The sequence below is a fragment of the Flavobacterium sp. FlaQc-52 genome, from assembly GCF_044007495.1.
GTDB classification, from domain to species: Bacteria; Bacteroidota; Bacteroidia; order Flavobacteriales; family Flavobacteriaceae; genus Flavobacterium; species Flavobacterium cupriresistens.
This window is the reverse complement of the sequence record NZ_JBIPCV010000014.1, coordinates 57,298-114,968: the sequence shown is the minus strand read 5'-3', so window position 1 is coordinate 114,968 and position 57,671 is coordinate 57,298. Positions and strand designations below refer to the sequence as shown.

Below are 57,671 nucleotides of genomic sequence, written 5' to 3'. Positions count from 1 at the left end.
TGTTTTTATCGCTCTCTTTCATAATATTCTACTATTTCTGGTTCTAATTGCTTTTTTAAAATAACGGCTAATTTTTGTCTGCTTCTGAATAATTTCACTTTCGCATTGTTGGCCGAAATATTCATAATTTTTCCGATTTCCTCCAAACTCTGATCATCAAAATAAAATAAGGTCAGCAGGAAATTTTCATCACTTGGTAACAAATTTAAACATTTTTGAATGGCCTGCTTTCGTTCTTTCTCTTCTAAAGCGTTCAAAGCATTGTCCATTGTTTTGATTAAATGTGCCGAAAATTCATCGATCGAAATATTGTTTTCTTCTTTCTTATTCTTCTTTAAACGATCCAAACAAGTATTATAAGCAATCTTATAAATCCAGGTCGAAAATTTCGAATCTCCTTTAAACTTGCTTAGAGAAGTGTAAATTTTTATAAAAGTGTCCTGTGCTACTTCTTCTGCTTCCTCTCTGTTTTTAACCATTTTGAGTGCCAATGAAAAAATCATATCCTTATAACGATTCACCAGAACGGCAAAAGAATTGCTGTCGCCTCCTAAAATTAAATTGATATAATGCTGATCTTCTAATGTACTCATATTATATAGGACGACAGGTTGTCTCTTTAGGTTACAAGTTTCTTTGAAAAAATTCCAAAATTTTTAAATTCCAAATTCCAAGGGAGGGCATCTTTTTGAAATTAATATTGTTGAGCTAAAAACTACATTATATTTAATTAGGTACGTCCCATTAAAAATAAACTTATATTCTCTTACTTTACTTATATGGTTTAAAATATTTTGTGGTTCCACCTAGTTCGGCCTTTTTTATGTTTCCTGGAATTAATACTGTTAAGCAAAAAAGCTAGATTATATTTAATTAGGTACGCCCATTAAAAATAAACTTATATTCTCTTACTTTACTTATATGGTTTAAAATATTTTGTGGCTCCACCTAGTTCGGCATTTTTTATGTTTTCTGGAATTAATACTGTTGAGTAAAAAACTAGATTATATTTAATTTGGTACGCCCATTAAAAATAAACTTATATTCTCTTACTTTACTTATATGGTTTAAAATATTTTAAGGTTCCACCCAGTTTGGAATTTGGAATTTAAAAAAAATTTGGAATTTTTTCAAAGAAACTTGTAACCTAAACAAAACTCCTCTCGTCCTATGGAGTATCAATCAATTAAAAACACAATATTATGTTAGCAGGAATCTTAGTACCACTTAGTTTTTTTTTAATGATCTTCGGGATCGTTTATCTTATTTATTCAACAAGAAATAGAGAGCGTTTAGCTCTTATTGAAAAAGGGGCTGATGCCAGCATTTTTCTACAAGGAAAAGAAAAAGGTGTCCCTACTTGGAAAATCTTAGTTGTTAATCTGGCCTTTTTATTAATAGGTTCTGGTGTTGGAATTTTTCTGGCGTTGCTAATAACAACTTATACCTCTTTAGAAGATGGAGCGGTTTATCCATCAATAATTTTTATAATGGCGGGAGTTGGTTTATTGACAGGATTTCGTACCGCTAAAGATTTAGACAAAGAGTAATCTGGAATTAACTTAGTAATTTTATAATGCATCAGAATATAATTTTCTGATGCATTTTTCTTATTCTTTAGAAGCGACGGTTTCGTAATAAACGTCAACAGATAATTTAGTTTGCGTTGCTGCCATAACCGCCAATTGGTCACAGCGCTCGTTTTGAGGATGATTGTTATGACCTTTGATCCATTTGAAATCGACTTGGTGTTTTCGGTAAACGATTAAAAAACGTTTCCATAGGTCAGGATTTTTTTTGCCGGCATAACCTTTTTTCTCCCAGCCGAAAACCCATTTTTTCAGAACAGAATCTACAACATATTTGGAATCTGAAATGACTAAAGCCGTCATGTTTGGGTTTTTAAGTTTTTCGAGACCCACAATTACGGCCAAAAGCTCCATTCTGTTATTGGTTGTAAGTCGAAAACCTTCGTAGTATTCTTTTTTATGTGATGTTCCAACCAGTTCCATCACTACGCCGTACCCTCCGTTTCCGGGGTTTCCCTTTGCTGCTCCGTCTGTGTATATGTGTACTTGGTGTTGGGTCATTTTTGAATTTTAGATTTTTGAATTCAGATTTTAGATTTAATTCACCTCGTCTTCCTAAAAGGAGTCAAAAGGTTGGAATTTGGAATTTAATTTTTGGAATTTAAATACACCGTTTAATCTTCCAGTAAACGAGAAATAATTTCCGGAAAATACTTTTGTTCCAGTCCATGGATCTTTTCGGCTACTGTTTCCGGTGTATCTTCGACTGTCAGGGCTACGCTTTTCTGGAAAATTATAGCGCCTTCGTCATAATGTTCGTTTACAAAATGAATGGAGATTCCGGTTTCTTTTTCTTTGTTTTCTACTACAGCCCTGTGTATGTGCATGCCGTACATTCCTTTTCCTCCATAATTAGGTAAAAGAGCAGGATGAATGTTGATAATTTGATTCGGGAATTTCTCGATTATGCTTTCCGGGAATTTCAGCAAAAAACCGGCGAGTACAATCAAATCCGGATCGATTTCTTCTATTTTTTGCACTATTTTTCTTTCCAGAAGTTCGGTTTTCGAAAAGATTTCGATAGGAATTTGATGATTTTTGGCTCTTTCAATAACTTTTGCCGAAGCATTATTGGTAAAGACAGAAACGACTTTTGCAATTTTGGTTTTTGCGAAGTGCTTTATAATGTTTTCTGCATTACTTCCTGATCCTGAGGCAAAAACAATAATTTTTTTCATAATCTGTTTTATTTTGAGAATGCAAAAAACGGAATAATAATCCAAAATAAATAGTATTAAAAGGGCTTTCTTGAAATTAATTTTATAAATTAGTGTCACATTTATAAACTAAATAGTTGTTTTAAAATAAAGTTTTTTATTTTTGCCAACAAATTAAATTCTAAAATTAAAGATTATGTCAGACATTGCATCAAGAGTAAAAGCGATTATCGTAGACAAATTAGGTGTTGACGAAAACGAAGTTGTAACAGAAGCAAGCTTCACTAATGATTTAGGAGCTGACTCATTAGACACTGTTGAGCTTATTATGGAATTCGAAAAAGAATTTGATATCCAAATTCCAGACGATCAAGCAGAAAACATTGCTACTGTTGGTCAAGCTATTTCTTATATCGAAGAAGCTAAAAAATAATAAATACACACCCGAATTTTTTAAAATTCCAAAATTGAATGTCCAGATTCCAAAATTGGAATTTGTTTTTTAAAGAATTGGAATTTTAAAAATTCGGGTGTTATTATTTTTTTTAAAATTTAAATTTCGGTTGATTTTCAATCAAAAAGATATATTTATATTGTAATGCCCATAGCTCTTAAGTAACACTACAGTTAAGAAAGCGTGGGTTTTATTTGTTTAAAGTACAAAATACATATTTATGGCATTAAGGCGAGTTGTTGTAACAGGATTAGGTGCTCTTACTCCTATCGGGAATAATATCCAGGAATATTGGGACGCACTTGTGAATGGAGTTAGCGGAGCCGCTCCTATCACATATTATGATACAGAGAAGCATAAGACGAAATTTGCCTGTGAAGTAAAAAACTTCAATATTGAAGATTTTATGGATCGCAAAGAATCTCGAAGATTAGACAAATTTGCACAATATGCAGTTGCTGCCAGTGATGAAGCTATTAAAGATGCTGGACTTACAAATGATAATATCGACAAACAAAGAGTTGGTGTTATTTGGGGAGCAGGAATTGGAGGTTTAGAAACTTTTCAGGAAGAGGTAATTTATTATGCAAAAGGGGACGGAACTCCAAAGTTTAATCCGTTTTTTATACCTAAAATGATTGCCGATATAGCTCCTGCGCATATTTCGATGCGTAATGGTTATATGGGACCAAATTATACTACTGTTTCTGCATGTGCATCTTCTGCAAATGCATTAATTGATGCTTTCAACTACATTCGTTTAGGAATGTGTGATGTTATTGTTTCAGGTGGTTCAGAAGCAGCAATTACGATTGCCGGTATGGGAGGTTTTAATTCTATGCACGCTTTATCAACAAGAAACGAAAGTCCACAAACCGCTTCAAGACCTTTTGACGGAACCAGAGACGGTTTTGTTTTAGGAGAAGGAGCAGGAGCTTTGGTTCTTGAAGATTACGAACATGCTAAAGCTCGTGGCGCAAAAATTTATTGCGAAATTGGCGGAGGCGGAATGTCATCTGATGCGTACCACTTAACAGCACCACATCCGGAAGGAATCGGGGTTATTGCAGTAATGAAAAATACATTAAGAGATGCCGGAATGAATCCTGAAGATGTTGATCATATCAACACACACGGAACTTCTACTCCTCTTGGTGATGTAGCAGAATTAAAAGCGATTAGTGCTGTTTTTGGCGAACATGCAAAAAACATCAATATCAACTCTACTAAATCGATGACAGGTCACTTACTTGGTGCTGCCGGAGCTATTGAAGCAATTGCTTCTATTTTGGCAATGAAACACGGTATTGTGCCACCAACAATCAATCATACGGTTGTTGACGAAAAGATTGATCCATCATTAAACCTTACCTTAAACAAACCTCAAAAAAGAGAAGTAAATGTTGCTATGAGTAACACTTTTGGTTTTGGAGGACATAATGCTTGTGTATTGTTTAAAAAATTAGTTGACTAGTTTTAGTTTTGTCTATGAATATTATCAAAAAAATATTTTCGAAATCCCGTTCTCAAGAAGACGGGATTTTTTTTGACAGTATTCAGAAAATACTGGGTTTTCAGCCCGGTTCAATTGATTTTTATAAGAAAGCGTTTACGCACCGATCTTCTAATAAGCAAGACGAAAAGGGAAATCCGATTAATTACGAACGTCTGGAATTTCTGGGTGATGCCATGTTAAGTGCTGTAATTGCAGCGCATCTGTTTAACAAAGCACCCAATGGAGATGAAGGTTATTTGACAAAAATGCGTTCGAAAATTGTGAGCCGTGAGCATTTGAATGAATTGGGGAAAGATTTGAATTTAGTTCGCTTTGTAGAGAGCAAAGTACCCATTCATCATTTTGGAGAAAATATTCATGGTAATATTTTTGAATCTCTTATTGGCGCTATTTATCTCGATAAAGGATATCCTTTTTGTGAAAAGTTTATTCAAAAAAGAGTTATTACACCTTATGTAGACATTGCCCGACTTGAAGGGAAAGTAATTAGTTATAAAAGTCTGGTTATCGAATGGTGTCAGAAAGAAAAAAAGATCTTTCACTATGATATTTTCGAGGACAACGGAATTGATGGCCAACGTTTGTTTGGCGTAAAATTAAGTATAGACGATAAAGTAATTGCGAGAGCAAGAGCAACTTCAAAAAAGAAAGCAGAAGAAAAAGCATCACAAAGAGCTTATTTTGCATTTCAAGAAAAAATAGATAAGAAATAACTACAAAATTAGCTCAGCTTTGTTAAAGCTACAACGTTTTCGTTTATAAATTAACAAAAACAAGCTAATCTTAACTATTGATGCTCCGTTAGAAATAGTATATTTACAACTTGATTTTTCATGATATGGCAATTCATAGATTGGATTTAGACGAATTTGACGAAATTGATTATTATTTAATGGCAATTCATACTTCATTAGAAGATTATAGATTGGCCTATTTTATCAATAAAAAACTTCCTATTAACTTAAGTAAGAGTAAGAACGAGATCCATGCTCAAACTAAAGAAGGTGAGGCAAATTTCTCCAGATTTTACTATTATGATTCCGAGAAAGCCGTTTCATGGAATTTGATTCAGAATAAACATGAAATCATTTCAGTGAGTACAAATGATTTCCAGAATTTGTTTTCCGATGAAACGAGTGAGGTTTCTACAACAATTCATTTACTTCCTGAATTCAAAAAAGTAGATTTTTTCCTGAAAATTGAGAATAGCGACGAGGCTATTGATTTTTCAGAAATCCAACAACAGCTAAATGCAATAGAGAGTATCGCAGCTATATATGTTGTGGATACAAACAAAATAAAGTCAAAAAACAATTTAATTTTTTAAAAAAAATGCTTACAAACAAAAAAACTAAAATTGTAGCTACACTTGGGCCTGCATGTAGTACGAGAGAGATTATCAAGGATATGATCGAGGCAGGTGTAAATGTATTTAGAATCAATTTTTCGCATGCAGATTACGAAGGAGTAAAAGAAAAAATCGAGATTATCAGAGGATTAAACGAAGAGTTTGGTTACACTACAGCAATCCTTGGGGATTTGCAAGGACCAAAACTTAGAGTTGGAGTAATGGAAGAAGGAACAGTAGTACACGATGGTGATTTAATCACATTTACAACTGCTGAAGATATTATCGGAACTGCTTCAAAAGTATTCATGAAGTATCAAAATTTTCCAAATGATGTGAATCCTGGAGAACGTATTTTATTGGATGACGGTAAGTTGATTTTTGAAATTATTTCAACAGATAAAAAATCAGAAGTTGTTGCTAAAGTAATTCAGGGTGGAGAGTTAAAATCTAAAAAAGGGGTTAACCTTCCAAACACTAAAATTTCTTTACCGGCATTAACTGAAAAAGATATTGCTGATGCGATTTTCGCTATCGGACAAAAAGTAGACTGGATCGCACTTTCGTTTGTAAAAACACCTCGCGATTTACAAGACTTACAAGAATTGATCGCTCAACATTCAGAATATAAAATTCCGATTGTGGCTAAAATCGAAATGCCGGAAGCGCTTGAGAACATCGATAAAATTGTAGCGTATTGTGATGCCTTGATGGTTGCGCGTGGAGATTTAGGAGTTGAACTTCCTGCACACGAAGTACCATTAGTACAAAAAGATTTGATCAGAAGAGCTAAAACAGCAAGGATTCCGGTTATTGTTGCTACTCAGATGATGGAAACGATGATTACGAGTTTAACGCCAACCAGAGCAGAAGTAAATGACGTTGCCAACTCGGTAATGGATGGTGCTGATGCTGTAATGTTATCTGGAGAAACTGCGACAGGAAATTATCCGGTACAGGTGATTCAGAAAATGACTCAAATTTGTGAAGCGGTTGAAGATTCTCCACTAATCAATGTTCCACAGAATACACCTCAAATTAAAACGAAACGTTTTATTACCAAAACAGTTTGTCACCAAGCTGCTTTATTAGCTAATGAAATTGATGCAAAAGCAATTTGTACCTTAACTAATAGTGGTTATACAGCTTTCCAAATTTCGGCTTGGAGACCATCATCAGCTCATATTTTAGTATTTACTTCAAACAGAAGAATCCTGACACAATTGAATTTATTATGGGGAGTAAAATCGTATTTCTATGATAAAGACGAAAGTACAGATGATACTGTAACAGACGTTAACAAAATAGCAGTAGAAAAAGGATATGCGGTAAAAGGAGATTACTTGATCAACCTTGCGGCAATGCCAATTAAAGATAAAGGAATGGTAAACACCATGAGAGTTTCTGAGATAGAATAATTTCTATTTACAAGAACGAATTAGTATAAAAAACCATCAGAATTATTCTGGTGGTTTTTGTTTTGTAGAAAAAAGCTTATGAAATCTTCATAAGCTTTTTTTATTGCCACTCTGTTTTTTATGTTTCATTTTATAAAATGAAACAAGGTCATTACTCATAAATGACTTTGGTCTGTTCTTTATTGTCTAATTTTGAGCTACTTGCAAAAAAAATGTTAAAAAAATCCTACTTATAAACTCCTTTCAAAAATGATCTGAAAATTTTACTTCAACCCGAACAGGTTTTACTGTATTTGATTTTGTTAAAACATTTTTTGCCAACACCCCTAGAACAAGAATTAATAACAAAATTTATCATCATGAAACAAATCAATTTTAAATGTAGATTTCGAAATGCGATACAATTAGTTGCATTGGTCTGCTTTACCGGATTACATGCTCAGAATAACAAAAAGCCCAACATTCTGATCATTTGGGGAGACGATATTGGTACCACTAATATCAGTGCCTACAGCGATGGTTTAATGGGATTTACAACACCAAATATCGACCGTATTGCAAATGAAGGAGAACGTTTTTTGCATTATTACGGAGAACAAAGTTGTACAGCAGGACGCGCCGCCTTCTTAACAGGTCAACACGGTCTTAGAACAGGTCTTACCAAGGTAGGATTTCCGGGAGCGCCAATGGGTATGAGTCAGTTAGATCCTTCTATAGGAGGGATTATGAAACAATTGGGATATGTAACAGGACAGTTTGGTAAAAATCACGTTGGGGACCGTAATGAAAGTTTACCAACGGTAAACGGGTTTGATGAGTTCTTCGGAAATCTGTATCATCTTAATGCAGAAGAAGAACCGGAATTACCGGATTATCCTAAAGATCCTGAATATCTGAAAAAATATGGACCAAGAGGGGTTTTAAAATGTACCGCTACCAATTCTGATGATGCTACTACAGATGATCGTTTTGGAAGAGTTGGAAAACAAAAAATAGAAGATACCGGAGCACTTACCAAAAAAAGAATGGAGACCGTAGACGATGAAACGTCCGCAGCAGCTATTGATTTTATTAAAAGACAACATGCAGCAGGGAAACCCTTTTTCTGCTGGTGGAATGGTACCCGTATGCACCTTCGTACACACGTGAGAGCAGAACATCGAGGAAAATATACACATGGTGACAGTGAATATATTGACGGTATGATTGAACATGATATTACAGTAGGTGATTTATTAAAAGCATTAGATGATTTAGGAATTGCCGACAATACCATAGTAGTATATTCTACCGATAATGGCCCTCATATGAATACCTGGCCCGATGCTGCCATGACACCATTCCGTTCAGAAAAAAACACCAACTGGGAAGGAGCATACAGAGTTCCATGTATCGTACGTTGGCCGGGTGTAATTAAACCGGGAACTGTTACTACCGAAATAATGAGTCACAATGATTGGATGCCGACTTTGGCATCAATAGCCGGAGAACCGGATTTGGCTAAAAAACTTTTAACCGGGTATACTGCCAATGGTAAAAACTATAAAGTACACTTAGACGGTTATGATCAAAGTAACTTTTTAAAAGGCAAATCACCAAAAAGCGCCAGAGATAAATTCTTTTATACAGACGATGATGGACTTTTGGTAGGCCTTAGAGAAGGCGATTACAAATATGTATTTGCAGAGCAACGTCTCGAAGGAACGATGGGAGTTTGGGCAGAACCTTTTACAAAACTGCGTTTACAAAAAATATTCAATCTGTATCAAGACCCTTTTGAGAGAGCCGATATTACCTCAAATACATTCTGGGATTGGCAATTAAATCACGTTCAATTAATGTATGGCGCCATTCAGGATGTAGTTGCATTTGCAGGGACATTTAAAGAATATCCACCACGTTCTATTCCGCCAAGTTTCTCTGCCTACACCATTATGGAGGAGACGATGAAAGATATAAAAGCAAAACAATATATAGAGAAAAATATACTGGCTAAAGAAAAAGGGCAAGACGAGCCGACCGATAAAAAGAAAAAATAAACAGAACCAATGAAAAGATTCAGGTCGTATGGCCTGAATCTTTTTGATATAATAAAACAGAAATATTATGCTTAGAAAGATACTTTTAGTACAGTTAGGAGTCTTACTATTGGTCTCCTGCAAAAAATCAGATACTATAACTGTTCCAACAACAGACGGCAAACAAACAGAAAATACAGTAGCTGGAGATCCATTGCCAAGTTGGACAGATGGAACTTTAAAAAATGATATTATTGCTTATGTAGAAAAGGTTACCAAAGAAGGAAGTCCGGATTTTATTCCAATAGAAAACAGGATTGCCACTTTTGATAATGACGGAACACTGTGGGCCGAAAAACCTTATGTGCAGGAGTTATTTGCTTTTTATCGGGTAAAGAAAATGACAGATGCCAATCCCGAACTGACAAAGAAACAACCTTTTAAAGCGGTTATTGAAAAAGACAAAGCCTATTTTGAAAAAGGAGGCCAAAAAGCACTCATAGAACTTATTGCCGCTACGCATACCGGAATGACAGAAGATGCTTTTGAAGCGGATGTTAAAGATTTTTTTGCAACAGCAAAATTTCCGGGAAAAAATGTTCCGCTAACACAAATACGATATCAACCACAGTTGGAATTGCTTGCTTATTTACGGGTAAACGGTTTCAAGACTTTTATTGTTACCGGAGGAACTATTGAATTGGTAAGAGGAATTTCATCAGATTTTTACGGAATTCCAAAAGAACAGGTCGTGGGTACTTCTTTCAAATACAAATTTGACGAGGCCAATCGCACCATCATTAGAGAACCAGCCTTAAATCAGTTTAACGATAAAACAGCTAAACCGGTGGGGATACAATTGCATATTGGTCAGCGTCCCGTTTTTGCCTGTGGAAATGAGGGTGGAGCAGGAGATATCGCCATGCTCGAATATTGTCAGAGTAATAAGTATCCTTCTTTTCAATTGTTGGTCAATCATAACGATTCCATAAGAGAATACAGTTATTCAGAAAAAGACAATGCTTCCTTAAATGCAGCCGCCAAAAACAAATGGCATGTTGTAAATATGAAACAAGATTGGAAAAAGGTTTTTGCAGATAAATAATCTGATTGGGTAATTCAGCTGCAATAACGATTAACAATCGAAAGCTTAGTTTAATTTTTTTAAATAATAATTATGAAAAAGGCAAGATTTTATGGTACTATCAAAGTGTTGTTTAGTACCGTTTGTTTTCTTTTGAGTTTAAACGCTGTAGCACAAGAGAAACCGGATAAGCCCGGAGCAAGTGCTCAGGAACTCGCAGATAAACTCGCTAATCCCGTTGCAAGTCTGATAAGTGTGCCTTTTCAGAATAATTTAAATTATGGTATTGGTCCTTTTAACGGATCAAAATATACGGTTAATTTTCAACCTGTAATTCCATTTAAGATAAGTGATAATTTAAATTTAATTACACGATATATAATCCCGATTGTAGATCAAAGAGATATTACCGGAGAAAATACACATCAGTTTGGTTTAAGTGACGCTACCATTACGGCCTTTTTTGCCCCAAAAGCCAAAGGAATTATTTACGGGATAGGCCCCGCATTTTTAGTACCCATTGCCACAGATAAAGTATTGGGAACAGAAAAATTCGGAATTGGTCCAAGTGTATTATTAATGCATCAGGGCAAAGGACTTTCGGTAGGTTTTATAGCCAATCAGATTTGGTCCGTAGCCGGAAATGATAACCGTGCCGATGTCAATCAGTTTTATACCCAAATATTCTTTTCTCATAGTTATAAAAGCGGAGCCAACTTAGGAATAAATGCCGAAATAACTCAAAATTGGGAAGGTAATACAACCGCAATCTCTTTAAATCCGTCTATCGGAGCGGTATCAAAATTAGGAAGTCAGGTTATTCAGTTCTCTTTATCTCCATTGATACCCATTGTTGGACCCAGAGAATCAAGACCAGATTGGGGCTTAAGAGTGATATTGTCTTTTGTATTTCCTCAATAAGATGGAAAGCACCACAGCCTGAACTTGTAAAATAACATTTGCCTTATCACTAAGAAAAAAAAGATTTTTACTTTTTAATTGAAAAAATTATGATCATGAAAAATAAATTATTTGTTATTGTAGTGGGCCTCTTTTTAATTTTAAATGGAGGATGTAAAAAGAATTCAGCAACAGAAGATTCCGTTTCGGTTCATACAAATGATACCATTCAGAAAACCGTTCCCGGGCCCGTTCCGGATGTGGTTATGACAAAAGAATACGTCTATCAACTAGGGAAACAAATGTATTTCTGGGGATGGCCACTAGTAAATATGCACAATAGAGTTTTAGTAATGCGTCAGGTTCCGGAACCCGGGCTTAACGGAGGCGCAGTACCCGTAGCTCCTGTAGGCGAACTGTGTATGGAATCAGATTATATTACACCTTTTGAACGTTATGTGGCCTGTCCAAATCAAGATGTAGTGTATGGTTTTGGTATTATGATGCTCAATGAAAATCCCGTAGTAATTCAGATTCCGGATTTTGGAAAACGTTTTTGGGTCGTGCAAATTGGAAATCAACGTACAGACGGTATTGCAAAATTAGGCGCTATGTACGGAAGTCAAAAAGGATTTTATCTCGTTGTTGGCCCGGGATGGGATGGAAAAGTTCCGGAGGGCATTACTAAAGTTTTTCATAGTGATACGAATCTTGCTTTTGTAATTCCAAGAGCCTTTTTAAATAATACGCCTGAAGATAAAAAAGCCATTCAGCCCGTCATTAACCAATTAATGGCGTATCCTTTAAGTAAATACGATGGAAAAATGAAAACAAAGGAATGGGCAAAAGTACCTTCATTTCCGGACCCGAATGCAAGCACAGGAGGTACAGAAGTTGCTTTTGTAATTCCTGAAAAATTCTTCCAGGAATTACCAACAGTTTTAAAAGAAGTTCCACCATTAAAAGGAGAAGAAAGTTTATACGCTTTATTTAATTCTGTATTGGAGGCGGCAAAAAAAGACAGCACTTTAGTACCAATATTAAAAAAAGCGGCTATTGATGCCGAAAAAGAATTGATCGAGCCATTGAGACAATTTAAAAATGTAGGCGTTCCGGTAGGGAATTATTGGAACACGACAAAAAATGGAGCTGCTTTTGGAACCGATTATTTAAGCAGAACGGCTGCCGCAAGAGCTAATATCTTTGTGAATCAGCCTAACGAAACAATATATTATAATCAGGATTTAGATAATACAGGTACAGAGTTAAATGGAAAATCAAATTACACGGTTACTTTTTCAAAAGATATTATCCCAAAAGTAAAAGGATTTTGGTCTTTGACGGTATACGATCACAATCATTTCTTTTTTATAAATGAACAAAAAATATACTCGTTAGGGACAAAAAATAAAGATCTAAAATACAATCCGGATGGATCACTTACAATTTACTTTCAAAACCAAAAACCGTCTCCTGATAAAGTAACCAATTGGCTTCCGATACCAAAAGATAAATTTGGTTTGTTATTGAGAGCGTATTGGCCCGAAGAAAGTATGTTAAAAGGATACACTCCTCCAGCATTTATTAAAAGTAAGTAATCTGATGAATTAGTATTGATTCTGAAAAATAAAAAAATGTCAAAATCATCCGAAGAAAAAAGCGAAAATGTATTTGACTCCGCAGTGTCAAAAGAAGAACGTTATGCGAAAGGAAAAGAGCTTCGTAAAACGATTCCGCGATCTTGTCATGAAGAATGGAAACCGGATAAAGAGCGCAAAGACCCTGTTGAAATTTTAATCGGTACCAGTGTTGGAAGGGTTGAAAGTTTAATCCCAATTCGGTACAGCCGAATGATGCAATCTCCGTTTTCTTTTTACAGAGGAGCAGCAGCCATTATGGCTTCTGATTTGGCACAAACGAAAGACACCGGAATTTACCTTCAGCTTTGTGGTGATTGTCATTTGATGAATTTTGGCGGATTTGCCACTCCCGAACGCAAATTGGTTTTTGATATAAATGATTTCGACGAGACTTTCCCGGGTCCATGGGAATGGGACGTAAAAAGACTTGCAGCAAGTTTTGCCATAGCAGGAAGATGGAAAAAGTTCTCGGATAAAATGTGTAAAGAATTTGCCTGGAATGTTGCCGACAGTTACAAAAGACATCTGTTTGACTACAGTAAATTATCGGCGCTTCAAATATGGTATGCCGATATTGATCTGGCAGAACTTATCGAAAAAGGCGACGATGAAGAGATCAAATCCTTTCAGCAAAAACGAATAAAAAAAGCCGCAGAATATACCGCCCATGAAAAGGAGTTTGCCAAAATGACCTATCAGGAAGGCCCAAGAGCAAGGATAAAAGATGACCCGCCGCTAATTTATCATCCGGGAGGAAAAGAAGGTGAACAAATTTTAAGAGACGCAGAAATCGTGCATAAACGCTATATCGAATCCTTGTCGGATGATAAAAAAGTACTTCTGAACAGATATACGTTACACGATATAGCCATAAAAGTGGTTGGTGTAGGAAGTGTGGGAACCCTTTGTGGAATCAGCTTATTGATGTCGGCAACAGCGGAGCCTATCTTTTTGCAATTTAAAGAAGCAAGAAAAAGTGTACTGGAAAACAATGTAAAGGTTAAAGGTAAATACAGTCATCAGGGTGAACGTATTGTGATGGGGCAAAAGATAATGCAATCTGCCTCAGATATGTTTTTAGGATGGACGAATGATGATAAAAACCGATTTTTTTATATCCGACAGCTTAGAGATGCTAAGGTAAAACCCGTTTTGGAGATTATGAAATCAGATAATATGAACGATTACGCAAAGGCCTGCGGATGGGCATTAGCAAGAGCTCACGCCCGCACAGGAGACCCTTCATTACTATCAGGATACTTAGGACAAAACGATGAGTTTGCAGATGCAATTGCTAAATTTTCTATTTTATATGCCGATCAAAATGAAGCGGATTACGATAAAATGCTGCAAGCCATAAAAGAAGGAAGATTACCTGTTTCGGAAGAATTGTAATGGTTACGAATGAAAACAGAATGTAATGATAAGGTTAAAAGTAAAAACATTTAACCATATGTAAGAAAATTATATCTACATATGTGTTAATTAGAGAAAAATAATTTATCTTTGAGAGTGTTGCAATAATTTGGTTTACTATACTCCGTATATAACTGACAAGCTTTTTCAACCAAATTCCTCAACTCGTCCCAAATTCGATTAAGATTTTAAGATTTCAACTCAGATTAAATTAATAATTAATTTAAATACCACAAGATGAATATTAGAACAAATCTTCGTTTAATTCCAGTATTACTATTGGTTTTATTGTACAGTTGCTCCCCGACTGTAAAAGTTACAACAGATTATGATCATGCTGCTAATTTTAGTGAATTTAAAACCTTTGCAGTCTATGATTTAAAAGCTCAGGAAGGACAGGTCAGCCAACTCAATGTTGATCGTGTTACAAAAGCGATTCGTGCAGAAATGATTGCCAAAGGTTTCTCAGAAACCAGCAGCAATCCCGATTTAAAAGTAAATGCGGTTTCTATCTTAAAAAACAAACAATCCGTTACAGCTGATTCTAATTTTTACGGCTATGGCGGTATGTATCGCCCTTACGGATATTGGGGCGGTGGTGCAATGATGGGCGGCGCTACGACAACTTTCAACACCTATGATTATGTTGACGGTTCCCTTGTAATTGATATTGTATCTACAAAAACTCAAAAACTGGTTTGGCAGGGAATCGGTAATTCTCAAATCGACAGCAGACCAGATAATCCTGAAGAATTTATTGCAGCTTCGATCAAAAAAATCCTGGAAGGTTTCCCTCCCGGTTTAGCAAAAAAATAGCTTACAAAAATGTTATAGTAAAGCTTTACTTACCATAAGCGTGGTAAGTATGGCTTTATCAGATGATAACAGACTCCACCTCTGAAATTGTTAACAAAGGAATATATTAATTAATTTAAGCTTAATATATTATGATGGATATACTACTTTCACTTTTCTTTTTTATAGCGACAATTGTTGGTTTTGCCACTTCTTTTAGGGTACTTTTTTCGCGGAAAAATTATGCTAAAAGTTTTTTTCTGGGACTATTTATGTTTAGTCTGGCGACCGTAAGTGTCTATAATTTTTACTTATCAGTAAGTGCCTTTAAAAATGTCCCTGATTTATTCGGTATCACAAAAGCATTTATTTTTTTAGTAGCACCCTGCTCTTTTTTATATGTCAGAAATGTATTGTTCTCGACTAAAATGTTTAAAAAATACGATTGGCTTCACTTTTTGCCCTTTGTCCTATACTTTGGTTTAACTTTTATAGTATGGATTGCTGCCGATGCAAATATTCCAATTATTGCATATGTTTCTTCCCGAATAAAAAATCCTTTCACCACATTAAGTCTCACCTTTTGGTTGGTGTATGCCTTTTGGCAGACCATGATGATCTTAAACTGTGATTTGGAAAAACTGGAAGGAAAACAAGCTAAAAAAATAAAAATCATACAATGGTTAAGAGTCTATAATCTGGTCATCTTGTTTTTGTTTTCTACACTTTTTGTACATTTTTTTCTAAAAGACGGGATTAAAAATATAGACACCGCTTGTTATATTTTGATTTCGTCAGTGCTTTTTTTCACCGTCGGAGGACTTTATTTTAAACCCCATCTTTTTGCAGATACCAATGAAACGTATCATTCTGAAGAGAATAAATCGGTACCAATTGAAGTAAACGAAGTCAAAGACACATCGCCTTTAATTAAAGAATTAACTACAGACAGAAGGAAGGAGGACCTGCTAAAACTGGATTCTATTTTTTCTGCAAAAAAACTCTTCCTCAAAAAAGATTTTGTAATTCGGGATCTCGCCGAAGAAACAGGGATATCCGTACACCAACTCTCCAATTTAATAAACTCGGAATTTAACCTTCATTTTCAGGATTATGTAAACCTGAAAAGAATAGAGTTTTTTAAAGACAAAATCAACGACCCGGAATGGAAAGATTTATCCCTTGAGGGGATGGCCTGGGGTTCCGGATTCAAATCCCGAACAACCTGTTTTAGGGCTTTTATAAAACATACCGGAAAATCGCCTTCCGAATATTTCAAAGCAATCAGAGAGGATTCAGATAAAACAAATGTCTTTTATCTGAAACAATCTTAAAAGTAAAAAACAGGCTAGAAGAATTGTTACGCTATATTAATTTTTAAACACACTATTATGAAAGCAAAATTCTATCAGCATAAACAAATAATTAAATTTATTAGTACTTTATTACTTCTGCTCGTTTCCTTTTTGGGTAATGCACAGCTTAAAGGAGGTCATATCCTTGGAGGAATGGGCTTGCAATCCGGAACCCAGAGTCCCGAGAATACATTGGCAGTATATGTTCCGGGCTATTTTTACAGCGCATCATCGCTGCGAAACAGTGATGGAAATATTTCTGTTGCCAACCCAAATTTAGATATGTTTATTACCGGCGTTGGGGTATCCTGGGTCAGTGATTTTAAAATTTTAGGTGCTACTTACGGAGCTTCGGCTTTGTTTGCCTTTGCCTCCAATAAAATTGAAGGAAACAATGTAAATGTCGACGGATCTTTGGCATTTACTGACACTTATATCGTGCCGTTACAACTAGGATGGCATCAAAAAAGAGCCGATTTTGTTTTTAGCTACCAAATGTACCTGCCAACCGGAAAATACGAAGCCGGAGCCACAGACAATAGCGGACTGGGAATGTTCATGAATGAATTTTCTGCCGGAACAACACTGTTTTTTAATGATAAAAAAACGTTTCATTTCTCCACATTAGCATCCTATGAAATTAATGGAAAAAAGAAAGACACCGATATTAAAACAGGAGACATCTTAAGTTTTGAAGGTGGTTTAGGAAAAACATTTTATGTGTTTAATGCCGAAAAAACAGCTCCAAAATCAATTATCAATGCGGGATTAATTTACTATTTACAATATAAAGTTACCTCAGATAAAATTCCATTGCCAATAGGAGGGCTTGTTTGGGAAGGTGACAAGGATCGTGTTGCTGCTTTAGGAGCAGAGGTAAATTTCTTGCACTTAAGCTCTAAATCTACAATTGGTTTGCGTTGGCTGGGAGAAATTGGCGCTGTAAACAGATTTCAGGGAAATACTTTTTTCCTGACACTGGCTCATATTTTTAGCACCGGTACCAAAAAAGGATAGCACAAAGTATTCTTAACCTTTTGGAGTCTGTGTTTCTGTTTTTAATGAATATGATAAATTTTGCCTATATGAAAAATACAGTTTCAGATTTTTCTATTAAAAACGTAAAACTCTTTCAGAAAATTTTTCTTGCGACCGTTTTTCTTCTGTTTTCAGTTACCACAATGACGGGACAAAAACAGCATATTAGTGTGCGAGATTCTATAGACGGAGCAATAGATTTAAGCGATTATATTATTTATGCACATGGTTTTATTGTAGTCCCAACAATAATAACCGAACCGGCTTTGGGTGGAATTGGAGGAGCCATTGTTCCTGTCTTTCTAAAAAAACATGCCCCCGTTATTGATGAAAATGGAAAGAAAAGAATCGTAAATCCTGACATTACAGGAGGCATCGGAATGTATACCGGAAACAAAAGCTGGATGGCTGGTGCTTTTCGTTCGGGCAGTTTTATAAAGGCCCGAATGACCTACAAAGTGATGGCGGGTTATGGTGATATTAACATGTCTTTTTATGAAAATTTACCAACCGGAAAAGATTTGGAATTTAAGTTTAATTTTAAATCTTTTGTTTTTTATACGCAGGTTTTAAAACAATTCAGAAATCCAAAATGGAGTGCCGGTCCGCAATATCTTTTGTTGGACTCTAAAATAAAATTACCGGGCGACAATCTTCCTTCTTTTTTAAAACCCAAGGATTTTAAAAGTACAGTGAGTCAGTTTGGTGGTGCCATTCAGTTTGATGGCCGTGATAATATTTTTACACCTGATAAAGGAATTAGACTGCAATCGGATTTTTTCTGGTCTGATGATATACTAGGAAGCGATTACGATGCCTGGCGTGTGAATCTTTCCGCGATTGGATACCATCCTATAACAAAAAAGTTAATCGGAGGCTTACGTATCGAAGGCGAACAAGCATTTGGAAGTCCGCCATTCTACCTTTTACCCGGCATTAATTTACGCGGTGTCCCAATGGGAAGGTATCAGGGAAAAACCAGTTTGGTTTCTGAAGTCGAACTGCGATGGGATTTATACCGAAGATGGAGTCTTATGGGGTACGCAGGTGTAGCCAGTGCCTTTAACGATTGGGACAAAGCTTTTGATAAACCGGTGGTCTACAATTACGGAACCGGATTCCGATATTTACTTGCCCGAAAATTCAAACTCAGAATGGGCGTTGATGTAGCAAAAGGCCCCGAAGATTGGGCTTATTACATTGTCTTTGGAAGTAATTGGATGAGGTAATCCCTTTTTAACGATAAAAAAACGGTTTAAATTTTATCTAACTATTTTTTGAGTTGTTGATATAAAGGTTTTTTGTAGTTCTTGCTTTTAGATTATTCTGCCACGAATTTCATGAATGTCATTCAGACAGGAAATGTTAAAATAAAATGGCACGCAGATCCAGCGGATTTTAGCGGATTTTTTTATCAGTTCTATAGCTGAAATCTGCTGGATCTGCGTGAAAAAAAAGATCAAAATAATTCAAAAACAACAAATAAAAACCACTCTTTACCCGTAACTTAAAAAGTGTCAAATAGAATTAACCAGATCCCTACAGATTAAATCCTTTCAATCTTTTTAATCAGTGGCAAAAATAATTCGCGCCTATTAGTGAAATTCGTGGTTATTCATTTGAGCCACAGACTAAGAGATTTAGACAAGTTAAATGTGTTTATTAAGAATTGCAGAGATGGACCAGAGGTGTAATATTTTGTCTAACAAGTATCAATAGTATAGTTTGCTTCGAACAGAATGGACTTGTTTAGTTGACCAATATATTTTCGTAGCAAAAGGATATATTTTCGAGCAAACTAAAATAAGTGTTTTTTCTTACATTTGAAATAAGATTTAAAAGGAATAAAATTATGTCAAATTTTTCAAAAAACAGAGTAAATGTAAATCATCCGGTAACTGCCAGTTATGCGTAAAAATCAGCTGTATTTGACAGGCTTTTTGTAAAAATGCAGAGCCTACTGCAGAGGTGTTGGGTTTTACAAAACTTCTTGCCTTACTAGAAGAATACGTTTCTTGGAGTCAATTGAATTCATTTATTGAAGGTTGTAAAAAAGCCATTGCATAGTCTTGTAAAGTGTTGAGTATGTTTCATAGAAATAGTGAAAAATAGAATAATTGCTGATTTTGTTGATAAAGAGATAAAAGTTAAAAAAGAGGATTAAATAAGAGGTTGTTAAATGATTGCAAAATCCCTGACACAGATTTCCGTGTCGGGGGTTTTGTTTTATAAAGAAGCCCGAATTAGTGTTTTTTCCAATAAGGCATAATTATTTTGTTCTCTTTTCGAGATAAATACAATAATATTAAAGTGGCAATAACACAAAAGAGCATGGCCTGAATAGTGCCTTCTGGACCAAATTCACCTCCAGTAGTCCATTCGGAACCTTGAATTTTAGAAACCAGTAAACTATTGGTTTTTTTATTTCCGGAAGTAACCGCGCCAAAAATACCCGATTGCATAAAATTCCATGCAAAGTGTATCGCGATCGGAAACCATAAATTTCGGCGGTACATAAAAGCAGCACCAAGTAACAAACCAGCTTCAACAGCAATACATAATGCAGAAAGAAAAGTGCTGTTTTCATTTGGCAAATGCAAAGCACCAAAAAGAACGGCTGAAAGAAGTAATGCAATATAACTTCCCAGTTTCTCTTCCAAAATTCTAAAAATAATACTACGGATTAAAATCTCTTCCAAAATTGCAACGGTAAAGGCTATTGTAAGCGGAATGATAATAAAAGAAACAGGATTTACAGAAATAATACTAAAACCACCATTTACATAAATAACCAGGATGGTCAGGGATTGCAGGAGAACCCCAATTAAAGTTCCGAGGAGTAAATTCTTTGCCAGATTGTTGGTCGATAACTCGGTTATTTTTCTTTTTTCATATTGGCTAAAGAAAAGAACATAAGTCGTTATCGCAAGAGCAGAAACGATAAGGCCTTTAATAAGGTTCCTGTAATCTTTGTCAAGAGAAATCAATAACTTTCCGGCAATTTGCTGTCCAATATTGACAACAAGAAGACATGCAATTAAGGCGAGTACAATTTTTGTAATTGGGAAATTAAATATTTTTTGTTTTGTGGTTAGGGTTTCCATTTTTAATTTGGTTTAAGTATTAAGTGGAGACAAAAGTAAGTTGCCCCAAAACCAAAAAATAGAATGAAATTTGCCTGCTTTTATAATTTTTGAAATTGCTTGGGTAAAAATCCCGTTTGACTTTTGAAGGTTCGGATGAAATGACTCTGATCGGCAAACCCACATTGAAAACCAATTTCAGTAAGATTGCTTTCATTTGATTTGATGAGGGAAAGCGAACGGTTTATCTTCATTCGTCGCAAATATTCACTCAACGTACAACCAAAATACCTGGGAAAATGTTTTGAAATCGTAATCGGATTTACGTTTAAAACTGTCGACAAATCATGTAAATTCGGATTCTCGTTCCAACAATCGTTTAGTAGTTCGCTTAAACTCTTCACCCAAAACGGACTCTTTTCAAATTTTTCCAAATGAGTATGAGTATTGGACAATTGCGCAAACAACATCGTAATTGCGTCTCCCGAAAAAGTATCGGCAATCATACATTCTCTAAAAATCTTCAGAATCAGAAATTTGGTAAGAGAGGTATGCTGAATTGATTTTTCAATTATGGCTTCACTTATTTGGAGTTCTTTTAGCAGATTTTCGTCAATTTCGAGGTTGATGTTTTTTGAGGGAAAAAGAGTGTTGTGATTGAGATGTAATTCATCACTATGGTAAAATAACAAAGAACCGGCTCCTACAACAGTACTTGAATTTTTACGCTTTTCTGATGTCCCGCCTTTCAAGAAAAGAGTCAGATGTGCATTATTATGCGAATGCCATCCTTCAAAAACTTTTTTCTGATACTCCGTTTCTACAACTGCAATTCCCTGCGAATTGTTAAAAACGTTTTTAGTATTGCCCAAGTATTTCTCTTTTTCCAGTTCGAACATTTCGCGTTTTATTAGCTGCAATTTCGCAAAGCAAAGTACTATTTATTTAGAAAAAACAAACCACCAAATCGTTGTGATTGTAATAGGAAGAGTTGTTTTTTTAATGTATTTGTAATCTTTTACCGCTTAATAAAAAGATTGTGAAAATATTAACCGGAGAATGCTAAAAAATTACAGAAAATTTAATTGTTTTGTAACAAATTAGAAACATTGAAGACTAATTTGTAAATACCTTAAACATACATTATGAATACATTTTCATTCAAATCAGTACTTGCGGCTTCGGTCTTTTTTGTTGGGGCAACCAGCTGTTTTGCACAGGACGTTTTAGTAAATTCATTAAAACTAAACGCGAGTGATAAAAGTAAAGAAAACTTTAAATTCACAGAACAAATTAATTTAGGAACCACTTCAGTAAAAACACAAGGTTCTTCGGGAACATGCTGGAGTTATTCTACAAACTCTTTTTTAGAATCAGAAATGATTCGTTTAGGAAAGCAACCGGTAGAATTGTCTCAGATTTTCTCTGCAAGAAATGTTTATGTTGAAAAAGGAGTCAATTACGTTCGTATGCATGGTGCTGTTACTTTAGGTGACGGTGGTGCATTACACGATGTAATTAACATGTACAAAAAATACGGAACAGTTCCGAGAGAAGTTTACACAGGATTAAACTACGGAACTGATAAAAATAAATTTGCTGAAATGTCTTCTCTTATCGAAGGAGTTTTAGCTGCGGTTGTAAAAAATCCAAACGGAGAATTAACTCCAAACTGGCAAAAAGCGTATGCTGCCGTTATCGATTCTTATTTAGGAAAAGTGCCGGATAATTTTACTTACAAAGGAAAAAATTACACACCACAATCTTTCGCTAAAGAAGTAGTAGGTATCAACCCGGATGATTATATCGAAATGTCCTCTTTTACAACAGCTCCATACTACCAAAAAACAATGATGGCTGTACCGGATAACTGGTCTTTTGATCAGGTTTATAATGTAAAAGTAAACGATATGACAGACGTTATTGACAATGCTTTGAAAAAAGGATACACAGTAGCATGGGCAACTGACGTAAGTGAGAAAAGCTTTAGCTGGAAAAATGGAGTAGCTTATGTTCCAACAAAAAAATTCGATGATATGACCGCTGAAGAAAAAGCAGACATGTTCAACGGACCAAAACCGGAACCGGAAATCACTCCTGAAATGCGTCAGACTGCGTTTGATAACTACACCACTACAGACGATCACGGAATGCACATTATTGGTCTTGCAAAAGATCAAACCGGAAGAGAATATTATATCGTAAAAAACTCATGGGGAGAAACAAACGACTACAAAGGTTTCTTGTTTGTAACTAAAAACTTCGTGAAATACAAAACGACTGCCTTAATGGTAAACAAAGGAGGAATTCCTGCTGATATCGCTAAGAAGTTAGGGGTTTAATTACCTTAAATTTTAAAGAAAACAGAAAAGCGCTGCAATGAAAATTGCGGCGCTTTTTTTAATTTTAGACAATATGTTTTTCGCGCAAAGTTTGTCCTTTCGACGAAGGAGAAATCGCACTAGTTAAGCAAGTACAGTTTGTCAAGTATTAGATGTGATTTCTCCTTCGCCGAAATTGACATAAACAGTTCCTGCTACGTTTTCCACAATCGTGTCATTCTGAGGAACGAAGAATCTTCGTTTGCTGTATCGATTGTACTGAGTTTTGGTCTTCGGAGTTTCTTGCGCAGATCCTTCGTTCCTCAGGATGACAAACGGAGCGTGATTTACTTCGTCTATTTGGATAAACTCTTTCTAGTCTTAGCCTAAACGACAAAGAAATGAGCAAACTAAACTTTCCTTCCAACAAATCGTATTACAGCACCTTTCCCAATATGAAATTGCCCCTCATTGAGAATGATTTCTTCTTCCTCTAAATGCAAGATTTCATAACTCTCAAAATCAGCCTGTATTTCTTCCTTCGAAAATAAATCAGCAATTGCATCCGGTCCGCCAACTTTTGGATTTGCTTTTTTAAAATGCAAATGACTTTTACTGAAAGCTTCAAAAATAATAAGGCCTCCGGGTTTTAGATATTCATTTAGTTTTTTGTGGAGTTTTGATTTGGTTTCTGCGGAGAAATGTGCGTAAATCAATCCAATTGCATCGAAAGATTCTTTTTCGAATTCGAGTTCTTCTAGGTCGCCAACAATATATTCTAAGTTTACCTTATGATCTTTGGCCAGTTTTAATGCTTTTAACTGCCCTTCTGTGCTTAAATCAAACGAAGTGACAGTCCAGTTTAGTTGTGCTGCAAAAACGCCGTTACGACCTTCGCCATCGGCAGGCATCAATATAGATCCGGGTTTGAATTTAGGCAGCCATTCTTTAAAAAACAGATTAGGTGCTGTTCCGTAAGCAAATTCAGTGTTCTTGTATCTTTCGTCCCATTTTTGATTCATTTTGATTCGGTTTAAATTAGTATTTCAAAATTAACCTGAAAACGTTTCTTCAGTTAGGACAAAAATGCAGTTTACTATGACTTATTTGAAGTTTTTACGAAATGTCTCGGGAGAAAATCCGGTATGTTTCCTGAAGAATCTAATAAAATAAGAGACATCTTCATAGCCCATATAATCTGCAATTTGATTTACCTGATTAGAGGTTGCCAAAAGATATCTTTTAGACTCCAGAATGATTGCTTCGGTGATAAGTTCAGAAGCCTTTTTGTTTACTAACGTTTTGGTGATATTGTTTAGCTGATAGGGAGTAAGATGCAGCATTTCGGCATAAGCAGCAATGGGTTTGTGCGTGCGAATATGGGTTTCTAAAAGTGTTCTGAATTCATCCAGACGTTCCTGTGTGTATAAGTTAGTATCGTCAGTCGGATTATTGTTTTGCTCCCGCATAAGTTCCAAAAAGAAAATACGGAGATTGGCTTTTATGATTTCAATATAATTTTCGTGTTTGTCATGGTATTCCTGAAAAATATAAGTCAAAACGGAAAGTACTTTTTGAAAAGTAGCCTCTTTAAGTTCATAGTAATTCTGCTGGCTTATTTTAGTTAAAGAAGTCTGACTTGTTTTATCATCAGAAGAGTAAAAATCTATATTAAACTGAATCATATAACCCGTGCTTTTGGCATTTAACTCCAACCGATGTGCCTGCCCCGGACGCAAGAAGAAAACAGTATTGTCTTTTATTTCGTAGCCTTTGAAATCAATTTCATGAAAACCGGCTCCTTTTTGCAAAACCAAAATATGGCAGAAATCATGTCGATGTAATTCCTGAATGAGGTTTTCTCCCAAAAGCAAATCCTGAACAGTACGGATGCTGAAATTTAGGGAAAAATTTGTTTTTTCAGGAGGTGTAGTAAGATTTCGAACCGGGATCTTTTCCATTTTAGTTTGATGTGATACAAATGTACAAAACAGCGTTGCGAAAATAGAGAATGACTTTTATATAAATAGATGTACTTCAACGTTTTTTGCGGTTGTTTACGGGGCAAATTAGGAGTAATATGTAAGAATTGAGTACCTTAGATGAGTTTTAGAATACTGGTAATGCTCTTAATTTTAGTTTGTATGAAAAAATATCTACTTATTTTTACAGCGATTGCATGTATTTTTTCTTTAAACTGTTTTGGACAGAACAACGATATTGTTCTTGCTAACGTGAAAATGAAAAATGCAAAATCGAAATCTGACAAGATACCCAATACCGATCTTGTTGTAGAATCTTATCGCGTTGAAGAAACCATAAACATGGTATTCGGAAAACGAACCACTACTTATGAAGTTTCTAAGCTGGATATGGTTAATACCTATGATTTAGGACCAAACAATACCCGAAAGGTGATCCCACAATATGCAAAACCAAAAGAAAAGACGTTAGGAACTACAATAGAGACAAAAACCATTGTTGATACTTTGAAAGTTGCTGTAAAACCGGTTAAAGTAAATGTTCTTCCTCCTGCGAAAAAAGAAAAGTATATCACTATAAATGTGGTCAACACGTACGAAAAAGTCTTAGACCGTGGATACAAATCAATTGAAATGCTCAAAAAAGTAGCAGACCGATCTTATTTTGAAAATGATATGATTAATGCTGCGAAACATTATGCTCAATTGTTTGAGATGAGTACCAACTTAGAAGCGTCTTATTATTTCAGATATGCGCAAGCATTGAAAGGTATTAATGAAATGGAAAAATCGGAAGAGATGATGCAGTTGTTTAAAAGTAAAAATGGCAGTAAGTAAAAAGTAACTTCTTTTCCATCTTGTTGTTTTGGAACAGAAAAAATGGTACTAGTTAAGTAAGAACGATTTCTCGAATAGTTGAATGTGATTTCTCCTGCGTCGATAGGACACCAAAAACAACTATTTCTTTTTCACCAATAAAAAAAGAGCATCGGTATAAACGATGCTCTTTTTGATTTAAAAACTTAATTGTAACGATTTGGGGTCGTGATTAATTTGCAGATTGATTTGATGTCTTGAGCTGCTTAATTTTTATTTAACTCTCTTAAGATCTAAATCCTGAAAATCAAAACTAAAATCAATAGTCGGCGATATCCCTTTCATTTTTATACTTTGTGCTTTTCCTTCTTCATCTAAACTAAAGGAGGCAAACGCATCGCAATTCATGTCCTGATATTCCCATTTTATAGCAAATGTATTTGCTTTGTAAAATTGCATTGGTCCGTTTAGTTTTGGTGAACGAAGAGATTTAAACCATAATTGATTTCCTTTCAGGAATATTTCCATTTTTCCGAACCATTTATCTTCGTATTGCCCGATAAAGTCTTCGTTTTTGATTTTGATATTTTTGGCTTTGTTTACGGTTTCCCAAACTTTTTTAACGGCTTCATTGTCGACGTTCTTTTGTGACTCTAAAAAAGAGGCGTGTTTGTCAATCCATCCGTAATCGTCCAGACCTAAGTAACTGTCGATAATGGTTTGACTTACGGCAGAGAAAACACCGGCACCACCATTTTCGGTATTGGTTAAAACTACGACCCCTAAATTTAAATCCGGAATCATTGTAACTATAGAAAGCATTCCCGGTAATCCACCTGTGTGAGAAACGCTTAGGTTTCCTTTTACATCAGCTAAAAACCAACCTAATCCATAACCGTTAAAATGTTGTTTGTATCTCGGGTCCGGATCCGCTGGAAGGACTGAGTACAATTTCCACATTTCATTTTGTCTTTCCGGAGAGAAAAGTTGTTTGTCTAATTGGTCTCCGTATTTTCCTTTGTTTAATTGTACCAGAACCCATTTTGACATATCATCTGCATTAGATACAATGCCACCTGGAGCACCGTTTACCATTTCTTCAAACCCTTGAATGGTTTTTATTTTGTTGTTCTCGGTACCGTTTGTCGAGTGGGGTGTAGCTAGATTAGATTTGTCTTTTATGTCTTTAAGAGAAGCATGTGAGTTGTTCATCTGTAAAGGATTCATGATTTTGGTTTCGATAAATGCCTCCCAGCTCATTCCGCTTACTCTTGCGGTCAGCTCGCCTGCTACAAAATAAAGCAGATTGTCATAATCAAATTGTGTTCTGAATTCCGAAACAGGTTTAAAATGCTGAAAATTGCTTAAAACATCTTTTATGGTGAAGTCAGTACCGTTAGGAAAAAACATTAAATCTCCGGCGCCTAAACCAAGTCCGCTACGATGACATAATAAATCTTCGATAAGAAAATGTTCTGTTACGTACTCATTGTACATTTTAAACTCGGGAATATAGGTCTTCACTTTGTCTTTCCAGGAAATCTTTCCTTCATCGACTAGAATAGCTAACGCGGCAGTAGTAAAAGCTTTGCTGTTAGAAGCAATTTGAAAATTGGTGTGCTCGTCGACAGCTTGTTTTGTGTTGATAGACTTAACGCCATATCCTTTTTTGTGGATCACTTTTCCATCTTTTATAATGGCGACTGCAACTCCGGCAACATTAAATTTTTCGATTGATTTTTCTACAAGGGCATCAACTTCTTTTGAAGAGAGTTGAGCAAAGATATTACTGGTGGTAAGTAATAAGAAAGTGGTTAAAATGGTTAATGCGAATTTTGGTTTTTTCATGTTTTTTGGTCTGATTGTTTAATGTAGTTTAATTAGTGTAGGGTTTTCCCTTCGGAACGAATATATAAAATAAAAGAACATCAAAAAGATCCGAATTTAGATTTCAAGAACATGACGTTCTAAATATATCGTAAAAATTAAACCTGACAGGTTTCAAAAACCTGTCAGGTTTAATTATATAAAAAACAATTTATTCAAAAACAGATTCCCACAAGATTGGAATTTGGAATTTAAAGATTTGGAATTTTACTTTTAAGATTGGAATTTGGAATTTAAAAAATTTGGAATTTCAATCCAATATTTCGGTTATAAGCAAAAAAAAAGACTATCGTGATGATAGTCTTTTTTTTTAAGCTCCCCCTCTTGGGCTCGAACCAAGGACCCTCTGATTAACAGTCAGATGCTCTAACCAACTGAGCTAAGGAGGAATCACCTTAAAGGTAAATATGTTTGCTAAAAAAAAGTTGCTCCCCCTCTTGGGCTCGAACCAAGGACCCTCTGATTAACAGTCAGATGCTCTAACCAACTGAGCTAAGGAGGAAGATGTTGTTCTTTTTAGCGAGTGCAAATATATATCAATTTTTGGTTTCTAAAAAACATTTTTGCTCTTTTTTTTCAAAAAAATTATTTGCCAACAATTGCTTTGTAGATATCATTTCCATTAGCAAATAAAAGCAATGAGATAAGTAAAACGAAACCAACCATTTGTGCATTTTCAAGGAATTTATCACTCGGTTTTCTGCCACTAATTATTTCGTACAATAAAAACATTACATGTCCACCATCAAGAGCAGGAATCGGCAATAAGTTCATTACTCCAAGCATAATTGACAATAAAGCCGTGATAGACCAAAAAGCTTCCCAGCTCCAAGTTTTAGGAAAAACATTAAAAATAGCCGCAAAACCACCTACTTGTTTGTATGCTTTGGTTTCCGGATTAAAGATTAATTTAAGTTGTTTACCATATCCTACCAATTGATCTTTTCCTCTTTCGATTCCTACCGGAATAGATTCTAAAAAGGAGAATTCTCTTTTACTGATCTTATAGTAGCCTAATTTTTCCAAAGAATCCAAATCTAAGCCAGCCAATTGTATGCCTAATTTTCCGTCATTAGCAACCATTAGTTTTACTTTTTCTTCTTTTTGATTGCGAAGTAAAGTAGCCTCAACGGTTTTGCCTTTATTGTTTTCCAATATTGTTTTAGCCTCATCAAGATATTTTACCTTTTGTCCGTTAAGTGATAAAAGGATATCTTTTGGTTTTAGAACCGTATTTTTAGAATCATCAGCTATTTTTCCAATTACAAATGGAACACGAAAAGTAGCCAAAGCACCTTTTCCAGCTTTAGAATACTGATCAACAAAATCATTTGGGATTGCAATTGTTTGTTCTGTTCCGTTTCTGTCAATTACTACTTCTTTAGAGGTAGCTAACTTTCCATTAACATCACTGTCATATCGGATCACTTTCTCTCCATCTATACCAACAATGATATCACCTGTTTTAAAACCGGCATTTAACATTGCTTTGTTCTCGATCAAAAGACCGTCTTTTAAGTCTTTGTTGGCAATAAACATTTCACCATAAGCGTAAGCCATTCCGATGTAGATAACAAAAGCAAGGATGAAATTTACAGTAACACCCCCAAGCATAATAATTAAACGTTGCCAAGCCGGCTTAGAGCGAAACTCCCAAGGTTCTGGGGGTAAAGCCATTTGTTCTTTATCCATACTTTCGTCGATCATTCCTGAGATTTTCACATAACCTCCTAATGGTAACCAACCGATTCCGTATTCAGTTTCTCCGATTTTCTTTTTCAAAAGAGAAAATTTCACATCAAAAAATAAGTAAAATTTCTCAACTCTGGTTTTAAATAATTTTGCAGGAATAAAATGTCCTAATTCGTGAAGAATAATAAGTAATGATAAACTCAATAGAAATTGAGAGAGCTTGATAACTATGTCCATTTTTAATTTTTAGTTCGTAATTTTTAACGCACAAAAGTAACGTTTCTATTTTAATTTGGTAGTGCAATATAATATATAAGGTTTTAAATGTTTGTTAATTAATAAACATTTTGATTTCTACTTTTAGGCAGATGCTGTAACTTTACTTTTTTGTGCGCTATCCTACTTAATAGGTAGCTTAAAACGATTAAAAGTTACACTATTATGGCTTCAATATTATTCGCTCCGCTTACCCTTAAAAAAATTACTTTAAAAAATAGAATTGTTATTTCACCTATGTGTCAGTACTCTGCAATCGACGGATTCGCTAACGATTGGCACTTGGTTCATTTGGGAAGCCGTGCCAGCGGAGGTGCCGGTTTGATTATTCAGGAGGCAACAGCCGTTTCTCCTGAGGCTAGAATCTCTCCTTCTGATCTAGGAATATGGAAAGACGAGCACATTGAAAAACTTAAAACAATCAACGAATTTATCAGATCACAAAATGCCGTTCCCGGTATTCAATTGGCACATGCCGGACGAAAAGCAAGTGTTTCTGTACCATGGGAGGGCAACAAAAAATTAGATATTGGTTATGAGGGCTGGCAGACTGTTGCTCCGAGTGCAATTGCGTATCATGAAACGGAAACGTTTCTTCCAACTGCCTTGGACAAAATCGGAATTGAAAAAGTGCTTTCGGATTTTAAAACGGCAACTAAAAGAGCGGTTAAAGCCGGCTATCAGCTAGTGGAAATTCATGGAGCTCATGGTTACTTACTCCACCAGTTTTTATCTCCTTTAACGAATAAGCGAACGGATGAATATGGAGGAAGTTTTGAAAATCGTATTCGCTTTACACTCGAAGTTGTGGAAGCAGTTCAATCAGAATGGCCGTTGGATTTACCATTGTTGGTTAGAATTTCGGCAACAGATTGGGCTGAGGGAGGATGGAATCCTGAAGAGTCAGTAGAACTTTCCAGAATTTTAAAAGAAAAGGGAGTTGATCTGATCGATGTTTCGTCAGGTGGATTAGTATCGCATCAGCAAATTCCGTTAGAGCCAAATTATCAGGTTTCTTTTGCGGAAAAAATCAAGAAAGAAACGGCTATTTTGACTGGAGCAGTTGGTCTAATCACCGAGGCAGAACAGGCGGAAGCTATTTTGAAAGAAAGCCAAGCTGATTTGATTTTGTTCGGCAGGGAGTCGCTTAGGAATCCAAATTTACCTTTAGATTTTGCTGTCGATTTAAATGATGATATTTCGTGGCCAAAACAGTACGATAGAGCTAAAGTGAGATAAATTTATAGGCCACAGATTTCACAGATTAAAAAGATTTTTTAAGCGCATCGATTTGTGTAAATTAGTGTAATTCGTGGCAACACACACTAACAGTAATCTGTGTGAATCAAAACAATCTGTGGCAAAAAAACACATAAAATGGAAAAAATAAAAACAGCACTATTATCATACGGAATGTCGGGGAAAGTTTTTCACGCTCCTTTTTTAGCGATTCATCCGGGGTTTGAATTGTTGGGTTCTTGGGAAAGAAGTAAAAAAGTAATTCATGAAGATTATCCATCTGTAAAAAGTTATGCTTCCATTGAGGAACTACTGGCGGCTGATGTTGATTTGGTCATTGTAAATACCCCGGTTGGAACGCATTTCGAATATGCAAAAAAGGTACTCTTGGCAGGAAAACATGCCGTTGTAGAAAAAGCATTTACAACAACTGTAGCCGAAGCAGAAGAATTAGCCGGAATTGCTAGAGAGAAAGGATTAAAATTAGCTGTTTTTCAGAACAGACGTTGGGATAGTGATTTTAAGACCGTTCAGAAAATAATTAACGAAGGCGTTTTAGGAGAGTTGGTTGAAGCAGAGTTTCATTTTGATCGTTATAATCCGTTGTTGAGTGCAAAAGCACACAAGGAAACAGCGAACGATGGCGCCGGAATTTTAAAAGATTTAGGACCACATTTAATCGATCAGGCTGTTGCTTTATTTGGTTCTCCGAAAGCTGTTTTTGCAGATATCAGAACGACAAGAGAAGGTTCTGTCGTAGACGATTGGATCGATTTGTTGTTGATTTATGCGGATCTTAGAGTGCGATTAAAGGCAGGCTTTTTTGTGAAGGAAGCAAATCCGGCCTACACGATTCACGGTAAAAAAGGATCTTTCCTAAAACCTCGTGGCGATGTACAGGAAGATGATTTAAAAGCAGGAAAGAAACCAAATTTAGAATTATGGGGAACAGAGTCCGAAAGCTTACAAGGGCTGCTGCATACTGAAATTGACGGAAAAGAAATTCGAAAAAAAATACCAACATTGCAGGGGAATTATTTCAGCTTTTTTGATGGCGTTTACGATGCGATTTCAAACCATAAAACAGAACCGGTTACAGCACAAGACGGTGTAAAAGTAATGCAGATTATAGAAGCTGCAATTGCAAGTAATACCGAGCAAAAAGTGATTAATTTATAAACAATAACGTTATAAATCGAGGAACTAATAGGGTTTGGTCGTGCATAACGGAGCTTTTTAGTACTTTTATACGACCAAACTTTAAACACCATTATTTTGATCGATTTCAATCCATTAGCACTATTTCAAACCAAAGGGAAAATTAAGAAAGTCTTTAGAGAGGCCAAAGCGTCTTATTTGAACCGAATTCGTTTTGCTGTCGGAATGTTTTATTTTGGAATGGGTTTAAGTTTTGCTACTTGGGCGAGCCGAATTCCGGATATTAAAACCGCTTTGCATCTGACAGAAGGTGACCTAGGTTCTATCCTTTTCGCATTACCAATGGGGCAATTGTTGATTATGCCTTTTTCGGGAAAAATGGTAACGAAGTTTGGAAGCCACCGTATTTTAATTTTTTCTCTAATAATGTATGTTTTGTGTCTTGCCAATTTAGGTTTGGCAACTACAGCTTTACAATTGTCATTGGGTTTATTTTTATTCGGTTTATTTGGAAACTTAGCCAACATAGCGGTTAATACTCAAGGCGTTTATACAGAGGTTCTTTTCAAAAAAACAATTATGTCCTCTTTTCATGGGATGTGGAGTTTTGCCGGATTTACAGGAGCCTTAGTCGGTTTAGGAATGTTGGCTTTAAACCTGAATCCGCTTCATCATTTTTTAATTATCGCCGGAATTGTACTACTGATGATTGTTTTTAATTTTAAATTTTTGGTCAAAGCCAAAGAGAAAATCAAAGACAAAACAGAGAAAAAGAAACTGTTTGTTAAGCCCGATAGTGCTTTAATCTGGCTCGGTGTAATTGGTTTTTGCAGTATGGCAAGTGAAGGAGTAATGTTTGACTGGAGTGGTGTTTATTTTAAAGATGTTGTTCAGGCACCGGGTCCTTTGGTGATTTTAGGGTACACTTCATTTATGATTATGATGGCCAGCGGACGATTTTTAGGAGACGGATTGATCAACAAATTTGGTCGTGAACGTGTTATGCAAATCAGTGGGGTTATGATTTCAGCCGGACTTTTTACAGCTGTTTTTCTTCCTTATATTATACCATGTACACTTGCTTTTATGCTGGTTGGACTAGGAGTGGCAACGATTGTTCCAACAGTTTACAGTATGGCGGGTAAAAACCCGACTGTTCCGCCAGGAGAAGCTTTAACGATTGTTTCGAGTGTTAGTTTTCTGGGTTTTTTAATGGGACCTCCCGTGATCGGACATATTGCTGAAACTTTTGGACTGCAATTTTCTTTTGCTTTTATCGGAATCTTTGGTGTTCTGATTGCTTTTATGGTCTCTAAAATTCGAACAACTCCCTAGTTTCTCTCTTCATTTATCTGCATGACGGAGATTGATCGAAGGTACGATGTTAAACTCATTCGCTTCATCTGTAAAATCTACGAAGGCAAAACAATATAAAAACAATTACAATTAGTAATAAAAGTATTACAATAATAAATATTAGCTATCTTTGAATTAAGAATGATAGCTGATGTATAATTCTGTGCAGGTACTCCCATTCTTTTCCAAAGATCAATTTTATCTTTTGATGTAAGGATTAAAGTGTTTTTTAGTAAAGACATTTTAATCCAAAACAATTTGTCAAAGTTAATAGGGATCTTTTATGGAAAAAATGTACTTGGTCTTTTTTGTTTTACTGCCTTTCGGTTTTGTTTTTGCGCAACAGGATGTGATTCTTTCAGGAATAGTAATTGATATAAAAACGCAACAACCGTTAGAGAATATCGTCGTAAGTATTCAGAACTCTTCTGCTACACAATTGACCAAAGCAAACGGAAAATTTGAACTGCATTCCGCTCTAAAAGGAGAACAATTGCTTTTGCTGCACAGTCAGGGCTACAAAGAGGTACTTCTAAAAGTAAATTTAGATTCCAATCATAATCTCGGAATAATACAACTGGAAGATAATTTTTCCGATGATGCTTCTGCCACTTTAATTACACTTTCAGAAAGTGACTTAACGGATGATACCAGTACGTCGGAGATGACATCAGGTCTTTTGCAATCTTCAAAAGATGCGTTTTTTCAGGTCTCTGCTTTTAGTTGGGGTCAGGCTAGATTTAGGGTTCGGGGATTAGACAGTGAAAACGGAACCATGATGCTCAACGGAATGCCAATGAACAAAGTTTATGACGGAAGACCACAATGGGGAAACTGGGGCGGGTTGAATGACGTACTTCGAAATCAGGAGTTTTCAGTTGGAGCAGCTTCTTCAGACCATACTTTTGGAGGTATATTAGGTACACAACAGATTTATACACGAGCTTCCATTTATAAAAAAGGAAGTCGTCTTTTATTTTCAGCAAGTAACACCACTTACAATTGGCGGGCAATCGGAACCTATGCTTCCGGTATAAATGCCTCGGGTTGGGCGTATGTAATTTCGGCTGGAAAACGGATAGGAAACGAAGGCTTTTTTGAAGGAACAAATTTCAAAGGAGAGTCTTTTTTTATAAGTATTGAAAAGAAATGGAACGATAGAAACGCACTTAATTTTACCGGATTTTATACACCAAATTCGCGTGGAAAAAATTCACCAAATACAAACGAAGTTACCGGATTGACCAACGAAAAATACAATTCGTACTGGGGATGGCAAAACGGAAAAAAACGAAATGCACGCGTAAAAAACATCGAAGAACCATTGTTGATGTTGAATCATTATTTTAGAATAAATGAAAAGGCAAATCTGAATTCAAACGTTATGTACCAATTTGGTAAAATAGGAAACAGTACAATTGACTACCAGAATGCAGACAGTCCGGATCCTGTCTATTACAGAAAATTACCCAGCTATTTTACGTCACTTTATGCAAAAGACAAGGGAGCATTTTCGGGGGATTTTATGCCTGATTATATAAATGCGGAAAAAAGTAAAACATTGTTTTTAGACCATGCCCAACTAAACTGGGAAGACTTGTATCGGACGAATCAGAAGCCAATATTAAATCCGAACAATATAATTACAGGTTTTGAACCCGTGCAAAGCCATTATGTTTTATATGAAGACCGGACCGATGATAAAACACTGGCGGTAAACTCCAATTTAAACTTGCGACTTACTGAGAATAGCGCTTTTGATGGTGGCATCGTTTTTAGAAGTTTGAAATCACATCATTTTCAATCTCTAGTAGATTTGCTCGGAGGTTTATATTTTGAAGATGTTGATGCATTTTATACCGGTGCTCAGGCGCAATCTGATCTGCAGAATCCAAATCGTCAGGTCAAAGAAGGGGATGTTTATGGCTACAATTATAAGCTGCTGGCAACGATAATCGATGCTTTTACACAGTTTAAGTTCAACTATAATAAAATCGATTTCTTTTTATCCCAATCCTATTCTGTTTCAGAATACCAAAGAGAAGGATTATATCAGAATGGAATTTATCCAACAACGTCTCTTGGTAAAAGTAAAAAAGTAAATTTTGAAAATTTTGGTTTTAAAGGTGGATTCACCTACAAGATTTCAGGCAAACAATGGTTATTTTTTAATGGAATGCATTATACAAGAGCGCCGTCGCTTCAAAATACGTTCTCTAATTCGAGGCTTAATAATACTATTGTTGACGATCTTGGAAATGAGAAAGTCAGCGGTGCCGAAGGAAGTTATGTCTTTCGAATGCCCAAGTTCAAAATGAGAGCAACAGTGTACTATACTTTAATAAGAAATTCGGCTAAAACGTCTTTCTTTTATGCAGAAGGAATTTTCGACAAAGGAAAAGCTAATAATAATACAGATGCATTTGTAAGTCAGACTTTGACACAGTTAGACAAGAAAAACATTGGAGTTGAATTGAGTTTTGAGTATCAAATTTCAGCGGCATTAAAAGCTATAGCCTGTTTGGCATACGGTAACTATATCTACAGTAGCAATCCAAATGTTTCGATTACAAATGATGCAAATGTGGCGAAAGAAAATACACAGTCGACTTTTGATTTTGGAAGATCCCGACTTAAAGATTACAAACAATCCGGTATGCCACAACAGGCCTGTGCCGTTGGCCTGGAATATAGAGCGCCTAAATTTTGGTGGCTGGGAGTGACTCTTAACTATTTGGCTGAAAATTATATTGATGTTGCTCCAATTGCCAGAACAGATCGTTTTTACATCAATGCTAAGAACGGGTTGTTTTTTCCTGAAGCGACCAAGGAGCGGGCCCTCCGTTTATTAAAACAGGAAAAATTTGATCCAATATCGTTAGTGAATATTACAGGAGGTAAATCTTGGAGCGTTTTTGGAAACAATATAGGACTTTTTGTGAGTGTAAATAATATTCTGGATGTGTCGTATAAAACCGGTGGTTTTGAGCAGGCCAGAAATGCCAATTTTAGAGCACTCAATCAAGATGTTTCGAGCGGAACCCCTTCGTTTGGGGCTAAATATTTCTACGGTTACGGAAGAACCTATTTCGTAAACCTAAGTGTTAATTTCTAAAAATTAAAACAGGTCAGAATATGATGGATAGCATCTTAAAATATTTTTTTGCACTACAATTATTGCTTTTATGTTCCTGTGATGCAGAACTGGAAAGTCCTGAGTTTAGTTGTACACAGCCCAATTTAATCGTAAATCAAACCGTAGAAAAACTAAAAGACGTTTCAGAACTTGTGCCAAAGCAATATGGTTATGATGATGTTATTGAAGCCTACGTCGTGTCGACAGATGAAGGAGGTAATTTTTTTAAAACGATTTATCTTCAGACATTAAAGGACAGTAAGGAGGTAGTAGGTTTTAGTGTGGCCGTCGACGTAACAAATACGTATGCTGATTTCCGTGTGGGCAATAAAGTGTATCTAAAGCTCAAAAATCAATTTACAGACTTATATTATGGAGGACTGCGAATTGGGAGTCTTTATGTGAGTAATGCCGGAGATCCAACAATAGGCAGAATTTCACAAAATGACTATAAAAATATAATGAATGCGTCTTGCGTTGTAGTCGATGAAAATCAATTGGTTCGGTCTTTTTCTATTGAAGAAGCGTTAAACGATAAAAATCTAAATACATTAATTGAACTTAAGGAGGTCCAATTTACAGAAGCCGCAATTGGGCGCCATTATTTTGAAGAATCCAATAATGTCGGGGGTGCAACCAATTGGAACCTCAGTGATAAAACAGGAAATCAGGTTATTTTCAGAACGAGTAATTTTGCAAATTTTGCCGCTAGTGCGGTGCCGGAAGGAAGTGGGAAAGTACGAGGGATATTAACAAAATTTGGTTCTGACTACCAACTGATGGCGAGATCTGAAAGTGATGTTGTAATGGATGGAAAGAGGGCCATTCCCTTATTTTCAGAAGATTTTCAGACGGTGAAAAACAATGTGGCTTTTAGCCTTCCAGGTTGGAGTAATATTGTTGAGAAAGCCAGTAAATCATGGAGAAGTATGTTTTATGGCGGAAATGGTTATGCGGAGTTTAATACGACAAGTACAACAGCAGCAGAAAATGTCGCCTGGCTGGTTTCTCCTAAAATCAATTTAGAGGGATATAAAAATGCCGTGTTTTCTTTTAGAAGTGCACAATACAATTTGAAGGTCGATTCACCATTAAATGCATTAGAAATTTACGTATCCGATGATTTTGACGGATTGAATATTGCCAAAGCAAAATGGACAAAATTGGCAGCAAAACTACCTAATTTATCAACTCCGGCACGTGAGTTTATATCCTCAGGCAGAATCGATTTACCATCCTATTCCGGAAATATTAATATTGCGTTCAGATATGTCGGATCCGGGAAAGACAAAACGTTAAATGGCGCTTTTATGGTGGATGACATTAAGATTTTTGCTGAAAAATAGGGAAGAATAGTTTTGTATTAATGATAAGCGGTTGGTTTTTAGTGAATTGTTTAAAAATAAGCAATTTTTGAATCGGAAATTGTTAAAATTTAATTGGATTTCGTATTTTGGTCATCCCAAATCTATATAATACGATGAAAAAAATCTACTTTATTGCCATCATGCTGATGGTTATGCCATCCGTGCTGCACAGTCAGGATGCTCCTGTCAAATTAAAACAAATAAACATTGTAAAAACAAATTACCAAAACGATAAAGATGGTGAAATTGTAAATAAAACAGTGGTTTTTAATGAAGGTAAAATTCAATCGATCACGACCTCAGACGTTATTCAGAAATTCTTTTACAATAAGAATGGATTGTTGGACATGACCGTAAAGGAAAAAGTCGGAAGCGACTGGAAAGAAGTTGTTAACTACACTTATAATGCTGATAACAACATTATAAAATTCGTTGACAAATACCATGAAGGCAACGATTACATTACGAAAACCGTAACTTTTACCTACGAGGGAGCGAGAGTAAAAGCGATCACTAAAAAAAGTACCAATCACCAGAATATACTGGATGATATTGAATACATTGTAGAGAACGGTATAATTGTAAGACGCACTTCACGCGACAGAAATAAGCAGATTATCGGTAAAATTGAATATGTTTATGTAAATGATAATGTAGCAAAACACAAAGGTTTGGTTGGAGATAAAATTTCTAAAACCTATACTTATGACGATAAAAAGTCGGTAGAATCACTAATCGTTCAGAATCTTTTCGGAGACAATTACAAAATAATTGTACCGATGATTTCGTACCACGAAGACGAATTTAGTTTTGAGACTATTTCATATAATAATGAAGTAAATTTCAGTCCTTCATCTACAGCCTTAGTAGCAGTAAGCCGAAAGTATAAATACAATAAATTGAATTTTCCAATATCCTGTTCACAAATTGAGGAAAATGGAATTGTAAAAACAGAGAAGACGTTTATTTACGAATAAAGACGCTGTCGTTTCTTTTTTAAACCCTTTAGCGATTAATAATCTTAATGGCTAAAGGGTTTACTCTTTTAAATAAAGAGGTTAATTTGCCAAATAGAACTTAAAAATAAAATTGTATAAGTGTAGTAGCTTACAAATCATTAAATTTGCAACTTATTCAAAGCTATGTTAGAAAAAGAAGTTATAAATTTTGAGAGAACAGCCGTAGTAGGTATTATAACTCAAAATCAAAGTGAAGAAAAACTAAACGAATATTTAGACGAATTAGAGTTTTTGACTTTTACCGCAGGTGGTGAAGTGATAAAACGTTTTTCGCAAAAAATGGAACGCCCAAATCCGAAGACTTTTGTTGGGACAGGAAAAATAGATGAAATCAATCTTTTTGTAAAAGAAAACAATATATCGACGTTGATTTTTGATGATGAATTATCACCATCACAACAGAAAAATATTTCAAGAATAATTGATTGTAAAATCTTGGACAGAACCAATTTGATTCTGGATATTTTTGCACAAAGAGCTGAAACGTCTTATGCAAGAACACAGGTAGAGTTGGCGCAATGTATCTATTTATTACCAAGACTTTCCGGTTTATGGACACACCTTGAGCGTCAGAAAGGTGGTATTGGTATGCGTGGTCCCGGTGAAACGGAGATTGAAACTGACAGACGTATTGTGCGTGACAGAATTTCGTTGTTGAAAGATAAAATCAAAACGATCGATAAACAAATGGGTATTCAGCGCAGTAATCGTGGTGCGATGGTACGCGTGGCGTTGGTTGGTTACACCAACGTTGGAAAGTCAACTTTGATGAATGCAGTTGGTAAAAGCGATGTTTTTGTAGAAAATAAATTATTTGCAACGCTGGATACAACAGTTCGTAAAGTGGTGATTAAAAACTTACCTTTTCTACTTTCAGACACCGTAGGTTTTATTAGAAAGTTACCAACGCAATTAGTAGACTCTTTTAAAAGTACATTAGATGAGGTTCGTGAAGCAGATTTGTTGCTGCATGTAGTAGATATTTCGCACCCGGACTTTGAAGATCATATCGAATCTGTAAATCAGACCTTGTTAGAAATCAAAAGTAATGATAAACCAACTATTATGGTTTTTAATAAAATTGATGCCTACAAACATTTGACAATTGATCACGATGATTTGATTACTGAAAAAACGAGAAAACATTACACGCTTGAGGAATGGAAACAAACCTGGATGAGTAATGTGGGAGAGAATAAAGCATTGTTTATTTCGGCTACTCAAAAAGAAAATTTTGAAGAATTTAGAGAGACGGTATACGAGGCTGTACGCCAGATTCATATCACCAGATTTCCGTATAATAAATTTTTGTATCCGGATTACAAGGATGCCATCGAAAAAGAAGAGGAATAAAAAAACGGCTTTTGAATATTTTCAAAAGCCGTTTTTTTTATGCTTAATTTTTTCACGCTGATTGAGCGGATTTATTTTAGATCTCTTTTTATTGTTGGTGAAATTGACATTTAGATTCTGTGTTGATTGCGCAAGTTATCACAAATTTATTGCTGTTTGAATAGCCTCCTGCTTTAGCTGGAGGTAAATGATTGATCGGCGAAGAACTGGCTTTAGCCGAAAGAACCATTTAATCTTTTTAATCCTCTAATCTGTGGAAAGCGAATAAATCAGCTAAACCAGCGTGATAAAAAATACGGTCTAAAATCCAAAGTTAACTCCTAAACCAAAAACTTCTCTGGTTTGGAATCCACTAAAGGCATTATCATCATAAATTGCCTGGAAGGCCAGATTAGCAGATAAAAATTTGTTTACCTTCATGATAATGTTCAACGAGTAATTGATATCTACGTTTTGTGGATCTCTTAAATAGTTCGAATATAAATTCAACGTATTCTCGGCAGTTACGTTGGTCATGATGGCAAGTTTATAGTAAACCGAAGCATAAAATCCCAGTTCATACAACATCGTTTTATTAGCATCAACACCAAAATAAGCCCCATCTACATAAGGTAATCCGGTTGCCTGATCAATTCCCGAAGTATAAGCACCGTCAACAAAAGTGAATTTTGAGGTTAAGGGTGCGAAGTTTATTTTTAAATCTTCTGTTTTAGACCAATAAATACCGGGACCCGTTGTTAAGTAACCCGGAGACATAAATTTGGTATTTTCTGTTCGGATTTCTTTGCCATTTACATCCTGACCATACAAGTAACCAGTTGTGAATTGGGTTCTGAAATTTAAAAAGAAAGAGTAATACCAGTCGCCAAAAGCCTTTTTACCGACGATTGAATTGAATTCCAACCGGTCATCAGTCTTCTTTTCGAAATCAGCATTTTTAGTCTGTAAAAGCCCGTAGGAAGCAAGGATTTTATTATCCCAGGTTATATCGTCTTTTTTGTAATTGAAATCGTAATTGATTCCTAAAGTTCCGGAGAAACTGTCTTCTCCTCCCGCAACCCAGTTATTGAAACTGGACTGATTTAATAAAAGAGATACTGTTCCCTTTGCTTTCCAGCCTTCATCTTCAATAGTGTCATTGATTTTTTTTACGGCTTTTTCGGTGTTTTGAATTAATTCTTTTTCTGAATTTTGGGCTTGAACAAAAGTGAAGTTCACTAAAACGAAAAGTAACAAGGATATCTTTCTCATAGTATTTAGTTTAAGTAGTAACAAATATACTAAAAAAATGTTAAAACACTTAGAGGTAGTTCATTGCGAAAGGATGTTATTTCTTAGATTCTTTGTATAAAGGCACTGCAGAACAAGCTTCTCCGTACATTATACTTCTTGCGAATGGCTGTAAATAAGAAGTCGCTAAAATATATGCACGCATTGGAACGGGCTTTCTGGAACAACCTTTAACGATAACAGGTTTGTTTTTATATTCCGAAAAATCTAGCTTGCTTAGGATTTCTTCGTACAGACTTCCATCTAAATCTTCGATAGTTCCGTTGACTACTTTTTTGGCATAAGGAGCTAATTGTACTGCGACAAGTATTAAAGCCCAAGCCGGAATAATAGCATCTGTACTGCAATTAATTGCAACATACTGATCCTGATACTGTGCCCAGTCATGATTTTTTAAATGTTCTCTGAAATCTTTTTCTTTTAACAAAAAGCCTTCTAAAAGCCATTGTGAAATGTCAATCTGAACTCGCATTCCTTTCGGATAATAATCCTCAAGATCAAAAACTTCTAAAGCACTATTGGCAACTTTGTTGATTATTTCTTCCATAAGAAAAGTTTAGTTTCAGGTTTAAAGTTTCAAGTTGAACAACCTGAAACTTTAAACTTGAAACAAATATTAAAGCATTCCTAATTCTAATTTTGCTTCTTCACTCATTAAATCCTTGCTCCAAGGCGGATCGAAAGTAATTTCTACTTCAACATCTTTTATGTTGTCGATTGTTTTTACTTTTTCTTCTACTTCTCTTGGCAAACTTTCCGCAACAGGACAGTTTGGAGAGGTTAGTGTCATTAGGATTTTTACTTCGTAATCAGTGTTCACCATTACATCGTAAATCAATCCTAATTCATAAATATCTACAGGAATCTCCGGATCATAAATGCCTTTTAAAACTTTTACGATTGATTCTCCTAAGTCGTTAGTGTCTATTTCTTGTTCCATTTTGTTTTTTTATTTTTTTTTAAACCATATAAGTGATGCAAGTTCATTTAAAATTGGGGCTTACATTCTTGGGTTTGTTCTTTTGTTTTTTTAACCATATAAGTGATGTAAGTTCATTTAAAATTGGGGCTTACATTTTCTTTGGTTGTTTTTTATTTTTAATCTACTAGCCGTCGATATAATTCGTTGACATATGTTTTTTGACCTTCGTGATAAATATTGGTTACATTAAAATTAATCATGAGTCCAATAGGTACTTGCAAAAGTTTCATGTATGACATCAATTTTGCAATGTGAACAGGAATGATTTTATCAACTGCTTTTAGTTCTAAAACCAAACAATTGTCAATAAACAAATCACATCTTAAATCAGATTCCAATTCTAAACCTTTATACTCAATCGAAATTATTAATTCGGATTGAAAATTTATTCCTCTTAAAGAAAGTTCTTTAATCATACATTGATGATATATACTTTCTAAAAGACCGGGTCCAATATTTTTATGAACTTCAATTGCTGCTCCATTAACCTGATAAATTAAATCACTCAAATATTTCTTAGTTACCATTATTGTTTTAGTGTAATAGTAAAAAAAGAAAGAGGAGGCGCGGACTTAAAAGTATTTTTAAAACCAAATAAATTATATACGTAAATAATAGGCTTGCTAAAATGAACTTACATCACTTATATGGTTTAAATAATAAGTTTAGTTTTTGTTCTTAGCATCAAAAGCCAAAGCGTACATTTTGATGTTTTTGATCATAGATACTAGTCCATTTGCACGTGTAGCAGATAAATGTTCCTTCAATCCGATCTCATCTATAAAATCAACATCAGCATCTAAAATATCTTTTGCTTTCTGATTCGAAAAAGCACGAATTAAAATAGCAATAATTCCTTTCGTTAAAATGGCATCACTGTCTGCTGTGAAAGCAATTTTATCATCGGATTGCTCTCCTTGTAACCAGACTTTAGACTGACATCCTTTGATTAGATTTTCTTCGGTTTTGTATTCTTCTTTTATTAATGGAAGACTTTTTCCTAATTCGATGATGTATTCGTAGCGTTGCATCCAGTCGTCAAACATGGAGAACTCGTCTACTATTTCGTTTTGTATTTCTTTTATTGTCATAATTATTCTTTCGTAAAATCGACCAGCAAATTTACTAATTTCTCTATTTCCTTTGGAGGAAAACCATTGTCAAAACCTTTTGTTTCATAGGTTTTTCCGTTTGTTGTTACTTTTAAGTTTGCAATGGCTGCACCATCGTAAAAGCGTTTTTCTGTTGGTGCTTTTAATTTTGGAATATTATCTAAATTAATCTTCTCAAACTCAGTAACAATCTTATTCCATTTTGCGGCATCTATTTTGCTTTCAACTGCCTCCGCATCTCTGCCGTTTGTAACAGAAACAGATTTATTCTGGACAAGTATTTTTTTGTAAAGACCTCTGGAAAGAGCTGAATACTCAATTTGTGTTGACTTCATGTCTGTTTTTTTTTGACTTGAACAACTTGACGTAATAAAAAAAGTTAAAAGCAATATGGATACGATACGCATAGGTTTGTTTTTTTAGCTTAACATTGTTTTTGCCTTTTTAACCGCATCAACCATCAAATCAATTTCTTCTTTGGTATTATAAAAAGAGAACGATGCACGGATCGTTCCGGGAATACAAAAGAAATTCATAATAGGTTGTGCACAATGATGTCCGGTTCTAACGGCAATTCCTAATTTATCAATTATCGAACCAATGTCATAAGGATGAATGCCATCAATATTAAACGAAACTACAGAAGCTTTATTTTTTCCGGTTCCGTAAATTCGTAAACCTTCAATTTCCAGCAAACGTTTTGTAGCATATTCTAATAGTTCTTCTTCGTGCTTTTGTATGTTGTCAAAACCAATGTTATTCAAATAATCAATAGCAGTACCAAGAACGATACCACCTGCGATATTTGGAGTTCCGGCTTCAAATTTATGTGGTAAGTCGGCGTAAGTTGTTTTCTCGAAAGAAACCTCTTTAATCATTTCACCCCCACCTTGGTAAGGAGGAAGTTTATTCAACCAGGCTTCTTTTCCGTATAAAATCCCTGTTCCAGTCGGACCGCACATTTTGTGTCCCGAAAAAACATAAAAATCACAATCTAAATCCTGAACGTCCGGTTTTAAATGTGGAACTGCTTGTGCACCATCAATTAAAACAGCAGCGCCAACAGAATGTGCTTTTTCGATTATGTATTTTATCGGATTGATGATTCCTAATGCATTTGAAATATGATTGACAGTCACCACTTTTGTTTTCTCAGAAAGCAAGGCATCAAAAGCATCCATGATCAGTTCGCCATCTTCATTCATCGGTATAACTTTCAGTACAGCACCCGTTTTCTCGCATAACATTTGCCAAGGCACAATGTTACTGTGGTGCTCTAAAGCAGAAACCAAAACCTCGTCACCCGGTTTTAAAATAGACGCAAATCCATTTGTTACCAAGTTGATTCCATGTGTCGTTCCCGGAGTAAAAAGTACCTCGTGAGCGAACTTAGCGTTAATATGTTGTTGCACTTTACCACGAGAAATTTCGTAGGCATCAGTGGCTAATTGACTTAAAGTATGAACACCACGGTGGATGTTTGCATTTATTTCCTGATAGTATTTTTCGATAGCATCAATCACAATTTGTGGTTTTTGTGAAGTAGCACCGTTGTCAAAGTATACTAAAGGTTTTCCGTTTACAGTTTGTGAAAGTATCGGGAAATCAGCTCTTATTTTTTGAATATCTAGCATGTCTTATTTAGAAAAAGTCTATTTACAAAAGTACTAAAACTAAATTGTTTTATACGGCTATTCTATAATTTCCTTTTATGGCGCTATTGGTTGTGGAATGAAATATTGATTCTGTAAATTTTATTTCATTTTCATGAGTTATTCGAATTGTATTTCTAAATTGTGTTGTAAAATCGTGAAAATAAATTGATTATATTGCATTAAAATATTAAGAAAATCATGAAGAAAATCGTCAAACTGCTTGTACTTGTTTTAGTTGTTGCTCTTTTATATTATGGATTTACTACTTATCCGAAGCTGGATCTGATTTCGGGCTTTTCGGCTAAGAGTGTTGCATCCGGACATTTTTTGGATAACAGGTCTTTAGAATTGATTGAAAAAGGAGATAATGATATCCCGCTGCTTGATCTTGCGACGAACAAAATTGATGAAGCTGGTAAATTTGCTACATCGGCGGTTTATGGATTAAAAGAACGAAAAGCAATTTACAGAGAAGGTTTAGGCGCGACTTTAATTAATGAAGATTTTGATGTTTCGAAACCCTATTTATTGCCAAAAAGAACAAAACTAGTGAACGATTTGTCTTTTCCTTATGGAAATAACGAACCAAAAGATACTGTTTTTGCAAATGTAGATTATGCGAAATTGAAAAAAGCAGTAGCCAATGCTTTTGATAAAACGGGAGGCAAATTAAAAAGAACCCGAGCGGTTGTGGTTTTATATAAGGACAAATTAATTGCCGAAAAATACGATACAGGTTTTACAAAAGACAGCAGGATATTAGGCTGGTCGATGACCAAAAGCCTTACAAGTGCTGCTTTTGGCGTATTGGTAAAACAAGGAAAAATTGATATTTATAAACCTGCTCCAATTGCAGAATGGAAAAATGATGACCGTAAAAACATAACGGTTAACGATTTACTGCACATGAATTCCGGTTTAGAATGGGAAGAGAATTACAGTACGATTTGCGACGCGACCAAGATGCTTTTTCAATCAGAAGATATGGGAAAAGTGCAAATGGATAAACCGGCACAATTCAAGCCCAATACACATTGGTATTATTCTTCCGGAACGACTAATTTATTATCCAGAATATTAAAACATCAGTTCAAATCACAACAGGAATATCTTGATTTTTGGTACAGTGCCGTAATCGATAAAATAGGGATGAACTCTATGGTAGTGGAACAGGACATGTCGGGAACATTTGTAGGGTCATCTTATGGTTGGGCAACACCGCGTGATTGGTCTAAATTTGGTTTGTTGTACCTACATAAAGGAAACTGGAATGGCGAACAGGTTTTAGATGAAAGTTGGGTGAAATATACGGTAACACCAACAAACACATCAGACGGAAAATATGGAGCTCAATTCTGGTTGAATGCAGGGGGTAAATTTCCCGCAGCTCCAAAAGATATGTTTTATTGCAACGGGTACCAAGGGCAGACTGTTGCTATTATTCCATCGCTTGATTTGGTGATTGTAAGAATGGGGCTTAAAGAAGATCCTGCATTTGATTTCAATGGATTTTTGAAAGGTATAATTGATAGCGTGAAGAAATCGTAAAGTTTAAAAGGTTCGCAAAGATTTTCTTTAGCACGCAGATTTAGCAGATTAGGCCGATCTTATTTACCTCTTAAAAAAATCTGTGCAATCTGCTAAATCTGCGTGCAAAAAAATAGTTATAAATTAAAAAGGAGCCATAATTAAACTTTTTGTGCCTTGCGGTTAAAAGCCTACTGTAATCAATGCCAAGCTGAATTAGATTATAAGTCTGTAATGTTAGACACCATAAAATAAAAAACACAAAGTCCGCAAAGTTTAAACTAAACCTTGCGAACTTTGTGTAAATCCTAGCGCCCCTTGCGGTTAAACGCTCTATTATAAATCGAATCCTAAACTCACCCCTAATTTCGTAGCGATAATTTTAGTAATACGTTGTTTCAATTCCGGTATTTTGATACTTTCAATAACAGCATTTGAAAAAGCATACATCAACAATGCTTTTGCTTCTTTCTTAGGAATTCCACGTGATTGCATGTAGAACATAGCCGTTTCGTCCAATTGTCCAACGGTACAACCGTGAGAACATTTTACATCATCAGCAAAAATTTCTAATTGCGGTTTTGCATTGATAGTTGCTTTGTCGCTCAATAGAATGTTATTGCTTTTTTGGAAAGCATTTGTTTTTTGAGCTTCTTTTTCTACCAAAACTTTTCCGTTGAAAACTCCTGTCGAACGATCAGAGAATATTCCTTTATAATCCTGGAAACTCTCGCAATTTGGTGTTGCGTGGTTTACCAAAGTATAATGATCTACGTGTTGTTTGTCGTTAAGAATTGAAATTCCGTTTAACGTACTTGTCAATCTTTCACCAAAGTGATAAAAGTTTAAGTTGTTACGCGTTAGATTTCCTCCAAACGAGAAAGTATGTACGTAAGCGTGGCTTTCCTGTTGTTGAGAAACGTAAGTGTTGTCAACCAAATTGGCTTCGCTGTTGTCGTTTTGAATTTTGTAATAATCAACAATAGCACGTTTTTGAGCGAAAATCTCCGTAACGGAATTCGTTAAAACCGGGTTTTCATTCAAACTTTGGTGACGCTCGATGATTTGAACATGTGAATTTTCTCCAACAATAATCAAATTTCGAGGCTGAACCATTAATGCAGCTTCGTTTCCTGTTGAGAAATACATGATTTCAATAGGCTTGTCAGCTACTTTCTTTTTTGGAATATTGATAAAAGCACCTTCCATTGCAAAAGCAGTATTCAATGAAGTCAAACTATCATCTTTGCTTGCAATTTGATTAAAGTAGGTATCAATAATCATTTTATATTTTGGTTTGGTCAATGCCGATGACATCAAGCAAACATCAATTCCGTCGTGTGTAGTAGAAGACAGGTGTGAACTGAAAACCCCATCGATAAATACCAATTTATAAGTATCGATTTCGTGTAAAAAGTATTTTTTTACCTGATTAAATTCAATTGCACTTTCCTGCTTAGGAAAAACCGTAAAGTCATTTTTTAAGATGGCGTTTAGCGATGTGTATTTCCAAGCTTCTTCTTTTTTGGTTGGGAAACCTTTATTCTCGAAGTTTTTTAAGGCGTTCGTGCGAATGTCATGTAAATCTGAATGTACATCAACACGCTCTTCAAAAGCCATAAAAGACGATACTAATTTTTCTTTTAAATCCATTTCTATAGTTGTAAGTTATGAGTTATAAGTTATGAGTTTTGTAAACTGTAAACTGTAACTGTAAACTAATTTTCTGCTTTAATCCAGTCGTATCCTTTTTCCTCTAACTCGTAAGCTAATTCTTTTCCACCTGATTTTACGATTCTTCCGTTGTATAAAACATGAACGAAATCCGGAACGATATAATCCAATAAACGTTGGTAGTGTGTGATTACGATAATGGCGTTTTTCTCGCTTTTTAACTTGTTCACACCGTTAGCAACAATTCTTAGGGCATCAATATCAAGACCAGAATCGGTTTCGTCAAGGATGGCTAATTTTGGCTCTAACATTGCCATTTGGAAGATTTCGTTTCTTTTTTTCTCTCCACCCGAAAAACCTTCGTTTAAAGAACGAGATAAAAATTTACGATCGATTTCTAACAACTCCGATTTCTCACGAATTACTTTTAGCATTTCATTAGCCGGCATTTCTTCCTGACCGTTTGCTTTGCGAGTTTCGTTGATTGCTGTTTTCATGAAGTTGGTAACACTCACTCCCGGAATTTCTACAGGATATTGAAACGAAAGGAAAACTCCTTTGTGTGCTCTTTCTTCAGGAGCAAGATCAGCAAGATCTTCTCCGTCAAGGAAAACTGCTCCGTCTGTAACTTCGTAGTTTTCATTTCCGGCAATTACAGCCGAAAGGGTACTTTTTCCAGAACCGTTTGGTCCCATGATGGCGTGTACTTCACCAGCTTTAACTTCTATATTAATTCCCTTAAGGATTTCTTTATCACCAATTGAGGCGTGAAGGTTTTTTATTGATAACATTGTTTTTTTTATTTTATATAAATGTCAATTCTATTTTTGTTGTTTGGTTTAGGATGTTAGCATTAAAATGCGCGTGTCCTAAATATTCCATGCCTAAATAATCGGCTGATTTTTTGAATGGGATGTAAAAACTATCTTCAATTTCATTATCGTGCGAATTGGATATTACTCCAATTTTCTTTCCTCTGAGTTTTCGTCCGGTTTCTTTCTCAATTCGAATTAAATCTGAAATGCGATCAAAGAAAACCTTCATAATTCCACTCATATTATACCAATATATAGGAGTCGCAAAAATCAAAGTATCATACTTTTCGATTATTTCTCTTATCAAAGGCAGAAAATCATCGTCTATGTTTTTGCTTTCGTAATCATAATAAGAGATACTATAATCACTTAGATTAATAATATCTGCGGCGGACTCTTTAGCAATTTGATCCACAATTTTTGTTGTGTTTCCATTTTTTCTGGAAGAACCTAAAATGATGACTTTTTTATTTTCCATTAATACTTATTCGTAATGTCCTTTCAGAGAAAGAATATCCAATATTTCAATTGTTTCTTCTTCATTAACTCTATAAATGATTCTGTGCTCTTGATTTATTCTTCTGGACCACTTTCCCGACAGTTCATATTTTAAAGGTTCAGGTTTTCCTATGCCTTCAAATGGATGAAGTTGTATGTCTGCTATTAGAGCTGTGATTTTATTCATAATTGCTTTATTTCCAGATTTTTTCCAATACTCTCTGTCTTTTTGAGCTTTTTCTGAATATATTACTTCCACAGGTCGTCTAGTTTTATCTTAACTCCTTTTCCGTCTTTTATGCTTTGTTGAGCGGCCAAAATTTCTTGTACAAATTCTGGATTATATGGCTTTTCTTTTTCTTCAATAATTTCAAAACCAAGAGATTTTGCCAGTGATTTTAAAACCGGAAAATCTTTTTTCTTTACATTTTTTAAGATGATATCCATATTGCTTTGTTTTGATTATCCTACAGATCCTTCCAAAGAAATTTCTAATAATTTTTGAGCTTCAACAGCAAATTCCATTGGTAATTTGTTCAAGACATCTTTACTGAAACCGTTAACAATTAAGGCAATCGCTTTTTCAGTCGGAATACCTCTTTGGTTGCAATAAAAAACCTGATCTTCTCCAATTTTACTTGTAGTTGCTTCGTGCTCAATTTTTGCAGAAGGATTTTTACTTTCGATATAAGGGAAAGTATGAGCTCCGCAATTATTACCCATTAACAAAGAGTCACATTGCGAAAAGTTTCTTGCATTTTCAGCTCTTGGGCTGATTTGCACTAATCCTCTATAACTGTTTTGTGATTTTCCGGCAGAGATACCTTTAGAAATAATAGTCGATTTAGTGTTTTTACCTAAATGGATCATTTTAGTTCCGGTATCGGCTTGCTGGTAATTATTGGTAACGGCGATAGAATAAAATTCTCCAACCGAATTATCTCCTTTTAATACACAAGAAGGATATTTCCAGGTTACCGCAGAACCTGTTTCTACCTGTGTCCATGAAATTTTAGCATTTGTTTCGCATAAACCTCTTTTGGTTACGAAATTATAAACACCACCTTTTCCTTCTTTGTTTCCAGGGAACCAGTTTTGAACCGTAGAATATTTAATTTCTGCATCGTCCATGGCGATTAATTCAACAACAGCAGCGTGTAATTGATTTTCATCACGACTTGGAGCCGTACAGCCTTCCAGGTAAGAAACATAACTTCCGGCGTCAGCAATTACAAGAGTTCTTTCGAATTGTCCTGTTCCCGCCTGATTGATTCTGAAATACGTTGAAAGTTCCATTGGGCAACGAACACCTTTTGGAATATAACAGAAACTTCCGTCAGAGAAAACAGCTGAGTTTAATGCCGCATAGAAGTTGTCTTTTTGAGGTACAACTGTTCCTAGATATTTACGAACTAATTCAGGGTGTTCTTTGATCGCTTCTGAAATTGGACAGAAAATAATTCCTTTTTCAGCCAATGTTTTTTTGAAAGTAGTAGCAACAGAAACAGAATCGACTACAATATCCATAGCGACATTGTTCATCATTTTTTGTTCGTCAACAGAGATTCCTAACTTTTTGTACATTTCCAAAAGTTCCGGATCTACGTCGTCTAATGTTTTGTTTGGATCTACTTGTTTTGGAGCGGAGTAGTAAGAAATAGCTTGAAAATCCGGTTTTGCATAATGAACATTTGCCCATTCCGGTTCGATCATTTCTTTCCAGGCACGAAAAGCCTCGATACGCCAATCGGTCATCCATTCCGGTTCTTCTTTTTTAAGAGAAATAGCGCGAACGATGTCTTCGTTTAGGCCAATAGGAAACGTTTCCGATTCAATATCAGTGTAAAATCCGTATTCGTATTCTTTGGTTTCGAGTTCGATTTTTAAATCGTCTTCAGTGTATTTTGACATTTTTTAGTTTTTTAAAACTTTTTGAAAATGATTTATTCTCAAAAGGTTTAAATTTTTGCTGTTATAAATTCTTTTGATTTATAGTGAAAAAGATTCTCCACAACCACAAGTTCTGCTTGCATTTGGATTGTTGAATACAAAGCCTTTTCCGTTTAATCCGCCTGAGAACTCCAATATGGTTCCGGCTAAATATAGAAATGATTTTTTTTCAACTGCAATTGTTATGTCGTTGTCTACAAATATTTTATCGTCGTCGCCTTTGGTTTTGTCGAATTTTAAATCATAGGACAAACCAGAGCATCCGCCACTTTTTACACCTACGCGTACGTAGTCATGAGCGGCATCAAAACCATCGTCTTTCATCAAATCGATGATTTTCTTTTTGGCTGTATCAGAAACTTTTATCATTGTGTTTATAGTATTTGTTTTTTTATTTCATTTTAAACGAGCTCCGAAATAGTAATGAAATCATTATATTTTAAAGTACTGTATTTCAATGTGAAAATGAAATTATTTGCAAAGATACGACTTAAAAACCTTTTTCCATAATGGTTCACATTATTATAACAAATGTTAAAATAGACAGAAGTTATTTTAATATAGGAAGCCGTTGCTTTGGGATTTTGAGACCAGACTTTTATTTTGATTTTTGGGATGATTTTTTTGCCACGAATTTCGCGAATTGGCACGAATTATTTTTTGCCACAGATTAAAAAGATTTGCACAGATTATTTAATCATTTTAATCCTTTAATCTGTTGCTTTTTTTACTAATAGATGTGCGAGGTTGGGAACTATTTGTCAAAGCCCTAAAGGCATTTTCTCAAAATCTGTAACAAATAAAAATTTCACTAAATAATGAAAGAATTGGTGTCAATTCGTGTAATTCGTGGCCACTTTTTCCCATTTCTGTTAATGACATTATATGTTTTTAAATAGATTTTTTAGCATATGGAAATTGGATTTCCTAGCTTTGTTTTTCTAATAGAAACTTACTTTCATGAAACTATACCCAATAGAATCCGGAAATTTTAAACTAGATGGCGGCGCCATGTTTGGTGTTGTGCCTAAAACAATCTGGAATAAAACCAATCCTGCCGACAACAATAACCTGATTGATATTGCGGCACGTTGCCTGCTAATAGAAGACGGAAACCGACTTATTTTGATTGATACCGGAATGGGAAACAAACAATCAGAAAAGTTTTTTGGTTACTATTCGCTGTGGGGATCACATTCTTTAGATGCTTCTTTGGCAAAATATGGTTTTCACCGGGATGCGATTACAGACGTTTTTATGACGCATCTTCATTTTGATCATTGTGGAGGAAGTGTTCAATGGAATTCAGGTAAAACGGGCTACGAACCCGCTTTTAAAAATGCCAAATATTGGACAAACGAAAGTCATTGGGAATGGGCAACAAAGCCTAATGCCCGCGAAAAAGCTTCCTTTTTATCGGAGAATATTTTGCCGATGCAGGAAAGTGGCCAGTTGAATTTTATTCAAAGACCCAATGGTGATTTTGGAGTTGCTGAAGAATTAGGTTTTGGAATTTTTTACGTTGACGGTCATACCGAAAAACAGATGATTCCACATATTCAATACAAAGATAAAACGATTGTTTTTTGTGCCGATTTGCTGGCAACAGCAGGACATATTCCGTTGCCGTATGTTATGGGGTACGATACCAGGCCTTTATTGACGATGCCTGAGAAATCAAAATTTTTGAGTGCAGCTGCAGATCACAATCACTATTTATTTCTGGAACATGATGCACACAATCAGATTATAACCGTAGAACACACCGAAAAAGGAGTTCGGTTGAAAGACGTTTTTACTTGTGAAGATATTCTTTAGAGAAAAATTAAAGGCATAAAAAAATCCCATTTTCATCAATTTGAAAATGGGATTTTTTAGTTTGTTATATCAATTATTCAAGAATTATCTTCTTAGCTGAAGCCGCATCCTGATTGATTAAGTATACATAGTAAATTCCTTTTGGAAGACCGGACAAATTGATGGTATTGTCGGTGTTTGTTACATCTAAAGTAAACGTTTTTACTAGTTGCCCCAGTGCATTGTAAACCGTTGCTTTTTCTAAACTTACATTTTGGATGTTTAAAATGTTTTTAGTTGGATTTGGATACACAACAGTGTTTTTAAAAACAGAATCTTCGAGGCCTAAGGCATCACAAACCGTTTTAAAGTTTGCTGTGGCGTCTTTGAAATTGGCCCAATTTGTATTAGAATAAGAAACATCATCGACCAAAATACAGCTTAATGAAGGATTTTCTATAAGGTTTATTTGTCTGATATATTTATTTCCTCCACTTTTTAAATTTAAAGCCGAAAGATTATTATTGCTACAGTATATTAAATCCAGAAGGCGATTTTTAGAAAGATCCAAAATTTTTAATTGATTGGAAGAGCAGCGCAAATCGTATAATTCTTTATTGCTCGAAACATCAAGAGTAGTTAATTGATTGTCCATGCAAAACAAATCGTGTAGCTTAAGATTCTTTGCAAGATTAAGACTTGTCAATTTATTATCAGAGATATATAATTCTTCTAAGGCAGGATTATTTGAAGTCTCTATAGTAGTTAGTTTATTATCATTAACATTTAAATAGGTTAAAGCTAAGTTTTGAGAAATATTGATTGTAGTCAATAGATTATTTGTACAGAATAAACTGGTCAATGCTGTAAAATCCTGAATTCCGGTTAAATCAGAAATAGAGGCTCCATTTAGGTTTAGTTCCGTTACAAAAGAAATTCTTGCGGTTGAAACTTTTCCATCGGGAACGCCGGAATCAATTTTTAACGCAATTAACTTTTCTTCAAAATTAATATCAGGAATTAAAGTGTTTTTCAAATTACACGCTTCATTGAAACTCGCAGCTGCATCTTTTTTACCCGACCAGTTTGCATTTGAATAAGCAGGATCATCTACTTCAATGCAGCTTAGATTTAGATTATTCGTAAAATTAGAATTGGCAATATCCAGGTTTTTGTTATTTCCGTTTTTCAAATTTAAATACCATAATCGATTCCCATAACAGTCCAGTTTTACAAGAGCTGTATTTTTAGAAGCATCCAAATATTCTATACTGTTCGTATTGCAATTGAAAGCAGTTAAGGCTGGATTTTTGGTTAGATCTATAGTTGTTATTTTATTATTTGAAAAATTTAAAGTTGTTAAGGCTGTATTATTAGAAACGTCTAAGGTTGTAAAATTAGAATAAAGGGAATTCATACTCAAATTCAAATAAGTCAGCGCTTTATTTTTAGAAACATCGAGGGTTTTTAATCGGTTTTTGCTACAATCCAAATAGGTCAAATCAGTGTTTTTAGAAACATCTAAAGTCTCCAGGGCATTTTCGGGAGCATATAAAGTAGCTAAAAATATATTTTTGGATAGATTTAAATACGATATTTTATTCAAGCCGCAATCCAGATACGTCAAAGACAGAAAATCCTGAATTCCGCCTAAATTTGAAATATTGGCAGAAGAAGCATCTAAAGAAGTTACCGAAATTATACTGGTGGTCATGATCTTTCCATTTTTCCCATCGGTATCAATTCCTATTGCGATCAATTTGTCTTCAAAAGCAGGGTCGGGAATCAACGTGTAGGCAATAGAAGTGCCACAACTGGTATTGTAAGAAGCTGCTTTGTCTTTAGAAGAACTCCAAGTCGAATTCGAATAAGCGACCTTGTCAACGCTGATACAGGTTAAATTCGGGTTGCTCAGAAACTTAGGTTTTGGCATGTTTAGATTATTGCCATTTTTCACATTCAGATTAACTAGTTTATTGGTGCTGCAATCAAAATTATTCAGAGACATTGTACTTGAAACATCAAGACTTGTTAATTCATTATTAGAACAATTTAAAGTAATCAAACTTTGATGATTAGAAATATTCAGCTCCGGCACTCGATTATAAGAACAGTCCAGAGAAGTCAAATTAATATTTTTTGAAACATCTAAACGAGCCAAAATATTATAACTGCAATTTAGTTCTTCTAACTTCAAATTTTGGGTCACGTTTAAAGCCCTTAGGTTAGCTGACTTACATTCTAAAATCGTCAAAGCACTATTTTTAGAAACCTCTAAGGTAGCCAGTTCAATGTTATTTGAACAACGTAGAGTTGTCAAAGCACTATTTTTAGTAAAATCAAGTGAGGTTAATTGATTTTTGCTGCAATCTAAATTGGTCAGATTTAGATTTTTTGAAAAATCCGGATTTCTTAAAGTATTTCCGGAACAATTTAGAGTGCTTAATTTGGTAAAATCCTGAATTCCTGTTAAATCTGCAATAGCACTATTTGAAACGTCTAATGTGGTCTGTGACGAAATACTTGCCGTTAGTACTTTTCCATCGGTTGGGCCCGCGTCTATCAAAAGGGCAATTAATTTTTTTTCAAAATTTAAGTCCGGGATCGCGGTGTATTGCTGATCGCAGAGCAAGGTATATCTGGCTTGATAATCTTTCTTATTGGACCAGTTTTTATTTGAATAAATTACATCATCTACTAAGATGCAGCTCAATCCAGGATTGTCATAAACCTCTATATTATAGAGAGAATTCCAATAAAAGAGCGTATTCTTTCCGTTTTTTAAGTTTAAACTCGTTAAGGAGTTAGTTCTGCAAGATAAAGCTTTTAGGCTAACATTTTTTGAAACATCAAGACTTGTTAATGCGTTGATTTCACAATATAAATATTCCAAAAGAACACTTTTTGAAACCGTAAGATTTGTTAATTTATTGTTTGAGCAATTTAAATAAGTCAGCGCTTTTTTTTCAGAAACATCAATATTTGTCAATTGATTATCATTACAATTGATATAAGTTAAAGCTGTATTTTTAGAAATATCCAGATTCGTTAGTCGATTGCGTTGGCAGTATAAAGTTGTCAGAGCACTATTTTTAGTAAGATCTAAGCTCGTGATCAAGTTGCCAAAACAGGACAAAGAAGTTAAGGCTTTAAAATCCTGAATCCCGGTCATATTTATAATAGATTGACTTGGAAGATTGCTCTGATTATTACTTACATCTAAAGAATTTAGTGTAGCTATGCTAGAGGTCAGCACTCTTCCGTCAGCTACCCCTAAGTCGATGCCAAGTCGGATTAGTTTCGTTTCGAAAATCACATCCGGAATAAGGGTATATTGCTCGGTTCCCTGAACATAAACTTGCAGATTATCAATCGCCACATTAAATCCGATAGCATCATTTGTAAGCAAGGAAATACTTAAATCGTAAGACAGGTTTTGGTCCGGTGTAAAAGTGATTTCATTGGTTCCCCAATTATTGTCTGTGGCAAAAGTAGTATTCGAAAGTGTTGTCGAACTTCCATTTTTGCTAATATTCAGGACAATAGGGTGTGCATTATTGTAGTTACTGCTTAAATATTTGTATTTAAACTTTATTGTATAGGTAATTCCGGCACTCATGGGAACTTGAGTTGTAATTTTCGGAATTAAAGTGTTGTTTAGAAAGGATAGTTTTATACTGTTAGCGCCCCTCCAGAAGTCGGAAGTGTTCTGACTAACATTGTTTTCGATCGTCCAGCCCGGCAATGTTTTGTTATTTGTCCAGTTTTCAAATTCCCCATTGGAGACTAAATTTATTTGTGCATAAATAGAAAAATGGGCTAATACCAAGAATAAAAGTAGTTTTGTTTTCATAGATAGGTTTTAGTATTTTGGAAATGCAAGTATACAAATTAGATTGGGTTTTATTACGGAAACCCGTATTAATTTTTTTTCAAAAAACAATATTAAAACACACGA

51 protein-coding genes and 2 tRNA genes (1 of these 53 running past the window's edge) are annotated in these 57,671 nt (G+C 35.1%); 26 read left to right on the top strand and 27 right to left on the bottom strand.

What is annotated here, in order from left to right:
• Both ACHRV5_RS20060 and ACHRV5_RS20055 read right to left on the bottom strand, forming a co-directional pair.
• Positions 1 to 22, bottom strand: partial view of a hypothetical protein gene (locus tag ACHRV5_RS20060; RefSeq protein WP_395427932.1) — the 5' end (the start) only. It extends 371 nt beyond the left edge of the window; the window shows 22 of its 393 coding nt (coding positions 1-22); its start codon is at positions 20 to 22; the stop codon falls past the left edge of the window.
• Positions 6 to 593, bottom strand: a complete 588-nt coding sequence (locus ACHRV5_RS20055; protein ID WP_395427931.1) for an RNA polymerase sigma factor — start codon at positions 591 to 593, stop codon at positions 6 to 8. Before ACHRV5_RS20055 ends, ACHRV5_RS20060 begins: the two co-directional genes overlap by 17 nt.
• Positions 594 to 1,202: 609 nt before the next feature.
• On the opposite strand from ACHRV5_RS20055, the gene ACHRV5_RS20050 reads away from it, so the two are divergent.
• The gene (locus ACHRV5_RS20050; RefSeq protein WP_395427930.1) at positions 1,203 to 1,550 is read left to right on the top strand and encodes a DUF6249 domain-containing protein; all 348 of its coding nucleotides are present in this window, start codon (positions 1,203 to 1,205) and stop codon (positions 1,548 to 1,550) included.
• 60 nt (positions 1,551 to 1,610) lie between these two features.
• Here the strand turns inward: ACHRV5_RS20050 and rnhA are convergent, their stop codons facing one another.
• A complete protein-coding gene (gene rnhA / locus ACHRV5_RS20045) occupies positions 1,611 to 2,090 on the bottom strand; it encodes a ribonuclease HI (protein WP_395427929.1) in 480 nt (159 codons plus the stop codon).
• A 113-nt stretch (positions 2,091 to 2,203) separates the two neighbouring features.
• A complete protein-coding gene (purN, locus tag ACHRV5_RS20040; protein WP_395427928.1) occupies positions 2,204 to 2,767 on the bottom strand; it encodes a phosphoribosylglycinamide formyltransferase in 564 nt (187 codons plus the stop codon).
• A 175-nt stretch (positions 2,768 to 2,942) separates the two neighbouring features.
• Between purN and ACHRV5_RS20035 the strand changes: the two genes are divergently transcribed.
• The 14 genes from ACHRV5_RS20035 (at position 2,943) to ACHRV5_RS19970 (ending at position 18,957) form a co-directional block, all read left to right on the top strand.
• Entirely contained in the window at positions 2,943 to 3,179 is a 237-nt protein-coding gene (locus tag ACHRV5_RS20035; protein ID WP_007137004.1) for an acyl carrier protein, read from the top strand.
• 241 nt (positions 3,180 to 3,420) lie between these two features.
• Entirely contained in the window at positions 3,421 to 4,674 is a 1,254-nt protein-coding gene (fabF, locus tag ACHRV5_RS20030; protein ID WP_395427927.1) for a beta-ketoacyl-ACP synthase II, read from the top strand.
• A 14-nt stretch (positions 4,675 to 4,688) separates the two neighbouring features.
• On the top strand, positions 4,689 to 5,429 hold the full coding sequence (gene rnc / locus ACHRV5_RS20025) for a ribonuclease III (protein WP_047774797.1): 741 nt from the start codon (positions 4,689 to 4,691) through the stop codon (positions 5,427 to 5,429).
• Positions 5,430 to 5,554: 125 nt separating this feature from the next.
• Positions 5,555 to 6,043: an IPExxxVDY family protein gene (locus ACHRV5_RS20020; RefSeq protein ID WP_047774799.1), complete on the top strand. Its 489-nt coding sequence runs from the start codon at positions 5,555 to 5,557 to the stop codon at positions 6,041 to 6,043.
• Between the two features lie 5 nt (positions 6,044 to 6,048).
• Positions 6,049 to 7,482 carry a pyruvate kinase gene (pyk, locus tag ACHRV5_RS20015; protein WP_047774806.1) on the top strand — a complete coding sequence of 478 codons (1,434 nt, stop codon included), beginning with the start codon at positions 6,049 to 6,051 and terminating at the stop codon, positions 7,480 to 7,482.
• 359 nt (positions 7,483 to 7,841) lie between these two features.
• A complete protein-coding gene (locus ACHRV5_RS20010) occupies positions 7,842 to 9,521 on the top strand; it encodes an arylsulfatase (protein WP_395427926.1) in 1,680 nt (559 codons plus the stop codon).
• A 67-nt stretch (positions 9,522 to 9,588) separates the two neighbouring features.
• Positions 9,589 to 10,605, top strand: a complete 1,017-nt coding sequence (locus ACHRV5_RS20005; protein WP_395427925.1) for an HAD family hydrolase — start codon at positions 9,589 to 9,591, stop codon at positions 10,603 to 10,605.
• A 72-nt stretch (positions 10,606 to 10,677) separates the two neighbouring features.
• On the top strand, positions 10,678 to 11,505 hold the full coding sequence (locus tag ACHRV5_RS20000; protein WP_395427924.1) for a hypothetical protein: 828 nt from the start codon (positions 10,678 to 10,680) through the stop codon (positions 11,503 to 11,505).
• Positions 11,506 to 11,600: 95 nt separating this feature from the next.
• Positions 11,601 to 13,082 (top strand): DUF1254 domain-containing protein, encoded by a 1,482-nt coding sequence (locus ACHRV5_RS19995; protein WP_395427923.1) that lies wholly within the window; start codon positions 11,601 to 11,603, stop codon positions 13,080 to 13,082.
• Between the two features lie 36 nt (positions 13,083 to 13,118).
• Entirely contained in the window at positions 13,119 to 14,519 is a 1,401-nt protein-coding gene (locus ACHRV5_RS19990) for a DUF2252 domain-containing protein (protein WP_395427922.1), read from the top strand.
• Positions 14,520 to 14,777: 258 nt separating this feature from the next.
• Entirely contained in the window at positions 14,778 to 15,356 is a 579-nt protein-coding gene (locus tag ACHRV5_RS19985; protein WP_047774812.1) for a DUF4136 domain-containing protein, read from the top strand.
• A gap of 131 nt (positions 15,357 to 15,487) precedes the next feature.
• On the top strand, positions 15,488 to 16,669 hold the full coding sequence (locus tag ACHRV5_RS19980; RefSeq protein WP_395427921.1) for a helix-turn-helix domain-containing protein: 1,182 nt from the start codon (positions 15,488 to 15,490) through the stop codon (positions 16,667 to 16,669).
• A gap of 57 nt (positions 16,670 to 16,726) precedes the next feature.
• On the top strand, positions 16,727 to 17,707 hold the full coding sequence (locus ACHRV5_RS19975) for a transporter (protein ID WP_395427920.1): 981 nt from the start codon (positions 16,727 to 16,729) through the stop codon (positions 17,705 to 17,707).
• A gap of 68 nt (positions 17,708 to 17,775) precedes the next feature.
• Complete coding sequence (locus ACHRV5_RS19970) at positions 17,776 to 18,957, top strand: BamA/TamA family outer membrane protein (RefSeq protein ID WP_047774979.1); 1,182 nt, start codon at positions 17,776 to 17,778, stop codon at positions 18,955 to 18,957.
• Between the two features lie 1,014 nt (positions 18,958 to 19,971).
• Here ACHRV5_RS19970 and ACHRV5_RS19965 read toward each other — a convergent pair.
• Positions 19,972 to 20,832 (bottom strand): lysostaphin resistance A-like protein, encoded by an 861-nt coding sequence (locus ACHRV5_RS19965; protein ID WP_395427919.1) that lies wholly within the window; start codon positions 20,830 to 20,832, stop codon positions 19,972 to 19,974.
• Between the two features lie 80 nt (positions 20,833 to 20,912).
• Entirely contained in the window at positions 20,913 to 21,710 is a 798-nt protein-coding gene (locus ACHRV5_RS19960; protein ID WP_395427918.1) for a helix-turn-helix transcriptional regulator, read from the bottom strand.
• Positions 21,711 to 21,956: 246 nt separating this feature from the next.
• Between ACHRV5_RS19960 and ACHRV5_RS19955 the strand changes: the two genes are divergently transcribed.
• Positions 21,957 to 23,153 carry an aminopeptidase C gene (locus ACHRV5_RS19955; protein WP_047774819.1) on the top strand — a complete coding sequence of 399 codons (1,197 nt, stop codon included), beginning with the start codon at positions 21,957 to 21,959 and terminating at the stop codon, positions 23,151 to 23,153.
• A gap of 389 nt (positions 23,154 to 23,542) precedes the next feature.
• Here ACHRV5_RS19955 and ACHRV5_RS19950 read toward each other — a convergent pair whose 3' ends face one another.
• Positions 23,543 to 24,154 carry a class I SAM-dependent methyltransferase gene (locus tag ACHRV5_RS19950; RefSeq protein WP_395427917.1) on the bottom strand — a complete coding sequence of 204 codons (612 nt, stop codon included), beginning with the start codon at positions 24,152 to 24,154 and terminating at the stop codon, positions 23,543 to 23,545.
• A gap of 81 nt (positions 24,155 to 24,235) precedes the next feature.
• Positions 24,236 to 25,093, bottom strand: a complete 858-nt coding sequence (locus tag ACHRV5_RS19945) for an AraC family transcriptional regulator (protein WP_395427916.1) — start codon at positions 25,091 to 25,093, stop codon at positions 24,236 to 24,238.
• A 183-nt stretch (positions 25,094 to 25,276) separates the two neighbouring features.
• Here ACHRV5_RS19945 and ACHRV5_RS19940 point away from each other — a divergent pair, with 183 nt between their 5' ends.
• The gene (locus ACHRV5_RS19940) at positions 25,277 to 25,951 is read left to right on the top strand and encodes a hypothetical protein (protein WP_395427915.1); all 675 of its coding nucleotides are present in this window, start codon (positions 25,277 to 25,279) and stop codon (positions 25,949 to 25,951) included.
• Between the two features lie 252 nt (positions 25,952 to 26,203).
• Here ACHRV5_RS19940 and ACHRV5_RS19935 read toward each other — a convergent pair whose 3' ends face one another.
• From ACHRV5_RS19935 to rseP, 4 genes are all read right to left on the bottom strand, one after another.
• The gene (locus ACHRV5_RS19935) at positions 26,204 to 27,778 is read right to left on the bottom strand and encodes a serine hydrolase (protein WP_047774832.1); all 1,575 of its coding nucleotides are present in this window, start codon (positions 27,776 to 27,778) and stop codon (positions 26,204 to 26,206) included.
• A 354-nt stretch (positions 27,779 to 28,132) separates the two neighbouring features.
• Positions 28,133 to 28,206 (bottom strand) — tRNA-Asn (locus tag ACHRV5_RS19930).
• Between the two features lie 39 nt (positions 28,207 to 28,245).
• Positions 28,246 to 28,319: transfer RNA gene (locus tag ACHRV5_RS19925), tRNA-Asn, on the bottom strand.
• A gap of 83 nt (positions 28,320 to 28,402) precedes the next feature.
• Positions 28,403 to 29,746: an RIP metalloprotease RseP gene (gene rseP / locus ACHRV5_RS19920; protein ID WP_395427914.1), complete on the bottom strand. Its 1,344-nt coding sequence runs from the start codon at positions 29,744 to 29,746 to the stop codon at positions 28,403 to 28,405.
• Between the two features lie 204 nt (positions 29,747 to 29,950).
• Here rseP and ACHRV5_RS19915 point away from each other — a divergent pair, with 204 nt between their 5' ends.
• The 7 genes from ACHRV5_RS19915 (at position 29,951) to hflX (ending at position 40,413) form a co-directional block, all read left to right on the top strand.
• Positions 29,951 to 31,024 carry an NADH:flavin oxidoreductase/NADH oxidase gene (locus ACHRV5_RS19915; RefSeq protein WP_395427913.1) on the top strand — a complete coding sequence of 358 codons (1,074 nt, stop codon included), beginning with the start codon at positions 29,951 to 29,953 and terminating at the stop codon, positions 31,022 to 31,024.
• Between the two features lie 138 nt (positions 31,025 to 31,162).
• The gene (locus ACHRV5_RS19910; protein ID WP_395427912.1) at positions 31,163 to 32,203 is read left to right on the top strand and encodes a Gfo/Idh/MocA family oxidoreductase; all 1,041 of its coding nucleotides are present in this window, start codon (positions 31,163 to 31,165) and stop codon (positions 32,201 to 32,203) included.
• A gap of 96 nt (positions 32,204 to 32,299) precedes the next feature.
• Positions 32,300 to 33,517 carry an MFS transporter gene (locus ACHRV5_RS19905; RefSeq protein ID WP_395427911.1) on the top strand — a complete coding sequence of 406 codons (1,218 nt, stop codon included), beginning with the start codon at positions 32,300 to 32,302 and terminating at the stop codon, positions 33,515 to 33,517.
• Positions 33,518 to 33,821: 304 nt separating this feature from the next.
• The gene (locus tag ACHRV5_RS19900; RefSeq protein ID WP_395427910.1) at positions 33,822 to 36,653 is read left to right on the top strand and encodes a carboxypeptidase-like regulatory domain-containing protein; all 2,832 of its coding nucleotides are present in this window, start codon (positions 33,822 to 33,824) and stop codon (positions 36,651 to 36,653) included.
• Between the two features lie 20 nt (positions 36,654 to 36,673).
• A complete protein-coding gene (locus ACHRV5_RS19895; RefSeq protein WP_395427909.1) occupies positions 36,674 to 38,020 on the top strand; it encodes a DUF5689 domain-containing protein in 1,347 nt (448 codons plus the stop codon).
• A 134-nt stretch (positions 38,021 to 38,154) separates the two neighbouring features.
• A complete protein-coding gene (locus ACHRV5_RS19890) occupies positions 38,155 to 39,018 on the top strand; it encodes a hypothetical protein (RefSeq protein ID WP_395427908.1) in 864 nt (287 codons plus the stop codon).
• Between the two features lie 165 nt (positions 39,019 to 39,183).
• Positions 39,184 to 40,413, top strand: a complete 1,230-nt coding sequence (gene hflX / locus ACHRV5_RS19885) for a GTPase HflX (protein ID WP_047774841.1) — start codon at positions 39,184 to 39,186, stop codon at positions 40,411 to 40,413.
• Positions 40,414 to 40,713: 300 nt separating this feature from the next.
• Here the strand turns inward: hflX and ACHRV5_RS19880 are convergent, their stop codons facing one another.
• From ACHRV5_RS19880 to ACHRV5_RS19850, 7 genes are all read right to left on the bottom strand, one after another.
• On the bottom strand, positions 40,714 to 41,664 hold the full coding sequence (locus ACHRV5_RS19880; RefSeq protein WP_047774843.1) for a DUF3078 domain-containing protein: 951 nt from the start codon (positions 41,662 to 41,664) through the stop codon (positions 40,714 to 40,716).
• Positions 41,665 to 41,740: 76 nt separating this feature from the next.
• Positions 41,741 to 42,250, bottom strand: a complete 510-nt coding sequence (locus ACHRV5_RS19875; RefSeq protein ID WP_395427907.1) for a DUF2480 family protein — start codon at positions 42,248 to 42,250, stop codon at positions 41,741 to 41,743.
• A 69-nt stretch (positions 42,251 to 42,319) separates the two neighbouring features.
• Positions 42,320 to 42,643: an SUF system Fe-S cluster assembly protein gene (locus ACHRV5_RS19870; protein ID WP_047774847.1), complete on the bottom strand. Its 324-nt coding sequence runs from the start codon at positions 42,641 to 42,643 to the stop codon at positions 42,320 to 42,322.
• A 158-nt stretch (positions 42,644 to 42,801) separates the two neighbouring features.
• Positions 42,802 to 43,212: a GxxExxY protein gene (locus tag ACHRV5_RS19865; protein WP_395427906.1), complete on the bottom strand. Its 411-nt coding sequence runs from the start codon at positions 43,210 to 43,212 to the stop codon at positions 42,802 to 42,804.
• A 138-nt stretch (positions 43,213 to 43,350) separates the two neighbouring features.
• Entirely contained in the window at positions 43,351 to 43,776 is a 426-nt protein-coding gene (locus ACHRV5_RS19860; protein WP_047774850.1) for a SufE family protein, read from the bottom strand.
• A 2-nt stretch (positions 43,777 to 43,778) separates the two neighbouring features.
• Entirely contained in the window at positions 43,779 to 44,132 is a 354-nt protein-coding gene (locus ACHRV5_RS19855; RefSeq protein WP_395427905.1) for a hypothetical protein, read from the bottom strand.
• 84 nt (positions 44,133 to 44,216) lie between these two features.
• The gene (locus tag ACHRV5_RS19850; protein ID WP_395427904.1) at positions 44,217 to 45,431 is read right to left on the bottom strand and encodes an aminotransferase class V-fold PLP-dependent enzyme; all 1,215 of its coding nucleotides are present in this window, start codon (positions 45,429 to 45,431) and stop codon (positions 44,217 to 44,219) included.
• 219 nt (positions 45,432 to 45,650) lie between these two features.
• On the opposite strand from ACHRV5_RS19850, the gene ACHRV5_RS19845 reads away from it, so the two are divergent.
• Positions 45,651 to 47,000, top strand: coding sequence for a serine hydrolase domain-containing protein (locus tag ACHRV5_RS19845; protein WP_395427903.1), 1,350 nt, complete (start codon positions 45,651 to 45,653; stop codon positions 46,998 to 47,000).
• A gap of 315 nt (positions 47,001 to 47,315) precedes the next feature.
• On the opposite strand, the gene sufD is transcribed toward ACHRV5_RS19845, so the two are convergent.
• The 7 genes from sufD to ACHRV5_RS19810 all read right to left on the bottom strand — a co-directional run bounded on the left by sufD (position 47,316) and on the right by ACHRV5_RS19810 (position 52,285).
• On the bottom strand, positions 47,316 to 48,632 hold the full coding sequence (gene sufD / locus ACHRV5_RS19840) for a Fe-S cluster assembly protein SufD (protein WP_047774858.1): 1,317 nt from the start codon (positions 48,630 to 48,632) through the stop codon (positions 47,316 to 47,318).
• A gap of 65 nt (positions 48,633 to 48,697) precedes the next feature.
• On the bottom strand, positions 48,698 to 49,444 hold the full coding sequence (gene sufC / locus ACHRV5_RS19835; RefSeq protein WP_083691963.1) for a Fe-S cluster assembly ATPase SufC: 747 nt from the start codon (positions 49,442 to 49,444) through the stop codon (positions 48,698 to 48,700).
• Between the two features lie 13 nt (positions 49,445 to 49,457).
• A complete protein-coding gene (locus ACHRV5_RS19830) occupies positions 49,458 to 49,946 on the bottom strand; it encodes a flavodoxin family protein (protein ID WP_047774863.1) in 489 nt (162 codons plus the stop codon).
• 6 nt (positions 49,947 to 49,952) lie between these two features.
• Positions 49,953 to 50,225: a Txe/YoeB family addiction module toxin gene (locus ACHRV5_RS19825; RefSeq protein ID WP_395427902.1), complete on the bottom strand. Its 273-nt coding sequence runs from the start codon at positions 50,223 to 50,225 to the stop codon at positions 49,953 to 49,955.
• On the bottom strand, positions 50,216 to 50,413 hold the full coding sequence (locus tag ACHRV5_RS19820; protein ID WP_395427901.1) for a DUF2683 family protein: 198 nt from the start codon (positions 50,411 to 50,413) through the stop codon (positions 50,216 to 50,218). The genes ACHRV5_RS19825 and ACHRV5_RS19820 overlap by 10 nt, the downstream gene beginning before the upstream one ends.
• 15 nt (positions 50,414 to 50,428) lie before the next feature.
• Entirely contained in the window at positions 50,429 to 51,877 is a 1,449-nt protein-coding gene (gene sufB, locus ACHRV5_RS19815; RefSeq protein WP_047774867.1) for a Fe-S cluster assembly protein SufB, read from the bottom strand.
• A 78-nt stretch (positions 51,878 to 51,955) separates the two neighbouring features.
• Complete coding sequence (locus ACHRV5_RS19810) at positions 51,956 to 52,285, bottom strand: iron-sulfur cluster assembly accessory protein (protein WP_047774868.1); 330 nt, start codon at positions 52,283 to 52,285, stop codon at positions 51,956 to 51,958.
• A gap of 591 nt (positions 52,286 to 52,876) precedes the next feature.
• Here ACHRV5_RS19810 and ACHRV5_RS19805 point away from each other — a divergent pair.
• On the top strand, positions 52,877 to 53,734 hold the full coding sequence (locus ACHRV5_RS19805; RefSeq protein ID WP_395427900.1) for an MBL fold metallo-hydrolase: 858 nt from the start codon (positions 52,877 to 52,879) through the stop codon (positions 53,732 to 53,734).
• Positions 53,735 to 53,807: 73 nt separating this feature from the next.
• Here the strand turns inward: ACHRV5_RS19805 and ACHRV5_RS19800 are convergent, their stop codons facing one another.
• Entirely contained in the window at positions 53,808 to 57,566 is a 3,759-nt protein-coding gene (locus tag ACHRV5_RS19800) for a T9SS type A sorting domain-containing protein (RefSeq protein ID WP_395427899.1), read from the bottom strand.
• Positions 57,567 to 57,671: the final 105 nt, after the last annotated feature.

Excerpts from the sequence above, each read along its gene's own strand:
- ACHRV5_RS20055 (WP_395427931.1), bottom strand. The coding sequence starts at position 593 with ATGAGTACATTAGAAGATCAGCATTATATCAATTTAATTTTAGGAGGC.
- ACHRV5_RS20050 (WP_395427930.1), top strand. The coding sequence starts at position 1,203 with ATGTTAGCAGGAATCTTAGTACCACTTAGTTTTTTTTTAATGATCTTC.
- rnhA (WP_395427929.1), bottom strand. The coding sequence starts at position 2,090 with ATGACCCAACACCAAGTACACATATACACAGACGGAGCAGCAAAGGGA.
- purN (WP_395427928.1), bottom strand. The coding sequence starts at position 2,767 with ATGAAAAAAATTATTGTTTTTGCCTCAGGATCAGGAAGTAATGCAGAA.
- ACHRV5_RS20035 (WP_007137004.1), top strand. The coding sequence starts at position 2,943 with ATGTCAGACATTGCATCAAGAGTAAAAGCGATTATCGTAGACAAATTA.
- fabF (WP_395427927.1), top strand. The coding sequence starts at position 3,421 with ATGGCATTAAGGCGAGTTGTTGTAACAGGATTAGGTGCTCTTACTCCT.
- rnc (WP_047774797.1), top strand. The coding sequence starts at position 4,689 with ATGAATATTATCAAAAAAATATTTTCGAAATCCCGTTCTCAAGAAGAC.
- ACHRV5_RS20020 (WP_047774799.1), top strand. The coding sequence starts at position 5,555 with ATGGCAATTCATAGATTGGATTTAGACGAATTTGACGAAATTGATTAT.
- pyk (WP_047774806.1), top strand. The coding sequence starts at position 6,049 with ATGCTTACAAACAAAAAAACTAAAATTGTAGCTACACTTGGGCCTGCA.
- ACHRV5_RS20010 (WP_395427926.1), top strand. The coding sequence starts at position 7,842 with ATGAAACAAATCAATTTTAAATGTAGATTTCGAAATGCGATACAATTA.
- ACHRV5_RS20005 (WP_395427925.1), top strand. The coding sequence starts at position 9,589 with ATGCTTAGAAAGATACTTTTAGTACAGTTAGGAGTCTTACTATTGGTC.
- ACHRV5_RS20000 (WP_395427924.1), top strand. The coding sequence starts at position 10,678 with ATGAAAAAGGCAAGATTTTATGGTACTATCAAAGTGTTGTTTAGTACC.
- ACHRV5_RS19995 (WP_395427923.1), top strand. The coding sequence starts at position 11,601 with ATGAAAAATAAATTATTTGTTATTGTAGTGGGCCTCTTTTTAATTTTA.
- ACHRV5_RS19990 (WP_395427922.1), top strand. The coding sequence starts at position 13,119 with ATGTCAAAATCATCCGAAGAAAAAAGCGAAAATGTATTTGACTCCGCA.
- ACHRV5_RS19985 (WP_047774812.1), top strand. The coding sequence starts at position 14,778 with ATGAATATTAGAACAAATCTTCGTTTAATTCCAGTATTACTATTGGTT.
- ACHRV5_RS19980 (WP_395427921.1), top strand. The coding sequence starts at position 15,488 with ATGATGGATATACTACTTTCACTTTTCTTTTTTATAGCGACAATTGTT.
- ACHRV5_RS19975 (WP_395427920.1), top strand. The coding sequence starts at position 16,727 with ATGAAAGCAAAATTCTATCAGCATAAACAAATAATTAAATTTATTAGT.
- ACHRV5_RS19970 (WP_047774979.1), top strand. The coding sequence starts at position 17,776 with ATGAAAAATACAGTTTCAGATTTTTCTATTAAAAACGTAAAACTCTTT.
- ACHRV5_RS19965 (WP_395427919.1), bottom strand. The coding sequence starts at position 20,832 with ATGGAAACCCTAACCACAAAACAAAAAATATTTAATTTCCCAATTACA.
- ACHRV5_RS19960 (WP_395427918.1), bottom strand. The coding sequence starts at position 21,710 with ATGTTCGAACTGGAAAAAGAGAAATACTTGGGCAATACTAAAAACGTT.
- ACHRV5_RS19955 (WP_047774819.1), top strand. The coding sequence starts at position 21,957 with ATGAATACATTTTCATTCAAATCAGTACTTGCGGCTTCGGTCTTTTTT.
- ACHRV5_RS19950 (WP_395427917.1), bottom strand. The coding sequence starts at position 24,154 with ATGAATCAAAAATGGGACGAAAGATACAAGAACACTGAATTTGCTTAC.
- ACHRV5_RS19945 (WP_395427916.1), bottom strand. The coding sequence starts at position 25,093 with ATGGAAAAGATCCCGGTTCGAAATCTTACTACACCTCCTGAAAAAACA.
- ACHRV5_RS19940 (WP_395427915.1), top strand. The coding sequence starts at position 25,277 with ATGAAAAAATATCTACTTATTTTTACAGCGATTGCATGTATTTTTTCT.
- ACHRV5_RS19935 (WP_047774832.1), bottom strand. The coding sequence starts at position 27,778 with ATGAAAAAACCAAAATTCGCATTAACCATTTTAACCACTTTCTTATTA.
- rseP (WP_395427914.1), bottom strand. The coding sequence starts at position 29,746 with ATGGACATAGTTATCAAGCTCTCTCAATTTCTATTGAGTTTATCATTA.
- ACHRV5_RS19915 (WP_395427913.1), top strand. The coding sequence starts at position 29,951 with ATGGCTTCAATATTATTCGCTCCGCTTACCCTTAAAAAAATTACTTTA.
- ACHRV5_RS19910 (WP_395427912.1), top strand. The coding sequence starts at position 31,163 with ATGGAAAAAATAAAAACAGCACTATTATCATACGGAATGTCGGGGAAA.
- ACHRV5_RS19900 (WP_395427910.1), top strand. The coding sequence starts at position 33,822 with ATGGAAAAAATGTACTTGGTCTTTTTTGTTTTACTGCCTTTCGGTTTT.
- ACHRV5_RS19895 (WP_395427909.1), top strand. The coding sequence starts at position 36,674 with ATGATGGATAGCATCTTAAAATATTTTTTTGCACTACAATTATTGCTT.
- ACHRV5_RS19890 (WP_395427908.1), top strand. The coding sequence starts at position 38,155 with ATGAAAAAAATCTACTTTATTGCCATCATGCTGATGGTTATGCCATCC.
- hflX (WP_047774841.1), top strand. The coding sequence starts at position 39,184 with ATGTTAGAAAAAGAAGTTATAAATTTTGAGAGAACAGCCGTAGTAGGT.
- ACHRV5_RS19880 (WP_047774843.1), bottom strand. The coding sequence starts at position 41,664 with ATGAGAAAGATATCCTTGTTACTTTTCGTTTTAGTGAACTTCACTTTT.
- ACHRV5_RS19875 (WP_395427907.1), bottom strand. The coding sequence starts at position 42,250 with ATGGAAGAAATAATCAACAAAGTTGCCAATAGTGCTTTAGAAGTTTTT.
- ACHRV5_RS19870 (WP_047774847.1), bottom strand. The coding sequence starts at position 42,643 with ATGGAACAAGAAATAGACACTAACGACTTAGGAGAATCAATCGTAAAA.
- ACHRV5_RS19865 (WP_395427906.1), bottom strand. The coding sequence starts at position 43,212 with ATGGTAACTAAGAAATATTTGAGTGATTTAATTTATCAGGTTAATGGA.
- ACHRV5_RS19860 (WP_047774850.1), bottom strand. The coding sequence starts at position 43,776 with ATGACAATAAAAGAAATACAAAACGAAATAGTAGACGAGTTCTCCATG.
- ACHRV5_RS19855 (WP_395427905.1), bottom strand. The coding sequence starts at position 44,132 with ATGAAGTCAACACAAATTGAGTATTCAGCTCTTTCCAGAGGTCTTTAC.
- ACHRV5_RS19850 (WP_395427904.1), bottom strand. The coding sequence starts at position 45,431 with ATGCTAGATATTCAAAAAATAAGAGCTGATTTCCCGATACTTTCACAA.
- ACHRV5_RS19845 (WP_395427903.1), top strand. The coding sequence starts at position 45,651 with ATGAAGAAAATCGTCAAACTGCTTGTACTTGTTTTAGTTGTTGCTCTT.
- sufD (WP_047774858.1), bottom strand. The coding sequence starts at position 48,632 with ATGGATTTAAAAGAAAAATTAGTATCGTCTTTTATGGCTTTTGAAGAG.
- sufC (WP_083691963.1), bottom strand. The coding sequence starts at position 49,444 with ATGTTATCAATAAAAAACCTTCACGCCTCAATTGGTGATAAAGAAATC.
- ACHRV5_RS19830 (WP_047774863.1), bottom strand. The coding sequence starts at position 49,946 with ATGGAAAATAAAAAAGTCATCATTTTAGGTTCTTCCAGAAAAAATGGA.
- ACHRV5_RS19820 (WP_395427901.1), bottom strand. The coding sequence starts at position 50,413 with ATGGATATCATCTTAAAAAATGTAAAGAAAAAAGATTTTCCGGTTTTA.
- sufB (WP_047774867.1), bottom strand. The coding sequence starts at position 51,877 with ATGTCAAAATACACTGAAGACGATTTAAAAATCGAACTCGAAACCAAA.
- ACHRV5_RS19810 (WP_047774868.1), bottom strand. The coding sequence starts at position 52,285 with ATGATAAAAGTTTCTGATACAGCCAAAAAGAAAATCATCGATTTGATG.
- ACHRV5_RS19805 (WP_395427900.1), top strand. The coding sequence starts at position 52,877 with ATGAAACTATACCCAATAGAATCCGGAAATTTTAAACTAGATGGCGGC.
- ACHRV5_RS19800 (WP_395427899.1), bottom strand. The coding sequence starts at position 57,566 with ATGAAAACAAAACTACTTTTATTCTTGGTATTAGCCCATTTTTCTATT.